66 protein-coding genes and 1 tRNA gene (1 of these 67 running past the window's edge) are annotated in these 57,671 nt (G+C 35.6%); 4 read left to right on the top strand and 63 right to left on the bottom strand.

Annotated features, from left to right (window positions below; all coding sequences use genetic code 11):
• The 6 genes from atpB to LDM90_RS08280 all read right to left on the bottom strand — a co-directional run.
• Window positions 1–478: the 5' portion of a F0F1 ATP synthase subunit A gene (gene atpB, locus LDM90_RS08305; protein WP_034981202.1), read on the bottom strand. Its footprint begins 236 nt before the window's first position; 478 of the gene's 714 nt are visible here — the first part of the coding sequence; it begins with the start codon at window positions 476–478; its stop codon lies beyond the left edge, outside the window.
• Between the two features lie 117 nt (window positions 479–595).
• Window positions 596–1,225 (bottom strand): uracil phosphoribosyltransferase, encoded by a 630-nt coding sequence (gene upp, locus LDM90_RS08300; RefSeq protein WP_109586188.1) that lies wholly within the window; start codon window positions 1,223–1,225, stop codon window positions 596–598.
• Window positions 1,226–1,309: 84 nt separating this feature from the next.
• Window positions 1,310–2,314, bottom strand: coding sequence for an L-threonylcarbamoyladenylate synthase (locus LDM90_RS08295; protein WP_223897026.1), 1,005 nt, complete (start codon window positions 2,312–2,314; stop codon window positions 1,310–1,312).
• The gene (prmC, locus tag LDM90_RS08290) at window positions 2,314–3,162 is read right to left on the bottom strand and encodes a peptide chain release factor N(5)-glutamine methyltransferase (RefSeq protein ID WP_223896918.1); all 849 of its coding nucleotides are present in this window, start codon (window positions 3,160–3,162) and stop codon (window positions 2,314–2,316) included. The genes LDM90_RS08295 and prmC overlap by 1 nt, the downstream gene beginning before the upstream one ends.
• Window positions 3,155–4,243: a peptide chain release factor 1 gene (gene prfA, locus LDM90_RS08285; protein WP_223896919.1), complete on the bottom strand. Its 1,089-nt coding sequence runs from the start codon at window positions 4,241–4,243 to the stop codon at window positions 3,155–3,157. The genes prmC and prfA overlap by 8 nt, the downstream gene beginning before the upstream one ends.
• Before the next feature lie 17 nt (window positions 4,244–4,260).
• Window positions 4,261–4,860: a thymidine kinase gene (locus LDM90_RS08280; RefSeq protein ID WP_223896920.1), complete on the bottom strand. Its 600-nt coding sequence runs from the start codon at window positions 4,858–4,860 to the stop codon at window positions 4,261–4,263.
• Between the two features lie 143 nt (window positions 4,861–5,003).
• Here LDM90_RS08280 and LDM90_RS08275 point away from each other — a divergent pair, with 143 nt between their 5' ends.
• Entirely contained in the window at window positions 5,004–6,356 is a 1,353-nt protein-coding gene (locus LDM90_RS08275; protein WP_223896921.1) for a Mur ligase family protein, read from the top strand.
• Between the two features lie 64 nt (window positions 6,357–6,420).
• Here the strand turns inward: LDM90_RS08275 and LDM90_RS08270 are convergent, their stop codons facing one another.
• Window positions 6,421–8,022, bottom strand: a complete 1,602-nt coding sequence (locus LDM90_RS08270) for an ATP-binding cassette domain-containing protein (protein ID WP_223896922.1) — start codon at window positions 8,020–8,022, stop codon at window positions 6,421–6,423.
• A gap of 446 nt (window positions 8,023–8,468) precedes the next feature.
• On the opposite strand from LDM90_RS08270, the gene LDM90_RS08265 reads away from it, so the two are divergent.
• Window positions 8,469–9,296, top strand: coding sequence for a PRD domain-containing protein (locus LDM90_RS08265; RefSeq protein ID WP_034981220.1), 828 nt, complete (start codon window positions 8,469–8,471; stop codon window positions 9,294–9,296).
• A 12-nt stretch (window positions 9,297–9,308) separates the two neighbouring features.
• On the top strand, window positions 9,309–11,180 hold the full coding sequence (locus LDM90_RS08260) for a beta-glucoside-specific PTS transporter subunit IIABC (protein WP_223896923.1): 1,872 nt from the start codon (window positions 9,309–9,311) through the stop codon (window positions 11,178–11,180).
• Window positions 11,181–11,244: 64 nt separating this feature from the next.
• On the opposite strand, the gene LDM90_RS08255 is transcribed toward LDM90_RS08260, so the two are convergent.
• The 9 genes from LDM90_RS08255 to LDM90_RS08215 form a co-directional block, all read right to left on the bottom strand.
• Window positions 11,245–12,990, bottom strand: a complete 1,746-nt coding sequence (locus LDM90_RS08255) for a BspA family leucine-rich repeat surface protein (protein WP_223898838.1) — start codon at window positions 12,988–12,990, stop codon at window positions 11,245–11,247.
• Window positions 12,991–13,252: 262 nt separating this feature from the next.
• Window positions 13,253–13,756 carry a hypothetical protein gene (locus tag LDM90_RS08250; RefSeq protein ID WP_223896925.1) on the bottom strand — a complete coding sequence of 168 codons (504 nt, stop codon included), beginning with the start codon at window positions 13,754–13,756 and terminating at the stop codon, window positions 13,253–13,255.
• 12 nt (window positions 13,757–13,768) lie between these two features.
• Window positions 13,769–13,960 (bottom strand): hypothetical protein, encoded by a 192-nt coding sequence (locus LDM90_RS08245; protein ID WP_198213835.1) that lies wholly within the window; start codon window positions 13,958–13,960, stop codon window positions 13,769–13,771.
• 112 nt (window positions 13,961–14,072) lie between these two features.
• Complete coding sequence (locus tag LDM90_RS08240; protein WP_223896926.1) at window positions 14,073–14,636, bottom strand: hypothetical protein; 564 nt, start codon at window positions 14,634–14,636, stop codon at window positions 14,073–14,075.
• A gap of 188 nt (window positions 14,637–14,824) precedes the next feature.
• Window positions 14,825–15,070 (bottom strand): hypothetical protein, encoded by a 246-nt coding sequence (locus LDM90_RS08235; RefSeq protein ID WP_223898836.1) that lies wholly within the window; start codon window positions 15,068–15,070, stop codon window positions 14,825–14,827.
• 997 nt (window positions 15,071–16,067) lie between these two features.
• On the bottom strand, window positions 16,068–16,430 hold the full coding sequence (locus LDM90_RS08230; protein WP_223898828.1) for a hypothetical protein: 363 nt from the start codon (window positions 16,428–16,430) through the stop codon (window positions 16,068–16,070).
• Between the two features lie 122 nt (window positions 16,431–16,552).
• Window positions 16,553–16,840: a hypothetical protein gene (locus LDM90_RS08225; protein WP_223898826.1), complete on the bottom strand. Its 288-nt coding sequence runs from the start codon at window positions 16,838–16,840 to the stop codon at window positions 16,553–16,555.
• Window positions 16,841–16,853: 13 nt separating this feature from the next.
• On the bottom strand, window positions 16,854–17,561 hold the full coding sequence (locus tag LDM90_RS08220; RefSeq protein WP_223898824.1) for a hypothetical protein: 708 nt from the start codon (window positions 17,559–17,561) through the stop codon (window positions 16,854–16,856).
• Between the two features lie 57 nt (window positions 17,562–17,618).
• Window positions 17,619–17,801, bottom strand: a complete 183-nt coding sequence (locus LDM90_RS08215; protein ID WP_223898822.1) for a hypothetical protein — start codon at window positions 17,799–17,801, stop codon at window positions 17,619–17,621.
• 305 nt (window positions 17,802–18,106) lie between these two features.
• Between LDM90_RS08215 and LDM90_RS08210 the strand changes: the two genes are divergently transcribed.
• Window positions 18,107–19,057: an Abi family protein gene (locus LDM90_RS08210; RefSeq protein ID WP_223898820.1), complete on the top strand. Its 951-nt coding sequence runs from the start codon at window positions 18,107–18,109 to the stop codon at window positions 19,055–19,057.
• Window positions 19,058–19,103: 46 nt separating this feature from the next.
• Here LDM90_RS08210 and LDM90_RS08205 read toward each other — a convergent pair whose 3' ends face one another.
• The 47 genes from LDM90_RS08205 to LDM90_RS07975 form a co-directional block, all read right to left on the bottom strand.
• Window positions 19,104–19,583 carry a Panacea domain-containing protein gene (locus LDM90_RS08205; protein WP_223898818.1) on the bottom strand — a complete coding sequence of 160 codons (480 nt, stop codon included), beginning with the start codon at window positions 19,581–19,583 and terminating at the stop codon, window positions 19,104–19,106.
• Window positions 19,584–19,606: 23 nt separating this feature from the next.
• Window positions 19,607–20,392 carry an N-acetylmuramoyl-L-alanine amidase gene (locus tag LDM90_RS08200; protein ID WP_223898816.1) on the bottom strand — a complete coding sequence of 262 codons (786 nt, stop codon included), beginning with the start codon at window positions 20,390–20,392 and terminating at the stop codon, window positions 19,607–19,609.
• Window positions 20,379–20,738: a phage holin, LLH family gene (locus LDM90_RS08195; RefSeq protein WP_223898812.1), complete on the bottom strand. Its 360-nt coding sequence runs from the start codon at window positions 20,736–20,738 to the stop codon at window positions 20,379–20,381. The genes LDM90_RS08200 and LDM90_RS08195 overlap by 14 nt, the downstream gene beginning before the upstream one ends.
• A 32-nt stretch (window positions 20,739–20,770) precedes the next feature.
• The gene (locus tag LDM90_RS08190) at window positions 20,771–21,001 is read right to left on the bottom strand and encodes a hypothetical protein (RefSeq protein WP_223898810.1); all 231 of its coding nucleotides are present in this window, start codon (window positions 20,999–21,001) and stop codon (window positions 20,771–20,773) included.
• 12 nt (window positions 21,002–21,013) lie between these two features.
• Window positions 21,014–21,397: a hypothetical protein gene (locus LDM90_RS08185; protein WP_223898808.1), complete on the bottom strand. Its 384-nt coding sequence runs from the start codon at window positions 21,395–21,397 to the stop codon at window positions 21,014–21,016.
• Complete coding sequence (locus tag LDM90_RS08180) at window positions 21,375–21,533, bottom strand: XkdX family protein (RefSeq protein WP_187154318.1); 159 nt, start codon at window positions 21,531–21,533, stop codon at window positions 21,375–21,377. Before LDM90_RS08180 ends, LDM90_RS08185 begins: the two co-directional genes overlap by 23 nt.
• Window positions 21,526–22,008: a hypothetical protein gene (locus LDM90_RS08175; protein WP_223898806.1), complete on the bottom strand. Its 483-nt coding sequence runs from the start codon at window positions 22,006–22,008 to the stop codon at window positions 21,526–21,528. Before LDM90_RS08175 ends, LDM90_RS08180 begins: the two co-directional genes overlap by 8 nt.
• 12 nt (window positions 22,009–22,020) lie before the next feature.
• Window positions 22,021–22,317: a hypothetical protein gene (locus LDM90_RS08170; RefSeq protein ID WP_223896937.1), complete on the bottom strand. Its 297-nt coding sequence runs from the start codon at window positions 22,315–22,317 to the stop codon at window positions 22,021–22,023.
• Between the two features lie 12 nt (window positions 22,318–22,329).
• Window positions 22,330–23,973: a hypothetical protein gene (locus tag LDM90_RS08165; RefSeq protein WP_223896938.1), complete on the bottom strand. Its 1,644-nt coding sequence runs from the start codon at window positions 23,971–23,973 to the stop codon at window positions 22,330–22,332.
• Window positions 23,942–24,145, bottom strand: coding sequence for a hypothetical protein (locus tag LDM90_RS08160; RefSeq protein ID WP_223896939.1), 204 nt, complete (start codon window positions 24,143–24,145; stop codon window positions 23,942–23,944). The genes LDM90_RS08165 and LDM90_RS08160 overlap by 32 nt, the downstream gene beginning before the upstream one ends.
• Window positions 24,145–27,420, bottom strand: a complete 3,276-nt coding sequence (locus LDM90_RS08155; protein ID WP_223896940.1) for a phage tail spike protein — start codon at window positions 27,418–27,420, stop codon at window positions 24,145–24,147. Before LDM90_RS08155 ends, LDM90_RS08160 begins: the two co-directional genes overlap by 1 nt.
• Entirely contained in the window at window positions 27,420–28,193 is a 774-nt protein-coding gene (locus LDM90_RS08150; RefSeq protein WP_223896941.1) for a phage tail protein, read from the bottom strand. Before LDM90_RS08150 ends, LDM90_RS08155 begins: the two co-directional genes overlap by 1 nt.
• Window positions 28,180–35,751, bottom strand: coding sequence for a phage tail tape measure protein (locus LDM90_RS08145; protein ID WP_223898804.1), 7,572 nt, complete (start codon window positions 35,749–35,751; stop codon window positions 28,180–28,182). Before LDM90_RS08145 ends, LDM90_RS08150 begins: the two co-directional genes overlap by 14 nt.
• A 4-nt stretch (window positions 35,752–35,755) precedes the next feature.
• Entirely contained in the window at window positions 35,756–35,938 is a 183-nt protein-coding gene (locus LDM90_RS08140) for a hypothetical protein (protein WP_223898796.1), read from the bottom strand.
• Between the two features lie 28 nt (window positions 35,939–35,966).
• Window positions 35,967–36,344, bottom strand: a complete 378-nt coding sequence (locus LDM90_RS08135; protein ID WP_223898794.1) for a phage tail tube assembly chaperone — start codon at window positions 36,342–36,344, stop codon at window positions 35,967–35,969.
• Window positions 36,345–36,438: 94 nt separating this feature from the next.
• On the bottom strand, window positions 36,439–37,173 hold the full coding sequence (locus LDM90_RS08130) for a phage tail protein (RefSeq protein WP_223898792.1): 735 nt from the start codon (window positions 37,171–37,173) through the stop codon (window positions 36,439–36,441).
• Window positions 37,173–37,535: a DUF806 family protein gene (locus LDM90_RS08125; protein ID WP_223898790.1), complete on the bottom strand. Its 363-nt coding sequence runs from the start codon at window positions 37,533–37,535 to the stop codon at window positions 37,173–37,175. The genes LDM90_RS08130 and LDM90_RS08125 overlap by 1 nt, the downstream gene beginning before the upstream one ends.
• A complete protein-coding gene (locus LDM90_RS08120; RefSeq protein WP_223898788.1) occupies window positions 37,532–37,999 on the bottom strand; it encodes an HK97 gp10 family phage protein in 468 nt (155 codons plus the stop codon). Before LDM90_RS08120 ends, LDM90_RS08125 begins: the two co-directional genes overlap by 4 nt.
• Window positions 37,989–38,342 carry a phage head completion protein gene (locus tag LDM90_RS08115; RefSeq protein WP_223898786.1) on the bottom strand — a complete coding sequence of 118 codons (354 nt, stop codon included), beginning with the start codon at window positions 38,340–38,342 and terminating at the stop codon, window positions 37,989–37,991. Before LDM90_RS08115 ends, LDM90_RS08120 begins: the two co-directional genes overlap by 11 nt.
• Complete coding sequence (locus tag LDM90_RS08110) at window positions 38,299–38,664, bottom strand: head-tail connector protein (protein ID WP_223896949.1); 366 nt, start codon at window positions 38,662–38,664, stop codon at window positions 38,299–38,301. Before LDM90_RS08110 ends, LDM90_RS08115 begins: the two co-directional genes overlap by 44 nt.
• Window positions 38,665–38,666: 2 nt before the next feature.
• Window positions 38,667–40,070 (bottom strand): phage major capsid protein, encoded by a 1,404-nt coding sequence (locus LDM90_RS08105; RefSeq protein ID WP_223898784.1) that lies wholly within the window; start codon window positions 40,068–40,070, stop codon window positions 38,667–38,669.
• Window positions 40,071–40,817 carry a head maturation protease, ClpP-related gene (locus LDM90_RS08100; RefSeq protein WP_223896951.1) on the bottom strand — a complete coding sequence of 249 codons (747 nt, stop codon included), beginning with the start codon at window positions 40,815–40,817 and terminating at the stop codon, window positions 40,071–40,073. It abuts the gene before it with no gap.
• Window positions 40,783–41,964, bottom strand: a complete 1,182-nt coding sequence (locus LDM90_RS08095) for a phage portal protein (protein WP_223896952.1) — start codon at window positions 41,962–41,964, stop codon at window positions 40,783–40,785. Before LDM90_RS08095 ends, LDM90_RS08100 begins: the two co-directional genes overlap by 35 nt.
• Window positions 41,964–42,155, bottom strand: coding sequence for a DUF1056 family protein (locus LDM90_RS08090; protein WP_223896953.1), 192 nt, complete (start codon window positions 42,153–42,155; stop codon window positions 41,964–41,966). The genes LDM90_RS08095 and LDM90_RS08090 overlap by 1 nt, the downstream gene beginning before the upstream one ends.
• A 10-nt stretch (window positions 42,156–42,165) precedes the next feature.
• Entirely contained in the window at window positions 42,166–44,031 is a 1,866-nt protein-coding gene (locus tag LDM90_RS08085; protein ID WP_223896954.1) for a terminase large subunit, read from the bottom strand.
• Window positions 44,028–44,501, bottom strand: a complete 474-nt coding sequence (locus LDM90_RS08080; RefSeq protein WP_187154569.1) for a phage terminase small subunit P27 family — start codon at window positions 44,499–44,501, stop codon at window positions 44,028–44,030. Before LDM90_RS08080 ends, LDM90_RS08085 begins: the two co-directional genes overlap by 4 nt.
• 83 nt (window positions 44,502–44,584) lie before the next feature.
• The gene (locus LDM90_RS08075; protein WP_223898781.1) at window positions 44,585–45,121 is read right to left on the bottom strand and encodes an HNH endonuclease; all 537 of its coding nucleotides are present in this window, start codon (window positions 45,119–45,121) and stop codon (window positions 44,585–44,587) included.
• 360 nt (window positions 45,122–45,481) lie between these two features.
• Window positions 45,482–45,781 carry a hypothetical protein gene (locus LDM90_RS08070; protein WP_223898780.1) on the bottom strand — a complete coding sequence of 100 codons (300 nt, stop codon included), beginning with the start codon at window positions 45,779–45,781 and terminating at the stop codon, window positions 45,482–45,484.
• A 9-nt stretch (window positions 45,782–45,790) separates the two neighbouring features.
• Window positions 45,791–46,075 (bottom strand): helix-turn-helix domain-containing protein, encoded by a 285-nt coding sequence (locus LDM90_RS08065; protein ID WP_223896958.1) that lies wholly within the window; start codon window positions 46,073–46,075, stop codon window positions 45,791–45,793.
• Window positions 46,076–46,115: 40 nt separating this feature from the next.
• Window positions 46,116–46,186 (bottom strand) — tRNA-Trp (locus LDM90_RS08060).
• A gap of 277 nt (window positions 46,187–46,463) precedes the next feature.
• Entirely contained in the window at window positions 46,464–46,973 is a 510-nt protein-coding gene (locus LDM90_RS08055; RefSeq protein WP_223896959.1) for an ArpU family phage packaging/lysis transcriptional regulator, read from the bottom strand.
• Between the two features lie 14 nt (window positions 46,974–46,987).
• Entirely contained in the window at window positions 46,988–47,470 is a 483-nt protein-coding gene (locus LDM90_RS08050; RefSeq protein ID WP_223896960.1) for a hypothetical protein, read from the bottom strand.
• Entirely contained in the window at window positions 47,454–47,792 is a 339-nt protein-coding gene (locus LDM90_RS08045; RefSeq protein WP_223898778.1) for a VRR-NUC domain-containing protein, read from the bottom strand. The genes LDM90_RS08050 and LDM90_RS08045 overlap by 17 nt, the downstream gene beginning before the upstream one ends.
• The gene (locus LDM90_RS08040) at window positions 47,785–48,183 is read right to left on the bottom strand and encodes a YopX family phage-derived protein (RefSeq protein WP_223896962.1); all 399 of its coding nucleotides are present in this window, start codon (window positions 48,181–48,183) and stop codon (window positions 47,785–47,787) included. Before LDM90_RS08040 ends, LDM90_RS08045 begins: the two co-directional genes overlap by 8 nt.
• 196 nt (window positions 48,184–48,379) lie before the next feature.
• On the bottom strand, window positions 48,380–48,547 hold the full coding sequence (locus LDM90_RS08035; RefSeq protein ID WP_223896963.1) for a hypothetical protein: 168 nt from the start codon (window positions 48,545–48,547) through the stop codon (window positions 48,380–48,382).
• An 861-nt stretch (window positions 48,548–49,408) separates the two neighbouring features.
• Entirely contained in the window at window positions 49,409–50,701 is a 1,293-nt protein-coding gene (locus tag LDM90_RS08030; protein ID WP_223896964.1) for a VapE domain-containing protein, read from the bottom strand.
• Window positions 50,698–51,489, bottom strand: coding sequence for a bifunctional DNA primase/polymerase (locus LDM90_RS08025; RefSeq protein ID WP_223896965.1), 792 nt, complete (start codon window positions 51,487–51,489; stop codon window positions 50,698–50,700). The genes LDM90_RS08030 and LDM90_RS08025 overlap by 4 nt, the downstream gene beginning before the upstream one ends.
• 2 nt (window positions 51,490–51,491) lie before the next feature.
• Window positions 51,492–51,686, bottom strand: coding sequence for a hypothetical protein (locus tag LDM90_RS08020; protein WP_223896966.1), 195 nt, complete (start codon window positions 51,684–51,686; stop codon window positions 51,492–51,494).
• The gene (locus LDM90_RS08015) at window positions 51,683–52,942 is read right to left on the bottom strand and encodes a DNA methyltransferase (protein ID WP_223897028.1); all 1,260 of its coding nucleotides are present in this window, start codon (window positions 52,940–52,942) and stop codon (window positions 51,683–51,685) included. The genes LDM90_RS08020 and LDM90_RS08015 overlap by 4 nt, the downstream gene beginning before the upstream one ends.
• A complete protein-coding gene (locus tag LDM90_RS08010) occupies window positions 52,923–53,492 on the bottom strand; it encodes a single-stranded DNA-binding protein (protein ID WP_223896967.1) in 570 nt (189 codons plus the stop codon). Before LDM90_RS08010 ends, LDM90_RS08015 begins: the two co-directional genes overlap by 20 nt.
• Window positions 53,492–54,223, bottom strand: coding sequence for an AAA family ATPase (locus LDM90_RS08005; protein ID WP_223896968.1), 732 nt, complete (start codon window positions 54,221–54,223; stop codon window positions 53,492–53,494). The genes LDM90_RS08010 and LDM90_RS08005 overlap by 1 nt, the downstream gene beginning before the upstream one ends.
• Window positions 54,220–55,605, bottom strand: coding sequence for a DEAD/DEAH box helicase (locus LDM90_RS08000; protein ID WP_223896969.1), 1,386 nt, complete (start codon window positions 55,603–55,605; stop codon window positions 54,220–54,222). Before LDM90_RS08000 ends, LDM90_RS08005 begins: the two co-directional genes overlap by 4 nt.
• Before the next feature lie 5 nt (window positions 55,606–55,610).
• The gene (locus tag LDM90_RS07995; RefSeq protein ID WP_223896970.1) at window positions 55,611–55,877 is read right to left on the bottom strand and encodes a hypothetical protein; all 267 of its coding nucleotides are present in this window, start codon (window positions 55,875–55,877) and stop codon (window positions 55,611–55,613) included.
• A 9-nt stretch (window positions 55,878–55,886) separates the two neighbouring features.
• Window positions 55,887–56,366, bottom strand: coding sequence for a siphovirus Gp157 family protein (locus LDM90_RS07990; RefSeq protein ID WP_223896971.1), 480 nt, complete (start codon window positions 56,364–56,366; stop codon window positions 55,887–55,889).
• A complete protein-coding gene (locus LDM90_RS07985; RefSeq protein WP_223896972.1) occupies window positions 56,363–56,713 on the bottom strand; it encodes a hypothetical protein in 351 nt (116 codons plus the stop codon). Before LDM90_RS07985 ends, LDM90_RS07990 begins: the two co-directional genes overlap by 4 nt.
• Before the next feature lie 234 nt (window positions 56,714–56,947).
• Complete coding sequence (locus tag LDM90_RS07980; RefSeq protein ID WP_308443173.1) at window positions 56,948–57,259, bottom strand: hypothetical protein; 312 nt, start codon at window positions 57,257–57,259, stop codon at window positions 56,948–56,950.
• The gene (locus LDM90_RS07975; RefSeq protein WP_223896973.1) at window positions 57,256–57,453 is read right to left on the bottom strand and encodes a helix-turn-helix domain-containing protein; all 198 of its coding nucleotides are present in this window, start codon (window positions 57,451–57,453) and stop codon (window positions 57,256–57,258) included. Before LDM90_RS07975 ends, LDM90_RS07980 begins: the two co-directional genes overlap by 4 nt.
• Window positions 57,454–57,671: the final 218 nt, after the last annotated feature.

Below are 57,671 nucleotides of genomic sequence, written 5' to 3'. Positions count from 1 at the left end.
CCTCTTCAATCATATTAATGGGGAACAGGAAACTAACAGGTTCGGCATAATTACGCCAGTAGCCACCAGTACCGAATTTTTGCATTCCGAATGTAAATGAAAGAAGCAAGGTCATCATTGCAAACGACATTGTCGTCACCGGATCTGCTGTGGGAGATTTAACAAAAATATTGTCCCCCGCTTTTACCTCTAGGAAGAGGCCCAACTGGTTCATGAACCAAATGTAGATGAACAGAACAAAAGCATAAAGCGAAAGGTGCTTTCGCGCATCAACATCACTAACATTGTCTTTAACAATACCATCAGTAAAGTCTATCAAATATTCCATGATATTTTGCTTTTTATTCGGTTTCATCTCAACTTTTCGTGATAACCAAATGCAGACAAACAATACTACAGCTGCCATTAAAGTTGAGCCGATGATCCCAGAAAGATCAAATGTCAAACCCAGAAATTTAAAAACAAATGATTGCTCCAATTCTTCGTGACCTCCCTTCTCGTGCCCAAATTATCGAACACTCATACAATATTAACACCATTCAATAATTTTGTGAAAAATGTAAGCGTATTTTGCGATTAATTTACCTAAAAATAGTTATTTAGTACCAAATAGTCTGTCACCTGCATCTCCCAAACCTGGCGTAATATAGCCATTTGGCAGCAATTTCTCGTCTTCTGCGGCAGCATAGATATCAACATCCGGATTTTCTTTTTGAATAGCCTTGACACCTTCAGGAGCAGCTACCAGTACAGCCAGTTTGATAACTTTGACGCCACGCTTTTTAAGCGCACCAATCGCCATATTAGCTGAACCACCAGTAGCAAGCATTGGATCAACTACCAAACATTCGCGTTCGGCAACATCTTTTGGCATTTTACAGAAATACTCATGTGGCGTAAGGGTTTCTTCATCCCGGTACATGCCAATTACTCCAACTTTAGCCGAAGGAATCATTTCCATAACACCATTAAGCATACCAATACCGGCACGTAAAATTGGCACAATAGTCAATTTTTTGCCGGCAATTTCTTTTTGTGTGGTCTTGCCAATCGGTGTTTCAATTTCAACATCTTTTAGCGGCAAATCTCTGGTAATTTCATAAGTCATCAGTCCCCCGATTTCACCGACAATACGCCGAAACTCGTTGGAACTTGTCTCCTTACGCCTAATAATTGTTAACTTGTGTTGAATTAACGGATGATTCAAAACCGTAAATTTGCCCATCTTTTTCCTCCTATAAACATAATTACGTTTACGAGTATTTTAATAAAAAAAACAAAGGGTTTAAAGTCCTTTGCTAGTAAATTTTTATTTTGCCAAATAATGATGACCTGCAGCAGCCTTATTAAGCCGATTCATGTAGGCTAGAGTGTCCTCGCTGCCGGTAAATCCCTGCACAAAAATTTGTTTAATTTCGGGCTTATCATCGAAGTAACGCAAACCCCCGAACAAGTTATGATCGGCATCTGCTAAATTTTTGCCTAGATTAAATTTATTAACTGCCGGTAAATTGATTTTGTTAAGCACATCGTTTAAAGCCATTACGCCTGTTGCACTCGTCAATTCTATATTTGCAAAATCCTGCGGATCATCTACAACGACTACAGGAGCACTGGGAGCATAATGGCGATATTTCATCCCCGGAGCTTTTGGAACATCCTTATCAGAAACCTTGCCGCTGTTAATTAAAACTTTTTCTCCCAAGGCATTGCTCAACTCTTCCGGTGTTATTGCACCAGGACGTAAAACGACTGGAGTTGGAACAGAGAGGTCAATAATTGTTGATTCCAACCCCACTTCTGTAGGTCCGCCATCAATAATCCCTGCAATTTTACCTTTTAAGTCATGATAAACATGCTGGGCAGTAGTTGGGCTGGGCTTAGTTGATGTGTTTGCAGAAGGCCCGACAATTGGATAACCCAATTTACTGATCAATTCATGAGTCAGCTTATCATTGGGGCAACGAAAAGCAACGGTGTCAAGGCCACCTGTTACAGCTTTAGGTAAACTATGCGGTTTTACGAAAAGCAAGAGAGTTAATGGACCAGGCCAAAATTTTTTAATTAACTTTTGGGCCCGTTCTGGAACTTCTTTGGCATACTTAGACATCATTTGAGCATCGGAAACTGTCACAATTAAAGGATTGTCACTGGGACGACCTTTGGCTGCGTAAACATTTTTAACGGCTTGCTCATTTGTAGCAATCGCACCTAAGCCATAAACGGTTTCAGTGGGAAAAGCAACTAACTCCCCTTCAGCAAGAAACTTTACTGCATCATCTATTTGATCCTGTGAAAAAATTTTTGTTTCCATCATTTATTCCACTTTCCCTTAACCATACGCAGTTTCCCGGCTAAATCTTTTTTAAATTCAATGGTAAAATCAGGCAATTCTTGAGCAAATAATTCAGCTAGCTGGTCTTTTTCACTAAAGCCAAACTCCAGGAAAAATTCTCCGCCACTATTTAAATGATCGCGTACCTGTTTAACAAATTTCTGGTAAAATTCAATGCCGTTTTTACCACCAAAAAGCGCTTCTTTTGGTTCATTTTGCAGAACATTTTGGTCCATCACGTCTTTTTCTGTTTCCTTTATATAGGGTGGATTAGAAATTATTTTATCGAATTTTTCTAGTCCGATTAAGATATTGGCTTTGCGAACCGTTACATCCACTTTATGAATCAAAAAGTTTTCTTCACTTGTTCTTAAGGCAGCGTCGGTGACATCGGAAGCGTATAAATCAAGATTCGTAATTTGCTTTTTGGCAGCTTCTTTAGCTAGAGCTACAGTAATGCATCCAGAACCGGTACCTAAATCAAGCACCTTGTCACCATTTGCTAGATCCTGCAGAGCCCATTCGACTAATTCTTCTGTTTCAAAACGGGGTATTAAGACGCCGCGTTTTACTAAAATTTTGTAACCAAAAAACCAGGAATAGCCCAAAATATACTGAGGTGATATCCCTTTAGCCAGCTTACGCACATCATTTTGTGCCTGTTTAACCTGCTGCGGTGTTAGTTTCATATCTTGTTTTAACTGGAACTCACTTGGACTCAGCTGCAATCTTTCAGCCAGCAAAAAAGCAATGTCTTCCGGCCTTTCTTCTGGTGCCGTTTCCGCGGCCCAAATTCTCAGACTTTTTAAAGTATCAATCTTAGACATTTTGTTCAGCCAGCTCCTCTAGTTGCTTAGTTTGGTTATACAAAATCAAAGCATCAATTATTTCGTCAAGTTCACCATTCATTACCCTGTCAAGTTTATTAAGCGTCAAGCCGATACGATGATCGGTCACACGGTTTTGCGGGTAGTTATAAGTTCTAATACGCTCTGACCTGTCACCGGTGCCGACAGCATTTTTACGTTTGGCATCATACTTGTCCCGATTTTGACTTTCATAATAATCATAGACACGAGATTTTAAAATTTGCATCGCTTTTTCCCGATTTTGCTGCTGACTACGTTGATCCTGCATTGCGACAACGATTCCTGTCGGCAAGTGCGTCATACGCACAGCACTCGATGTTTTGTTAATATGCTGACCGCCGGCACCACTGGAACGGTAGACATCAACTCTAATATCTTTGGGATCTAAATCAAGGTCAACCTGCTCATATTCAGGCATTACGGCAACAGTTGCCGTTGAAGTATGAACACGACCTTGAGATTCAGTTACAGGAACGCGTTGCACGCGGTGAGCGCCATTTTCATATTTAAGTTTTGAATAAACCTTATTGCCAGTAATCATAATTGCAACCCGTTTATAACCGCCAACTTCGGTTGGTTCACTGTCGACAATAGAAACCTGCCAGTTTTGTCTTTCTGCATATTTTTCATACATTCTGAGCAAATCACCGGCAAATAAGGACGCTTCATCCCCACCAGCTGCTCCTCTGATTTCCATAATAATATCCTTGTCATCATTAGGATCTTTTGGCAGCATTAAAATCTTGATTTCATCTTCCAGTTTAGTAATATCCTGCTCTAAATCTTCATTTTCTTCTTTGGCCATTTCTACCAAATCAGAATCATTTTCATTAGCAATAATATCCTTGTTATCAGAAATCTCTTTTTTATCAGCCTTATATTTACGATATTTTTCAACTACATCTCGCAAATCTGCTTCTTCTTTAGAAACCTCCATGTACCTTTTAGTATCATTGATAACTTCTGGGTCAGCCATCATTTCTTGTAATTCATCATAGTGAGCAACAAGACTTTCAAGCTGTGCCATAATTTTATCCATGTTGTTCTAATCCCTTCCTATCTTTCTTGCTCCGGGTGAAAATAATGAAACCGACAAACCGGGTAATAACTTTCATCCCCACCAATTTGAACTTGTTCACCTTCATAAACCGGTTTACCATTGTGTATCCGCTGATTCATTGTAGCCTTTCTACCGCAGTAGTGGCAAATCGTTTTGATCTCTTTTATTTTATCAGCAAAAATTAATAAATTCTTGGTTCCTTCAAATAAATTATTTTGAAAGTCATTTTTTAAGCCAAATGTCATTACAGGAATACCCAAATCGTCCACTATTTGTGCGCATTCCACGACATGATGACGCTCCAAAAACTGAGCTTCATCCACAAACACGCAGGCAATCTCACCATCTCCACGTGCTTTTTCCTGCTCATTCAACTTTTTTATATAAGCAAAAATATCAAAATCATGGTCAATCGGAACTGCATTTCTGTGAAGTCCAATTCTTGAGGCCACAGTTCCAACTCCGCTACGATCATCAATCCCACTGGTTAACAAAGCGATTTTACGACCTTGAGCTTCATAGTTATGAGCATCCTTTAGTATCTCTAAAGTTTTGCCACTGCTCATCGTGCCATACTCAAAAAATAATTGTGCCATTTTTGCTCCTTTGTTTCATTTAAATTCACCTAACTAATCTAGTATAATGTAAAAATAAAATATGTGTAGTTAAATGGTTAAAAACTCGTTTTCAAGTTGTGGCTATGCTATAGTTGATAGTGATTTTAAAGCGAGGGAAGAATATGAGTTTTAAGTCTGTAATAGCAAAAAGCGCGGGTAAATCAAGTTACTGGTTTTTACATAATGTGTTAAAAGGCGGTACCAGTTTTCCCGGCAAGTTGGCAATGGACCTGGATCCTGAAATTTTAAAAACACTAGCTGAAGGATATGAAACTGTAGTTGTTACAGGTACAAATGGCAAGACCATGACTACAGCTTTGATCGTGGCTGCACTAAGAGAAAAATACGGCGACGTTTTGACCAATCCATCGGGTTCCAACATGCAACAAGGAATTGTGACGGCCTTTTTAGCACACAAAAAGAAAAAATCTTCAAGACCAATTGCAGTGTTAGAAGTTGACGAAGCAAATGTCAAAATGGTGACGGAACTGCTTCATCCCAGCGTTTTTGTTTTAACCAATATTTTTCGCGACCAAATGGATCGCTATGGTGAAATCTACACTACATACGATAAAATTCTTGAAGGAATCAAACTGGCACCCAAGGCTACTATTATTGCCAATGGTGATGCCAGTATCTTTTCTTCAGTCGACTTACCTAATCCTAAAATTTTTTATGGCTTTAAACTGCCTAGCGATGAGCCGCAAAATGACAGCAAGGCTCCTGTCAATACCGATGGCATCTTATGCCCTAAGTGTGATCATATTTTACATTATCATGAACGTATTTATGCTAACCTGGGAGATTTTTTCTGTCCTAACTGCAACTATCACAGACCCGAATTAACCTATTCTGTTAACAAAATTATTGAGCAGTCACCAAATAAACTCAAATTTCAAATGGGCAAAAAAGAATACAGCATTAACATTGGCGGAACTTACAATATTTATAATGCTCTAGCTGCCTATTCTGTGGCACGCTATTTTGACCTGAGCGAAGAAGAAATTGCTCAGGCTTTTGCAAAAAACAAGCGGATTTTTGGCAGACAAGAATTAATTAAATATAAAGGAAAAGAGATTGACCTGATCTTAGTTAAAAATCCGGTTGGTCTAGATGAGGTGCTTCACATGCTTAACACTGAAAAAGATGATTATTCATTAGTAGCCTTGCTTAATGCCAACCACGCTGACGGCATTGACACTTCCTGGATTTGGGATGGTCAGTTTGAAGATCTCAACCATAAGCAAATTAAAAAAATTCTGGTTGGTGGAGAACGCTGGCACGACATGGGCTTTCGTCTGGAAGTTGCCGGGTTTGATCCGGGTAAAATGGTTACCTGCACCGACAATGAGGAAGTAATTGCCAATATTGCTAATTTACCAACGAAAAAGGTTTACATTTTGTCTACCTATACTGCTATGCTCTCTTTACGCAAGACTATGGCTGAGAAAAAAATGATTAAGGCTGGGATGTAAAAAGTAGCAATAATATAAATTGAAAACCCGCAAAGTGTGTAATGAAACATTTTGCGGGTTATTTTTATTTTGTATTTTTCGCTAAGTTAAAGATCTTGACGTTGTTTTCTTGTGCTATTTTTTCGTTAAAGTTGTGAGCCACTTCAATAACTATTGAAGGCAGTTGGTAAATTAAGCGGTGTACTTCATCAGCATTTTGATGATCCAGGCTAGAAGTAATTTCATCTAGTAAAAAGATCTTCTTATGACGCAGCAGTCCTCTGGCAACAGCCAGTCTCTGCGCTTGCCCACCTGAAAGATTGCCGCCTTGTTCTTTAATTTCAAAATCCAGCGCTTTGCTGCCTAGCTCTTTGTATAAACCTACCTTTTTCAGAGAAGCAACTAATTCTTCGTCTGTGAAATTTTGCAAAAGAGAAAGATTTTCCCGAATCGTTCCTGCAAATAACCAGATATTCTGTGAAATAAACACAAAATCTGAATATTTCAATTTGTGTCCGCCAAATTTCACATCACCCATTTCAATTGGAATGTATCCTGCTATTGCATTTAGCAAAGTCGATTTGCCAACACCCGAGGGTCCAGTAATAATCATTTTTTCGTTTTCATTTAGGCTTAAAGACAGGTTTTTAAAAATTTCTCGGTCACCACGTTTAACCGACAGGTTTTCAACAACCAGTTTATTGTCAGCGACTGGCTGAGCAATTTTTTGATCTGTTTTTGTTTCAGTCCAAGAAATCTTTCTAATTCCTTCTGTACTTTGAATTTGAGTTTCAAAATTAGTTAGCTGCCGAAAGCCACCAACCACGTGATCCGCAGTAAGAGTCAAGGTAAGAATCGTACTTACTGTGACCCCTAAGATGCTGTTTTTGGCCATCCAAAGCCCTATGAAAATCGGAGTTAAAGTTATTAATATGGCAAATAACCAGGAAATAAATTGCAGAACATATTGGAAAGCATTCAATTGGTAATATCTTTGTTCCTCATTGTGCAAAGAATGATCAAATTTCTGCATAAATAGTTTTTTAACGCCAAAATTCGTAATTTCAAAACGACCTGCAAATAAGTCACGCGTAATCGCTAAAAAATTGGAATTAGAATGGCTCCACATGTCTGTCTTAATTTTCATCTTTTCTTTACCCATATAACTGGGAAGAAGCGACATGAAGGAAAGAGCCAAATAAATCAGACCTAAAACCGGATTAGTCATTAATACTACAACTGTAGAAGATATCACTGTCATCAAACTTTGAAAAAGAAATAGAAGCGGTTCAAAATACTTTTCTTCTATCTGTTTGGAAATACTAGTCATGTTGTTCAAAACTTCAGATGAATCCAAGTTAGGATTGTTAAATGAACTGGCAAAATTTGCCCTAAAATAAATGCCTTTTATCTTTTCATTTAAAGTCTGAATTGCTTTTTGCATTAACAGGCTAAATAAGAAAAGAGAAACATAAACGGTTAAATATGATAAAACTGCGACTAGGCCAAATACGATCAAACTGTGACCATCTTTGACGTTAAGCCTGGGAATATAACCTAAAATATAGCCATTTAATACTCCTTCAAAAGAACTGGTAACACCAAAGATAAATAAACAAAGTATCAACCAGGGATTAAGATTGCTCAAAACCCATTTTAGTGTGACATTTATCTCTTTTTTGTTCATGCTTTTACCCCATCTTAGCTTAAGTTATTTAGTTTGTAATTATAGCAAGATTAAAAACAAATGACTATCAGATGTGAGTAAGAGGTCGATTTTTTCAGCTAAGTGGTTTAAAAAATAAGTGAATGTAGTATAAACGTAATTGCTAAATGCAGATGTTTTTAAACAAAGTACTTGGCAAGCAAGATTTTGCTATTGGCAAATCAAGCAACTAGTCAAAAGCAAGTGGCGAAAAAAGAGTTTATTGACCTACTTTTTGCAACTTAGTTTTTAAAAATTTACAATTTATAAAAGCGCTTGCATAATTGAAAAACTTCTGCTATATTTATCTTGTTAATGATAGCGTATGTAACTGGTAATGCAGGCAAGACTACATTGATGACTAAAATTTAGTTTTAAATCTTAGTTATTATTGTTGTTTTTGTCTGCTTTTTTAGTGGCAAACAAAAATGAATAAGATAAAGAAAATACTTAACGTTAATGTTGTGGTTATTGAACAAGATGGTACAGAGTATATTGCTTTTGGGAAAGGAATAGGATATCATGCAAAAATCAATCAAGTTATACCCGATGAAAAAATAAGCCGTATTTATACTTCAGTAGACAATAGTAAGCAAAATGAGCTAATTCAATCTTTGAAAAAAATACCTGCAAATATTATTAAAACAACAGAAGAAATTGTTGAATTTGCGGAGAAATTTTTAAATGAGAAGCTGGATGCAAGTATTTTCTATTCACTTTCAGATCACTTATATTTTGCCACTCAAAGATTAGAGCAAAATTTAACTCTGGGAAATAGAATATACTTAGAAATGAAAACCTATTTTAAAGATGAGTTTAAAATAGGTATATTCTCACTAAATATTATTGAAAAAAATTTAGGCATCAAGATGCCACAAGAAGAAGCGGCAAACATAGCTTTTCATATTATAAATGCATCAAGCAAAGATGAAAGTAGTAATGTCTTAGAAATTTCCAGAATGATTGATAACATTTTACAAACTTTACGAGTTATTAGTCACGGAAAGTTAAAGTATGAGGGAATAAATTACGATCGCTTTGTGACACACATAAAGTTTTTTGCAGAAAGGTATATAAATGATCAAATGTTTGCGGATGACCCTACTTTACTCGAAAAGGTGTCTGATTTATATCCCGAAGCAAGTAAAATTGCTTTTAAACTGAAGCAAACTTTAGAAGTAATATATACCAAAAGAATTTCAAAGGAAGAATTAGCTTATCTTATTATTCATATTCACAGAGTAATGATGTATTAAAGGAGAATGTATATGAGAAGCAATAAAGAAGTGACTGATTTAATAGTTGAAAATGTTGGAGGGGCAAATAATATTTCAAGTATGTATCATTGTGCCACCCGCATTCGCTTTAATCTAAAAGATAAAACGAAATTCAACTATCAGTTTTTAAGAGAACAACCGGAAATTATAGGCGCGGTCCAGTCTGGAGAAGAGTCACAAGTTATAATTGGTGCAAAAGTTGGTGAATATTTTAGGCAAATTCAAAAAGATTACCATATTTCAAGTGAAAATGACGAGTCTAACAATATCGAAAAAAATAAAGTCGGCTGGTTTAGGCGATTAATTAATGTTCTAGTGGGAATAATGGCTCCAATCATCACTGCTTTAATAGCTGGTGGTATGTTTAAAGTTATTATTTCTATCTTAACTACTTTTAATTTAATCTCGCTAAAATCTCAAAGCTACGCCATTTTGAGTTTTATGGCCGATGCAGTATTTTACTTTTTACCTGTAATGCTGGCAGTAAGTGCTGCTGAATATTTTAAAACCAATAAGTTCTTGTCCATTGCAATTGCTGGTGTGTTATTGCATCCCAACTGGGCAGCTATGGTAGCTGCAGGCAAGCCTGTTGCACTTTTCGGCATTCCTGTTACTTTGGCTTCATATAGCAGCACTGTAATCCCAATAATTCTCTGCATTTGGATTCAGTCATACGTTGAAAAATTTGCAGAAAAAGTTTCACCAAATGTTATCAAAACCATGCTAAAGCCATTACTTATATTCTTAATTATGGCGCCGCTTGCTTTAATTCTAATAGGACCAATAGGATCTTGGTTAGGTAATTTATTAGCACTTTTAGTTAACACACTTAACAAATATGTACCTTGGCTAGTGCCAACTCTTATGGGCACCTTCACCCCACTTCTGGTTATGGTAGGTATGCATGTGGCTCTGACACCTCTAGCCTCTCTGGGATTTGCCAGTGCAGCAAGAAGTGAAAACGTGCAAGGACCTGGTATGCTTGCTTCAAATATAGCTCAAGCTGGCTGTTCTTTTGCAATTGCGGTAAAAGACAAAACTCCTAGAAACAGACAAATTGCAACGTCGGCAGGAATTACTGCCCTTTCTGGTATTACCGAACCCGCACTTTATGGTGTCACCTTAAAATACAAGCGTGCTTTATATGCTGTCATGGCAGCAGGTGGAATTGCCGGCTTTTATGCTGGAATTACCAAAGTTGTTCGCTATTCTTTTGGCTCTCCTGGTATTTTCACTATCGTAAACTTTATTGGTAAGCCGGGCAATTTCGTTAATGCAATTATAACTGGGGTTTTAGGCTTTGTATTAGCTTTTGTTTTTACTTACCTATTTGTCAAAATCGATCAGCCTGTGACCAAAAGCAATTTAGAAAATAGCACAGGAAATACAATAACTAGTAACAATATTGATAATTCTGAAGAAGTTATCAGTGCACCTGTTGATGGTAAAGTCGTTGCTCTAGATCAAGTGAATGATGAAGTCTTTTCTTCTGAATCTTTGGGTTCAGGAGTTGGAATTATTCCAATCAGTGATTTGATAATTTCACCAGTAAATGGAAAGATCACAGTTGCATATAAAACAGGTCATGCCATTGGAATTACCACCCCTCGTGGTAATGAATATCTAATTCACATTGGCATAAATACTGTTAACCTTAAAGGAAAGCACTTCAAAGTTCTTACTAAAGAGGGACAAGAAGTCAAAAAAGGTGATCCTTTAGTTCAAGTTGATTTTGAAGCTATCAAAAAAGAGGGCTATGATCCAACAGTAATGGTCATTGCTTTAGACAAAAAGAATGATCAATTAACCTTCTTTTCTAAAGATAATGTCACAATTGACAATGAAATTTTCAAAATCAATTAAAATGTAATGTAACGAACACAAAAAAAGCATAATTCTTAGAAGTGAATTATGCTTTTTGATTATCTTAAAAGTTTGCTTTCTTAACAAATCTATTTTTATCTACAATGTAATATTTTTTATTTCTAATTTTGATGGGATCACCATATGTTTTTGCTGTTGAACCTTTTTTCAAAACTTTCTTATTTTGGCGATCACCATATTGATTATAAATGTATGCATTATGTTTTATTTTACGGACTATAGAATCAACATTACCGGCAGCAATGTAATAATTTATTTTGCTATTGCCTTTACCATTTAGAACGTAAAAATTGCGTCCGTTGATAGTCGTTTTACCATATGTCATCAGTTTCGAACCAATTTTTAAAATAATTTGGTTTGCACGAGTACCAGTATTGTCATAAAGATAAGCATTGTGCATCAACACTACAGTCTTTTCGCTACTTGAACCGTTATTATTGCTTTCGTCTTTGTCCTTATTTTCATCATTATTCTCCACTGGATTTGTTGGCTCAACCGGAACGGGATTAGGAGCAGGATAATTATTGTCGGTATCATCTGGTGGTGTTACTAGTTTTTTCCAAGTATAAGCGCCCAGCTTAAGAGATCCATCTTGACTTTTTTGAATTAATTCAGCAGTAGTTAGTTGAGGTTCGCTATTATTATTGGTCAATCGCCATTTGTTGATAAAATTTTCTTTATTCGGTGTTTTTTCAGGATTTGGTTGCCCCAAAGCCACATCGGTACTTAATTTTGTTTTTGTGCCTAAAACTAAAGTAGTTATACCTGGTGCGTATTGGTATACAACCTTGCCGTTCACAATAGTCCCCACTGGTAGAGTCAAATCATATGCCAGCATATTTTTCATATTGGGACTTTGGGTAGTATCAAACGAACTCAAATCCAAGTAGTTGAGGCTGATCAAATAACTAAGCATATCTGCCATGTTAGTCACTTTTTCAGTATTGAAATGACTTAAATCAAGTTCAGTTAAATTATAATCACCATGAAACATATTTTTCATTGAAGTAACAGAACTGGTATTAAGATCTTTGACTCCATCAATTTTAGTAAGATTTGCACAGCCATTAAACATAAAAGTCATATCTTTGACATTTTTTGCATTGGAAGCAAAATTACCGCCAATATTTAATGATCCGTCATCACTATCTATGAACATATCCGTAAACATGTAACTCATATCAGTAACTGCAGAAGTGACCCAGCTTGATAAATCAAGAGACTTAATTTTACTGGCATAAAACATCCCTCTCATGCTAGTTACTTCTGAAGTATCAATGTTACTCAGACCACTAATCTCTGTGAGATTTATTAAACGCTCATCCTTTACATATCGAAACCAATAGCCAAAGTCGCCTACTAGTTTTAAATGCTGGTCAAATTGGATCCTCTTTACGTTTTTTAATATATCTGGGTCTGCAAATGCGCCCGCACCATTGTCTGCACCCTTAATTGTACCGGCACCCACTTTTAATGTGTTATTTGAAGGATCATAACTCCATTCAGGACCGTCAGCTCCCCATTTGCCAGACTTGACAACAGTTGATTCATCTTGAGTTTGTACAGAATTTTTTTGTATCTGAGAATCATCATCTACTCTTGTATGCAGTTCTTGATAACCAATTTTAGTAGATCCATCAATGCTCTTGCTGCTTCCTAATTGTATATTATTTTCATAATTTTTTAATCTATTAGCGCTAACAACGTTAACATTGACGATAATAAAAAGTGTAAAGGTTGCAACAGTTAAACTGCTTTTTTTAAGAGAATTTTTTAATGCTATATTCATATGTATTATTTTCCTTATATTAAACATTATACAAAGTTATTAACATTTACTATATAATATAAGATGATAACAGAGAAGTTTAATTTTACTTTTTATTCTGCTTGCTAACATGATTAATTTTACTGATATTTAAGTGTTATTTATCTAATAAACTAATAAGGGTATTGGAAATAAACCTCCAATACCCTTATTACCTCAGCATAGAGCATTATTTTTAAAAGCAAAATATCAATTACTTACGCAATTCTTACTCTTTAACTCTTTAATTATTTATATATTTTTTCAAGAACAACCCTTGATGTGATACTAGTTGATCAATCATCTTAAAAGAACTCTTGGAAAGATTTTTAAAATATGTATCATATCCATCTTCGATTACCATTATTGAAAACTGATTGCCATCATCGAAAATTATATACAAAGCAGACCAATTTTCAATAATTATTTTTTTTATCAGTTTAGCTAATTTATCTAAACCAATTCGTCGTAAATCTTTATTTATCAGTTTTGGATAAAGTGGCTTCTGGTCAGTATCATCTAAAAAAACGTGTGAATCATAGTAGTAAAGAATTGTGAAAGCAATAAAAATAATTTTTTTAGCAAAATGAGGTTTAAAATCTTTGTTTAAATATTCTGATAGTTCAGAATAATCTTCATTGGGAAAAGTTATTGGTACAAAATCTATATAATAATAGTTTTTTGGATTTATTTCTGTATTTAATAATTTGTCTTTTATTTTATTGGCATTAGCCTTTTTTCGATTCATATTTCTATTTCTCTAATTTCTCAGGATTTTTCCATTAGCTGACAATATAGCTTGTCTGATTCCTTTTCTATTTTTGAGTTTCCATTTACCATGACCATGACCATTTTTGTCTATAATTATTCTCCAGCCCTTGTCTTCTTTATAACCATGACCCTCAGGACCTAACAGATTATCTATGATAACATAGGCTAATTCAGAGTTCATTTTCTTCCTCCCAATTTTTTTAGATTTGATTCCAATCTTAATTATTTATAAACTGATTCCTACTTAAAAATACCACTAATATTGCCTTACTTCAGTTTCGCTTTTATTTAATTTAGAAAACAAAGTCTGAATCAGAATAAGTGTTTTTCTTCAAAAACAGTCCTTGATGTTCTACTAATTTGTCAATTATTTCTAAACCTTTTCCAGTAAGATTGTAAAAATATGTACTATACTCATCTTCAATACTCATTAATGAAGTCTTACCATCATTCTTAAAAAGTATATTAATTCCTTTGCTATTTTCCATAACCATCATTTTAATCAAAGTAGCTATAGCATTTAAACCGACATGTCTTATATCTTTAAACACTAAATCTGGATAAATAGGTTTAGTATATTTATTCTTTTTTAAATAAGTTAATGATCGAGGATCAGTATCTTTATCCCATTTATCTATAAAAACTTGCGAATCATAATAATATAGAATAGTAAAAGCAATAAAGACTATTTTATTTGCAAAATCAGGCTTATAATTTTTTTCTAAATAATCTGCCAGTTCTGAATAATCTTCATTGGGAAAAGTTATTGGTACAAAATCTATATAATAATCATCTTTATGGCTTGGCTTTGGACTTGCCAATTTTACAATTAACTCATAGGCTTTTTCGGGTTTCATTTTGTTATCTCTTACTTTCTTAAAATTTTACCATTTTTTGATAATGTAGCAACTCTTTTTAATTTATTAGGTTTATAAAGTTTCCATTCACTTCCACCATGTGGATGATTTCCTCTATCTTTTTCAATTCTCCAGCCTCCCTTTTCTTCATAGGTAGGGGTTTTTTTGCTTTTTATTTTTTTAGAAAACTATTTTAAGTTTACATAACCGGCATTACCAGCTTTTTTCAAACGATTAGCTATTTTTTTGGCTACTGCAGGTATAGATTTCCTTTTACTTTTTGTTTTCTTTCTAATTTTTTTAATTTTTTTTGAGTTAATAGACTTCTTTACTAATTTATAAATTGAAGACCCCACTTTATATACGAGACCACCAACAATCATCACACCTGTAGCTGTAATAAGTACTTTGCCAAGACCAGGGACAAAATACAACCCAGCAGCGATAGCATGTTCGGTTTTTGATGCCGTTTTTTTACTTTTATGTTTTTTTACACTTTTAGTCGAACAAATTTTTTTTAATGTTTTAGATATTTTGTTCTTACTATTATTTCTTTTTTATGATACCATTTTCATTAATTTCTGATGCAAAAACAGTATTACTAAAGCTAAAATTGAATAAAAGAGAAACAGATATAATAGCTATAAAAAGCTTTTTAATTTTTTTCATTTTCATCCTTTACTTTCACACTAGTTATTTCTATACGCAATACAGTTATAATAACATATGTTATTTTTTAATCAATATGAATTTGCAAAAATGTGAAATGGAATTATTTTTAATTCCTTTATACAAAAAATTAATTAAAATATATCACGAGTAATGAGAAGAATATAATTTACCCATCTTAGAGTTGCAGGAAGAGTTAATGTAAGCATCATACTATCACTGAAATTTTAAATTTTCTTGTTTGTTTTATTTTTCTTTTTCATTATAGGCGTCACTGGTAAGCTTTATAATCTCCACCAGTTTGTTTTAGGATTATATGTTAATCTGAACTTACCTATAGTCATTTTATAGCCAGTAATCATTACAATTTAATTTTTCATAGAAAAAATGTAGAAAGAAAATAAATAGTTACCACTCCCAGAGGTAATTTATAATAGTAATTTTAATTCCAAACTCTTCTAATTTTGACAGATATATCAAAGATTAGCCCGTCTTTACTTTACAAAAAATATGCCGTCTAAAATATGTCTTTCAGGTAATTTGGAAAAAATTTAAAAAAACAAAAATGCCCTTATACCAGTGTTTAAATAACCTGATATAAAGGCAAAAATGTAATTATTGGGATATCCGGGCTCGAACCGAAGAAAACTATAGTATTTTATAGAATTTTATAAATATAAAACGTTGATTTAATAGGAAATAGCATTTTATAAATTTATAAAAACTATATCACTGATGGGCAAATTGATGGGCAAATTTTGGTTATGTTTTTATTTGGATATTATTGATATTACTAAGTTCCACGTCAATATCATTTATTATTATTTTATTACCATTGTACCCTTTAACTAAGCCTTCAATGTCAGGCTGTATTTTCTTGTCCAAAGTTTTTTCCTTTAGTTGAACAGAAACCATTTTATTATTTGCGAATGCTTGTAGTAAAACCTGGCTGATCTCAACTTCAGACATAGAGTATTTCTCGGAATATTCTTTAGCATTGTTTTCTTCGTCTTTATTAAGAGCAGCAATATGGTCACTAAGCATGAAACCTTGCCATTTTTTCATACCTCTGTCTTGATAGTTTTTAAAAAAGTTGTTTACAGTATCGTTAAAATTATTTTCCATTTTTCCCACCAAACATTTGTTTGTTTTTATTATAAAATGGTAGTGCGGAGAGCGCAATTTTAAAGGCTTTAAATATTTTTTTGACAAATAAATAACCGTCCTAGCGGTTAACCAGGGCGTTTTTATATGGTTTCGTTTTCTTTTTTTAAATTCTCGAGAAGATCTATAGACTTAATCTTCTTTCTTAAAAAATTAGGATAAGTTTTTGCGACTTCTTTATCAAAATTTTCAATATCCGTGTATTCTGGATTGCCTATTTCATCTGGATCGTTCACAGGGAAATAGTCGAAATATATTTCCTGACCATTCTCCATTACTTTCCAATATGCCCAAACATCAGTATTGCCAAATTCAGTAATGTCTTTTTCTAATTCGTTGATTAAGTCTGTAGAGTCAAACGAGTAGTACATATTAAATCCTTTTTTAAAATTCAGAGTTAAAAATTTTTGTCCAGTCATCAGTAATTGAATCAATATCAGCGTAACTGTCTTGATTGTTGTGATCAGCAACTCTGATTTCACGGCATTTATATGACGTATTGCTGAAATCAAAGGTAGCATCGTTTTGGTGCTTTCTGCGTATTGCCTGAAGCTCTTTAGCTTCCTTTACAACGCTATCCGGGACAACGGTCAGGTATTCACTAGGGCTATGTAACTCACCTTCACCACCATTATACCAACTTGAGTGGCTATTTTTAACTTTAATTACAGCGAGGTCTTTATTCTGAATATTGTCCCAGTTTGCTGAATTAATAATTTTAACTAATTTCAATGCACGTTTTGTGTCAGCTTTAGTTTCAGATTCTAATTTTAACATTGCAGCTAATTTTTCTTCAGCAGCATTTTTAAAAACCTCAGCTTCATCAGTTGATAACCCTTTAAGTTCTGTTTTAGAAAGCTTACCACTGTTGGTGAATTTAGTAAAAACGTGTTTTCTTAATCTCCAAAAGCGTTTACGGTTAGGGCTTTTAGTTGGATCATCGGAATCTCTTTGGAAGTCAGCTGATGAAAGATATTCGCTAAAATCAAAGTCATCATAGAATTCATCACCGTATTTTGCAGGAGCATTCTTGCACCATTCACCAGTTTTTACATTGTGATAAAATGCTACTTTAATTTGTCTAACGATCATTTTTGCTGACCTCCTTCTTACTTTCTAATTATATAATACACTATTTAGAGTACATTGTCAAGTATTTTCTAGAATTTTTTTTCGCTCAACCACATATTCTTCAATGCTTTCCAGATCTTCTTCAGTGGCTAATTTTAAGATAAAATTTTTCGTAGTTGAACGTTTGTTTAAGTATAATAAACGGTCTTTATTATTTTTGTCCCACTTACTATTTGCACGTTTTCTGGCATCAGTTACCATAAATTTGAACCTCCTTTTACATATTATGTGATACACTCATTGTAGTACATTGTCAACTATTTTATAAAAATATATTGTAAAAATGAAGTTATATTTTTTGATTTAAACATTACTAGTTTGTAGAAATAAATGTCTTACAAATTTTAAAATATTTACATATTATGGAAAAAATATTTACCATTATTATTGACAATGATCATTAATAATGTGATACTTTAATTGTAAATCAACCACTTCCGTTGTCACTTTTGTGCCAGATACGTCTGAATACGGAAGCCTTTTTTGTATATAAATAAAAAATAAAAATGAAAAATCCTCAGCAATTAGATTTTGAAAAACAATTAAAACGATTATCTGAATATGGCATAAAATGCAAAAACGACAATCATGATATTAACATTGAAACCCTTGCAAGTATTGGATATTATGATTTAAAAAGATTTGCATTTCCATTTAATATTGCTAAGCACAAGGGCAAAGCTAATTTTAAAAATATAAGTTTTGATCAATTAGTGACACGTTACTATCAAGATAAAAATTTACGTATTTATATTTTACATGCCATTGAATGCATTGAAGTATACCTTGAAAACACTTTTGCTTATATTTTAGGTAAAGAGTATGGGCCCTTCGGGTATTTAAATTTTAGTTCATGGTGTGACAGGAAAAATAATGAACGCTTTTATATTGAAGAACAACAATATTTTTTCAAAAAGAATTTATTAAAAAAGATGAGGTATGCTAGTAACCCCAGTACAACCAATCAAAAAAATTTGCGGGATGGCTTTCCTACAGTTTGGCTAATGGTTAATACGTTAACTTTGGGACAGTTAAAAAAGTATATTGAACTCGCTTCACCACAAAATAGAAAGAATTTAGCACTTTTCTTTAATGTTAATAATGTCACTTTGGAATCGTGGATTGATTGTTTAGTTTTGGTCAGAAACATTTGTTGTCATAATTCAGATTTAATAGATATTAAACTAAAAACTCACCCAAAGATTCCGAAGAAATATGCGAAGAAACTATATAAAGATAATAATAACAGGTATTCTGACAGAATTGGCATTGTTATTTTTATTATTGTTTCAATGATGAATTATATAAATCCTAAGTATGACTTTGGAAATATATACAGGTCAATCAAAACAATCGTTGGAAAAGATAATAAATTGGCAAACCAACTTGGATTTAAAAATTATAATTCAATAAAAGCTTTGCCTCGAACTAGGCATCATAAAAGCAAGAAAAAATAAGCCACCCAGAAATTAATCTGAGTGGCTTATTTTATATTTTTTTGCATTACTTTAATTTTGAACCATAAAAAATATACATATCTTTATCAGAAATTACATTTTCGCTTGGATCTAGTGGATTAGCATCACCCCTAGCATGAAGCCACGGCTGTTCTTGATGTGTTAATCTTTCTAGCTGATTACCACTAAATTCACCATATATATCATTTATTTGTTGAATTAAATCTAATACATCGGGGCTTTTAATAGGTGTCGAGGACTTTTTTGGTGAAATAGGATTATAGCCAAAATTTGTATAACAGGAATATAACTGGGGGTCAACGGGGCCCTGTACCCAAGCTTCAAACTTACAATTAAATAACTTATTTTGCAAATTATTAACAGAATCATTAAAAAAGACCAATCCCCAAGCATATGCATAATACATTAGTTTTTGCATTTTTTTAGGTGTAGCATCACCAGCTTTACTATTTTCTACAAACCAATTTGCGATATCTGATTTGCTATATTTTTCATTATTTTGCATTTTTCACCTAAGCTTTAAGCATTTTATTTAAACTTTCCTAAGGCTTTACCGTACTTGTCTTTTCCGACAATATAGCCATAGCCATTAGCACGAGGCTGTCTTAACCATAGACGTTTAGGACCTTGCAATACCGCATCATACTTAATTGCACTGCCTTTAGGGAGTGTAGCAATAGCTGGTGCACTAATATGTGGTGAGGTATGTAGTTTCAAAGCCTTGCCTAAAATAAAGATACCTGGCTTTTTAACCCAAGATGATTTCTTACCTATTTTTTTCGTTATAGTAGCCTTGCCACCTACACCATGAGCAATATCGTGTGCAAATTGTTCCTTGCTAATACCAATTTTTGAAAGATAGCCATATGGATCACTATGGTCTGTGTTGCCTAAATGCTGTGTGATCCAGTTATGCGTCTTAACACCACGTTTGGCAGAGGTATCAAGTGTTAACGGAATACCATACTTTTGAGCGTATTCACGAATCAGGCCAATGTAATTGCGGTAGGCTTTCTTAGCTCGTGTTTTATCAGAAAACTCGCACAGCTCAATCTGCATTGGCGAGCGTTGATTACCATAATAGCCACAGCCCCACGCTACATAGCCTAGATCACCCACTAAGTAGCATTCTTTGTCGTCGACAACTAAATGCACGTAGGTCTGTGCCGTGTTAATGCCAGCCTTCATGTTGTGGGCAATAGCCCAGGCTTCACCATTAGGTGTTGCTGTTGAATGTACAACAATAAAATCTCTTTCAGCAAGTGTTGACGCACCCTCATTTACAGACAGTGCATACTTTTTATTTAGTTTCATTATTGGCCACCCCTTTGTCAGTTTTAGCTTTATCAGCATTGATAGTTTCTGCTAGCTCTTTTTCAGCATATGCTTTGATTGCTTCTTCAAGTTCGGGAGTAATATTAATACCATATTTGCGTAAAATGTTGGCTACGCTAGTTACAACAATATTCATTTTGGCTGAACCATCATTATTAGTAGTTTCTGCTTCATGAACAAATGCTGCAGCTAAATCAGGTATCTGTGCCAGCCACTTATTCTTAATGGTGTGATTTATGCTGTACAGCTTAAAACCGATCCAAACAATAATAGCAACTGCAATCAGTCCATAATATCCGAAATTTAAAATCTCACTGATACTCATTTTTTAAAAATCCTTTCAACAAAAAAAGAACACTATTTAGTGTCCTCTAACTTCTTTTTTAATTTTTCGTATTTTTCTTCAAGCTCAATTCGTCTTTTGCGCTCATTCTGATAATCTTCTAGCAGGTTATCTCGCTCCTGCTGCAGCGTTTTAAATTTATCTCCATAGTTTTCGTGGTGACTTGTATGAAGTGACGCAAGCAGTGTAGTTATAGCTCCAATTAGAGCAGTTATTACACTCAATGCGCTGACAAATATGTTCACCAAACCACCTCTTTAACTTTTCCATGCAATCCAAATGATAAAGATAAAAATTACCGCGTCTTCAATAACCGTATGTGCCATGCGTAATTCATGAGCCAAAGAAGCATGCCAAATTTGAATGCATGCAAGCATAAAAATGACTGATCCGGATAAAATTAAAAATATCTGTTGCCAAGCCTTATTTCTGTTACCAGTTATGGCCATTACGAGAAGTCCGAAACCTAAAAACATAATAATAAGATCCAGTCGCTGATCGTTCATAGCTTTAGTTAATTCTGGCGGCCAGAAAAAATAATTCCTGTCTAACCAAAGAGAAGCACCAATCGCAATGATTGACGCCCCAATAATAAATTGCACAAAATTATTATCAATATTATGACAAAGTCGGCGCAACATAGTTATCACCCGTTATTTTTTGGTAATCTTTATCTGTTAACCAACCTAACTGCACAAAATAAGCCACATCAGCTTTACCATACATTTTAGCCTCATAAAACTGTGTGACTAGCGCTCTATAAATATCATTAAGCATTAGTAGTGCCTCCATTCTGTGTGCTATCGCTGGTAGCTGGAGCCTTAGGACTAGTGGCACTGCCAATTAGTTTTAACATGTCCGCTTGCCCTTGAACAATAGTGTTAAGTTTATCTTTAATATCATTGTTGTCCTTAGTTACCTGCTCATCTGATTGCTTTAAAGTTTTGACAGCTTTTTCAACTTCATTTAAACGATAGCTATTATTAGTAGCATCCTGTTCAAACCATTGGTGAGTCCGCCAATCATATTTTGGATTATTAAATCCTGTTGGTTCACTCACCACAATTGGCCATACGTCATGGTCATATTTTCTTGTTAACAACATAGGTTCACAGTCGGCGCCATCTATGCCATCGCACGACTTGTAGCCAACCTGCACAAACATGCTATCGTTATCAATACGTTTTTTTAAGTTATTGGCTACATCTTGCCAATTTTTATTTTCTGTAGTATTAGTTGTTTCGTCTGCCATAATTTTCTCCTTTTATAAAATACTTACATCACTAGCTTGAACCCACCCGCTTTTAATATCTGACATTACACCTATTTTTGGGTTAGCTACATAAAAGCAGTCCATGGCTTGTGCTAAAATCACAAACCCTGTTGTTCCCGCTTCATAAACAGAAGCGGAGCCATTATTGTAGAGTTTACCGTCGGGTGCTAAAGCGTAATTGGTTCTAAATTCTTTTAAAAACTTAACTTCTTTGCCAATCACTTCGGTGGAATCAAATTGCTGACCTTTTAGAAATAGATGGTTAACTTCATTGTCATTAATTATCATTGCATCACTTCCTTATTTAGACCCAACTAAGACTTGTGGATTATTCTCTGAATAGGATTTAGCATCGCTAATTGAGCTTGAGTAATGGAACGTTTCGCGAGCTTCAAGTGCCGTTATCTTATTAAGGGCTAAATTAATGCTATTTTGCATTGTTGATATTGGAAGATTATTAATCTTAGCTGTTAGCATATTTTCTAAAGTTTCTGCATCAGCTTTAGTCTCATACTTTGACAAGTCGGGATCAGGAACAGTTAATTTAACCAAGCCGTCATTATCTGGTTTTGCAGCAGAACCACCGTTAATGCTTATTTGCTTAACACGAGAATATATGTCTTTTAAATTGATAAAAGTATATGTATATATCAGACTGCCACCTGTATCGTAGGTAATTCTGTGCCATATTTCATAATTTCCAACGTTTGGTTGCAAAACAAACTGATGCCAATACGGTTGGCCATACAGCGAAGACTCTCCAGCAATCTGTAAAAGATATGTTAGTTTCCCAGCGACATATCCCTGGGGTGCCTTATAGGACCCAAATGCTAAACCGTTTTTAGCAATATAAAAACCGGCCTTTGTTATTTTGTCAGGGTCAATCGTAGTGTCAATATCCATAGGGCTATTAATAGTATTAATATTAGCAATGGTTTTGTTAAAATCTTCTTTTTTAACATATTGTGTAAAATCAACGTCTTTAATCTTACTAATTGCATTGTTAGCTGCATCTATTGCTTTTTGAATATCTGCCTGCGTATCTTCATCATTTTTTAGCTCTTTCTGCAGCTTATCCAATTGACCTTGAAAATCAGTAACAGTTGAATTTTTCCAATTAACGTAATCAGCTTGTATTTTATTAAACTTATTCTGTAAATCTAAAGTTAAATCTACAATTGCAGTCTGTTTATCGCTTTCAAGTTTAGCAAGCGCAGCATCATTAGCTTTTTTATTAGTAGCTAATTGATCATTAGCGTCGGCTTGAATTGCTTTTTTCTGCTGTTGATAATCTGTATTAATTTGATCAGTTTGTTTTTTCCAATCATTTTGCAAATTAGTTAAGGCTTGCTGTTCATTGCTTAATTCAGTTTTCCAATTAGCAATTAATTCATTAGCTGAATCAATGACTTTTTGAATATTACTGTTGCCCGTATCAACAGCATCTTTGATTTGCTGATTGAATTTAGCCAACAAAGCCGCATTATCGTCTTCCGTACGCTGGATAATAGCCTTATAATGCGTCTCCAGTGCCGTAAGTGTGGACACGTAGTTATCGTTGTTAATGTGGATAGTGGCGTCTTCAATGACCTCGATGTTAAAGCTCTTGGTTGTATCAATAACATCCCCTGACGGTGTGCTAATGCTAAACCATGCTTCGCCACTGGCTGCATAGACAGAATCAGCTAACTTATATCTGAATCGCCCAGCAGTATCGTTGAGTCGCTCAAAGTTTTCTTTTGCACTGTCAACAACGATCTTGCCACCGACCTTATTTTCAGAAAAAGTGATTACTTTGTTGGTCAGGTCATATCCCGAACTATCTGCATCCATGATTATTACTTCCAGCGTTAAGCCTTTTTCGCCTTGTCCTATTTTTCGGACATGATCACTGACTATGCTTTCAGTCTTATTAGTCGCTAGGTTTATCACGGCTAGGCTCATGTTTATTGACCTCCCTTCTTAATGCTTTATTATCTTCTTCTAGCTGAGCATTTCGTTTATTTAATTGCAAAATCTTTTGCTTCAAATGCCCAATTTCAAGAGATTCTGTAGCAATAAGACCAGCTAAGTTTTGTGCTACTAACTGTTCACTGTTTAACATATTTTCATTCATCAAATTGAGCCTCCAATTATTGCGCTTGACTTAATATGAGCATTAATGTATGCTCCCAAATTAGTATGTTCAGAAGCTGACCACATTACATGACCATCGTCACGATTGATTGATCTCCCAGAAATAGTTATTTGTCCAACATCAACTTCATAAAAAGTTCCTAGTCCATGGACAGTTAAATATGGTGTGCTAATCATACCGTCTTCAATAAACGTATTGTTGCCAATATAAATACCAAATTGGTCTCCGCCATAAGCATTACCAATTTGAATAGTCCGTCCCCCATTTCTGTCACTAACTTCTAAAGAACCTTCGATCGTACCAAGTGCATGAATTGTGTCAACATCAATGTGACTGGCATCTAATTTAGGGATAATAGCTTCATCAACATAAAGTTTGCCATGAGAGCCATCCCAACCAATACCAGCATGGAAGCCGCCTTGAATGTCATACCAACCTAAGCCACGATTGTTAAAGACCATCTTGTGATCACTAGCAGCAGCATCAATTTCGACTACGTTATCCCAAGATTTAGTGCCATCAGCACTAACTGGATATAGGACAACGCCATCCTCACCACCGTTTTTAATCCAATCGCCAAATTCTTGAACTTTAACAGCCATTTCTTTCATGTGATTTTCGAAAACTTCTAGGTCTTCTTTTTCGTCACCTAGCTCTTTAGCTAGTTTTTGAAAAGCTAATTCACGATTTTCGCCTTCAAGTTTTAGAGCCTTGTTAATATACCCGGCAAAGTCTTTAACGTGATTAATTGAATTTTTGGCACGTTTAAACTTTTCGCTGGACTTATCTTCTATCTCTTTTTGCATTAAATGCAAATAGCTTTCAGGTGGTTGTCCTAGTTGAATTTGAACATAATGATGGTCTAGGCAGTTGTAAACAGTACCACAAACTTCAGCTGTTTCCTGTATATCGTATGGTTGAAACCTGACATAAACACTGTCGTAAAGGCTAAGCTGTGTCCAATCGGCATTAATACCTGACATTTCTGCATATCCAACTGTTGTAGACACATCAATATGACCATATCGATGTTCTTTTAGATAGTTATTACCAAGCTGTGTTAATTGGTCAATATCTGCTTGCGTTGCAACAAAAGACCCATCAGGCTGTTGTCCTGATAGGTCTTGGTCGTCATGTTTAAAATTACTGCTTAAATCCACTGTATTAACTTTGTCGATATTGGGATCAATGCCAAAGCCTTCTGCGTACAATGGTCCAACTTTAACAACAACTTCTTTTTGCGATTCATCCACGCTTGCATCGTAACTGCTGCCATCATCATCACCATCACTATCTTCAGTATCGTCAGGAGCATGAAGAGTAGAGTTGGTTAAATTGTCTTCAGGAATCCATCCTGTATGTCCCTTATATGTAACTTCGACATAAGTTTTGCCATCGCCACCTTTGGCTTCATGGCCACCAATAGTAAAGTCTCCGTTTGCTGAACTAGCACCTGAAGGTATCGACCAGTTAGAAGCATTGCGACTATCAGGGGTATCATAAATTTCAACTTTGGAATGGTCTTTTAACTTTTGCTCTAGGATTTGATCCCACGACTTTGGCTTAACGCTACCGTCCTTATGATAATCAATAGAGCCAGAGGCTATCCAACCATACTTAGTGTGATAATAAGTTGTCCCTCCTTGAACAATGGTTTTGTCAATTTCAGCCATGCCAGAATGTGCCTTGACCTTAACTTTTTTCTTTTTTTCTTGCCAATACGCTTTGTTCGGAACCTTATGTCTATTTTTACCAGAGCCAACCCATCGATAAGGCTGTTTACTGCTGCCGTGGGCATCGATCGTAGTGGTAGTTGGGATCATCTTATGATTCTTTGCGTCCCACTGATATTTGATAGCACCATCTTTAATGTAACCATAGCCGCTATTGGTGTATGACTTATAACTTCCATCTTCTGTTAATGACAAATGCGGACCATATAGCCATTGATGATCGCCAATGCGATACCATAAGTCCCCATTTTGATTGCGCTCAACCATATCATAGTGGACGATCGCACCATTCTTATAAGTTTGACCAGTTCGATAATGATCTGCCCCAATTTCTGGTGAATAGTAAACATGGATTACGCCACCAGGCTTATAAGCTACAACTGCTGTGCCTGATACGCTAACTCGTGAACCTGCACCATCTTCGTCAAAGACATTGCCAGCCTGAACAACACCGTCACCAACTATATTGTTGACTAAATAGTCTCCGCTTTGATCAAAATTAAGCCAGTTAGCGTCAATCCAGCCGCCGCCTTTAATTGGATACCAATCATCGCCATTAACAGTATTAATCTGATACTTACCATCGGGCGTAAAATCACCATCATGGACTGGATTACCTAAGTTAATTTTGTTACCGTTCGTTAGGGTGTCTAGCAGTTTCTGCCCTTCTACTGGTGAATCATAAATGTTAACAGAACCACCAGCCATATAGACACTTGCTACATTGGCATAGTCTGAATCCCAATTGTTCCAATCCGTATTATCTTCAGTCGCAATGGCTTGCCCAGGAGTATAAGTAACAACAAATACTGCGCCAGTCCACATGTTCTCAATATTGCGGTCTTGGGAGATAGTCTGAACATTCTTACCATAATCAACAATTATGCCAGTGTCTGAGCCTGCATGTGCTGAATGATGAATATCAAAGTTGTCAAACTCTAATTCTCCGCCAAATAGACCCAACACTGATTGAACGGCAGTGTCTCCTTCTTGGTCAGGATCAATCAAAATAGCACCTGCTTGTAGACCTTTTTCAATATTAATATTACTTACGCTGAGAACGTCGCTATCAAAAGTAAAGCTTTTGGCAGGCTGCATTATATTGAGCACCTGATTCATTAAATCTTGAGCAGATCCAGGATTAAACTGAATAGTATCGGACACTGTTGCATCATTAAGTGTTGACGCAATATGGTTAGCATCTATTACTACTTGTGACTGTTCTTGTTGAACATGCACAATTTTAAAAATTTGATGTACAAACTTATAGTTAACGTCTGCAAGAATATAGGTATTCTCTACTAGCTTTTTAACATGTATACCATCTCTGGGATATGTTAATTGCAAAGTTGGAAACTGGTTATAATTCCAAGTTACCTGACAACTAATAGCATCCCGTAAAGTTAGACCAGGTGTCGTAAAATCACTGTTAACACTTTGATACCAGTGGGGATAATCTAGCAGGTAATCATATTGTTCAAAATTTATCTCTGGTATTTTACCAATTGTAATTTTTGCCATTAAATTAACCGCCTCCATCTTGGCATATATTCGATTTGGGTAATTATCCCTGCTTCGGCTGTAGCTGAAATATTATTATGACCAGGAGGCAATTCTGGTGGCAGCAAGTTAGGAAAGTGAGTTTGATTATTAAACAAAGTGCCACTAGCATCTGTTGTATCACCTGTATCGCCATTGAGCCAAAACTCGCCGTTTAAATTGTCAAATTGATAACTTAGATCATTAACGGTTAACATAAATGATCCCTTTGTTACAAAGTGCCAGTTAGGTATTGCAATTCTAGATTCGCCATTATAAACATCTCCATTTTTGGGCAAATCAATATAGCTAATGCCATTAACTCGATATTCAAATGGTTCACAATAAAAAGTAATCTGACCAGTACCTAAATTTGGAGTCTGCGGATCCCAATTAATTGTTGGCGCAGTCATTACAATGGCTTTATAAGCGTATTGCGGATCAATATCAAACTGTAAATATTCATACTGCTTTTTTCCCTCCACCACAGGACTTGCCAACCAATCGATGAACTCACGCTCCCAATCAAACTGCGTGACATCTAGGGGACGATTAACAATGATATTAAACGTTTTAGTTACATTCTGATAAGAATTATCATCTTCAATAAAATCACCCGAACGACCAGGTATATGAGTGGGATTAAGATCTGGTACTGCAAAGACAGGATCAGCAGGATATTGCACCATAACGCCTAAGTCTGCCGATGATTTGCCTTGATAGATCAAACCTGAAACGTTATTAGAAATTACCACTTAAACCCCTCCTTTGCTTAATTTGGTTTGAGCGTTGATTTTCTTTAAAAAATGGTTCAACAACTTCCCACAAAGTGCGCCCATCGGGTGTAGTTAAAGTAATGTTTGCTGAACCATCTTTATTAACTAATTGTTGCAGGAGTAATAATACTGCTTGTCTAAATTCGTGTTCTTCTTTCTTTTCTTTCTGATCAACAACTGGCTGTTGAGAATTAAAGCCAGTCTGATTGGAAAGAATACCTACAGCTTTTCCGATTAATTCCCAAGCACGAGTGGCTTTGGTTGGAACTAATGGAATTGCCATTTCAGGCCCTTTTTCACCGAAAATAGCGGGCTTATCAGTAATACCACCATTGGCAAACTTGATTGAAGGAGCTAATTGTTCAGCGCGAGTAATATGGCCAGCGTTGTAGCCTCCACGTTCCCATTCAGCTGAAAACTTACCAGCAAGGGAAGCAACACTGCCTTTGCCCTCCAGAATTGACTTGAAGGTAGCTCTATCAGCTGGATCATCACCATGCAGGGCAAACTCTAATTGTGTTGCTGCATCTTGCCAGCTCTTATGGTGCTTTTTAGCGTAAGCTTTTAAGCTAGTTAGACGGCTGTCTAACCATTGACCCAAGCCACTTGCACCACCTTTTGGATTAACAGAACTTGGATCTAGAGTTGACTCAAGCGACCAATTACCCAAAATAGCTGTAATACCATTCTTAGTAGCGTGTGAATCAAGTTGCTTTAAAGCTTTGGCCAACACATTAGCACGTGTGCCAATATCGCCAGTTATTTTGAAAGAGCTGATAGTTTCACTAAGATGTTTTTTAATCCAGGCAATAGCCTTTGAACCAAGCTCTTTTTTCGCCAGTGCTAAAAGTTGTTTGGTTGGACCTTTATGCTTTTTGCTATTGGCGTTATGAAGTCCTTTTACGCGATAGAATCCATAACCCATTGACTTATTGTCTGAGATACGAGATACACGTGCACTTGGTGGTGTCTCATTGAACATTGTGTCCCGTTCAGGATCTTTAACAATACCAACGTGACCTGCTGCACCTGCACCATGGCCGAAGATTACCAGGTCACCTGGTAATGTTTTGGCGATATCCTTGCCTAGATATTGCACACCAGCTGAGTTTTGCATTGCCACAGTTGTACGGCCAATATCTAGTCCAAAGTGTTTAAGTGCCTGTGAGACCATACCAGAGCAGTCACTAGCTGTTTTAGAGGCAGCACCCATAACAAACTTAACACCTGCAAAGGTCTTCTCAGCGTAACGTAAGAAGGCTTCTCGTGTGCCACCTTTGCCGATTCCGTCTCCAATAGCATTTTCAATAACTGTCCAGATAGCCTGTGACCACGGCTCACCATAATGCATGCTTGAGCGTTTGCTCAGATCAGTAAAGTCTTTTTCAATCCTATGTCCTTTAGTAACAACGTTCTTTGTGAACATTGATTTGAAGGCTTGAGCGAAGTTCTTCAGGCTCTTTTCAGCAAATTTACGCAGAGCACTGTGGCTTACTCCAGAGCCTTTGGCAAAGTGTGGCAAGCCAAAGCTATGTGCCAGCTCCAAAGTTTGATAGCCATTAAGAACCTTGTCACCAGCCTGTAATTTAACAATCTGGTTGTCGTATTTCGGTAACAATACATCATTGCCACGGATAACGGCTTCTTGTTTAGGACCATATTCAGCATCATTGACCATTGCTAAGGTATCGTGGGTTAAAGCACCATTGACAGTGCCTCGAGCGAATTTAACTGGCTTGATAACTGCTGTATTGCCGCCAAATTGTGACAATACTTTATTAATGCCTTTAATACCACGGTTTAACTGAGTAATCGTGCCTTTCATATCAGTGCCGGCATAGCCGATCATTTTGTGCAAAGCGTTTTTAAAACCAGTAGCTGTGCTGGTGGCAAGCTTGACTACGCCATTGTGAATTTTCTTCATGGAAGAATTTATTTTTTTCTCCATGGATTCAAATTCACTGGTGGCATTTTTCTTCATGCTCTTAATGTCTTTAGCAACATCTTTGACCATCTTGCTGAAAGTTTTAGAAAAGTCACCTTTACCTTTTAATGATTTGGTAGCTTTTTCGGCCTGTTTAGCAATCTCGTTGCCAAACTTATTTTTCTTAACAGCCTTGTCCAAAGAAGTAACACGCTTATGAGTTGTCGTGATACTCTTTTGTAGCTTTTTAAGACTAGAAGTACCAGTAACCTTGACCTTGATCTTAGGCTTTTTGCCTTTGACCTTTTTAATAGCCTTAGTTAATTTCTTAACTGAAGACTGGCCTTTAACTTTAACAGTAACCTTGATAGTCTTAGACTTTAATTTGCTCAAAGATTTTGCAAGAGAACTTGTTGACTTAGAATTAGCCTTAACTCTTGTGACAGCACTGCTGGTTCTTGTCCCTACGCTGTAGCTAGAACTACTGCTCCTACGTCTAGTTGTTGTTCTACGTTTGGTAGAAGTAGTCTTTTTCTTTGCTTTCGGAGCTGTTGTCAGCTTTTTAAACAATGAATTACTAATCCACTGCGAATGACCAATTCTATGACTTGCACCAGTCAGCAATCCTTGATCAACTAAAGTCTGGCCAGCGTGTTTATTAGGCTTCTTAGAGGCTTTTTTAGAAGCAGAATACTTCTTGCTTAGTTTGTTAAATTCAGCTGTTAAATTTTTAGCACGATCAGCTTGGCCTTTTTTGAGAGCCTTTGAAATTCGATCGCCAAGCTTATCCAGCTCTTTCTTTTGCGATTTGGCTCTAGCTTTGGCTTCAGCTCGTTTCTTTTCAGCAGCTGAATCTTTCTTATCACGTCTCCTATCTAGTTTGTCACGATGGTCTTTGGCATCTTGGTACCTGTGATCCCGTTTTTTAATTTCAGAGTCAATTAATTTAATCAGCTTGCTATTGTCAGCATTGGCTTTAATGACACGCTTAGTACCATTGGCAAAATGGTAGGCCTTGCCAAACATGGTGGCCATATCGTGCGCATTAATTACGTCTTGCCAAGGCATAAGCCTGCGTTTAACGTTGCGGCCATTAACAACTTCAATAGTGCCATCAGGATTCAATACGCCTTCACGGTTGCCTGTTTCTGGGCTATCGTCACCATCATTAAGAATAGCTGGTACACCATAACGCTTGCGCCAATCAGTACCATTTGCAAAATGGAATGCATCGGCAATATCTAGCGTGTCGGTAGCATTTTCCACGGCAGAGGTAATTTTAGCAATGCCCTTGTCTGCATAGTTAGGTATGTCAACTTCAAAAGTGTTTTTAAAGACTTTTTCTAGGTATGATAACCAGTCATTGAAGTGTGAATTAAAGGTCTTAGCATTGCTTTCAAAACTATTAATCAAATCCTTAAAGCCACTAGATTGTTTGCTACGTGACTTTTTAAGTGAATTAGCAACCTTTTTCGGCAAGCCATTCCAAAGATTAGTCCAGTTTTTCTGGTACTGTTTCTTAAACTTACGCAGAGCACTCTCAGCTCGTTTAAATTTTTTTTCAAGCTGAACAACGAAATCGTTTTTGCCACGATTGGAGAAGGCTTTATCAGCCTTCTTAATTTGACTGGCAATTTGTTCGCCAAACTTGTTTTTCTTGATGGTTTTGCTTAACTTTTTAATGCTTGAATCAAGCTGACTGATAGAGCCTTTTTTACCTGATAGCTTGCTTAATGCTTTTACAAAACTAGAAATCGGTTTGATATGCTTTGCAATGTTGCTAATATCCTTGTTGACATCATTAAGGGGCTTTCTAACCGACTTAATCTTATCAATCAGGCCACTGCCCTTTTTACCATTTAATGCTTTAGTAATCTTATTTACATTTTTGGTAATGGCTTTAGTGTCAGCCTTCAAAGTCTTGTTAAATTTATCTAGACCTTTGGCCATGTTGGCAAATGGATTGTTCTTTTTATTAGTAAACTGCTTTGTAACTTTGCCAATTTCTTTAAAGTCTTTGGTGGTGTCATCTAGCTTTTTGTTTAGGTGGTAAATCTTGGTGTCTAGGTTATCAAACTGTTTAGCAACGTCTTTAACCTTAGTGTAAATACCGTCTTTCTTACCGCCAAAGGCTTTATTTAAGTCTTTCAGGCCACTAACAATGCCTTTTTTGCTTTTGCTTAAAGATTTTTCCAGTTTAGGAAGATCTTTGGTTAGAGCCTTAAATGCATCAACTTTGGCCATTGATTTGGCAAAAGTAGCTAAATATTTAAATGCGTCCCCGATAGGTTTAATATCTTTGCTAAGTCGTTTCCAGGTTCTTTCATGCTTAGACAGGGCTTTACTGACACTGTTTAATTCTTTTGAAGGATCGTTCTTTTTAATCGTCTTTTTGACAGTGCCTAAGTTTTTAGCATATTCTTTTAAAGCCTTAGACATAGATTTGACGTTGCTAATGGACTTTTTAGAAACATCCATAGCAGATGCCATAACCTTTTCATCAGTGGCGCTTAATTTAGACTTCTTAGGCTTTTTCTTTTTCGAAGCATTATAATCGCTGTTAAGCCATTTACCAATGCCATTCCAAAAATTATCAATACCCCGTTCCATACCTTTTTGGGCTTTAGCTTTAAGTTTGGTATCACTACCAGCAGAGAGATATGCACCCATCTGTGAAAGAAAGCTTTTAGAATTAGCTCCTTTTTGGGCATTAGTTAGACCTAGATTAAATTTATTTAAATTTTTAACAAAACCGTTCCAGACATCTTGTAAGGCTGGAATAAAACTTTTTTTCCAGTAATGAACAAAACCATCTGCCTGGTGTCTTAAGCCAGCCCAAATTTTTGGAGTATAATCAGCAAATGCTTTGCCAAGAGAGGCTCCTAATGTTCCACCAGTTACAGTTCCTATTCCTGGAACGATAGAGCCCACTGCAGCACCTAAGCCTGCTCCAATAGACATACCTGCTGCTTGACCCTGTGCATGTTGTTGTTGTTTAGCTTTGTGAGAACTTAACCCTCGGAAAATATCAATTGCATCAAATGCTGCTGTGGCACCTAATGCCACTTTGCCAAAGCCTTTAACCGTTATTGGTAAAAGCTTGCCAATTAAGCCTTTACCACTGGCTGCACCAACATCTTCTGCAGCTGTTGTTGCTGGATGAAATATACTCATCCATTTTGATTTGCCAAGAACTCGAGCATTACCTATTTTACCGACCAACTTGCGAGCCCAGCCAAGACCTGAAACTGCACCTGCATCTTCAGCTGCTTTAGTTCCATATTTAAATAAGGCACTAAACTTAACTTTGCCTTTAGAATTTAGAATATTCTTAGAAACGCCAGAAACATACTTCTCTGCATCTTTTTTACCAGCGTTTTCTAGAACAGATTTTCCAAGCCCCAGTGATGAGGAACCACCATTTTCTGTTTTGTTTAAAATTTCTTGAGCAGCAATATTGTCCTTAATTAACTTTTTGGTAGCTATTAAAGCGGCGTTATACTGATCCTGATTGTGTTTGCCAACTAGAATGCCAGTAAACAGGTCGGATAATGTACGCTTAACAGACACAATACCTTTTAGCAGTTTCCAGCCTGCAAAAGCTTCCAGCAAATGCTTACCAAGATTAGTAACTTTAGAAACATTATTGCCTTTTCCAAGCCAAGTTATGAAGTCTGCAACTTTATTAGCAACTTTGCCAATACCAGCTGAGATTTCTTTTAACCCTTTGACTGTTTCTGGTTTGTTGAAGGCTTTAACCAGGGCTGTTGAAGCTTTAGACAAGGCAGGCATCATTGCACTACCAATGTCTATGCGTATTGCATCGACTGCCTCATGGAATTGCTTCTCCTGGTTCTTGGTAGCCTTCATGTTCTTCTGGGCAAGCTTACCAACATAGTCATTCTTGTAAGCACCAGCAACTTGCTTATTGACTTCTCTAAGTTCTTTAGTGTTTGTCGCTAAAATAGCAGCTGCATTTTGACCAGTAGTACCGAAAACATTATGGAAAAAGTTAGACCGATCAGCTTTTGGCACAGCGTCTGCAATTTCCCTGAAAATAGTAGCAATAGGTTTAAGTTTGCCACTTTTATCTTTAAAATCGTTAACAGATAAGCCAAATTTATGAAAAGCATTAGCACCACTTTTTGAAGGATTTTGCAAGCTAATTAGGATCTTTCGCAAACCAGTACCAGCTTGTTGCGCTTCCAATCCAGAGTTAGAAAGAACACCCATTGCACTGGCGGTCTGAGTTAATGTGACACCTGCCGTTTTAGCAGAGGTACCAACATAGTTCATCCCTATTCCAAGTGATTTAAAGTCAGTGGCAGTCGCATCGGCAGCCATAGCAAGCTTGTTAGCTACAATTCTGGTGTTTTGCAACATTCCAGCAGTTGACTTGGTACGCATGCCGAACGCTTCCAAAGTGGAAGTCGTCACTTGCATGGTATCGGCAAAACTATCACCTGAAGCTTTAGACGCTTGCAAAATAGCCTTCATTGCGCCTAATGACTGGCGACCACTATACCCACGCTTAATTAGCTCTTGATAGCCATTCGCAATGTTCTGTTGAGATTCAGCATACTGAATGGAGTATTTACGGCCATCCTTCTGCATACCCGTTACTTCATGAGTAACGTCTCTTAATTTCTCCCCAGAAGTAACCAGTAAGTTAGTGTTTTCTGTATATACTTTCTGTAGAGAGCCTGCTTCTTTTGCACCATTAACTGCAAAAACGCCAAGAGAAGCTACAACAGCTGTGGCTCCCACAGCAGCCGTTTTTACTTTTGCTAAAGAAGATTTTAATGCAGAACTTAATTTAGATGTACTCTGTCTAAGTCTAGTAATACCTTTGTCTGCAACACTAATACCTGTCGGATGGAACTTGTTGAATTCAGCACGTACTTCTTTTTGATTATTTTTTAATTCAGCAAGAGATTTTCCTGTTTTGTTAACACGATTCTCTTGCTTTCTGTAAGCCTCACTATTCTTGCCTGATTCATCTGCGACACGCTTTAGTTCTATTTTCTGCTTGGTTAATTGCTCAGTTAAATTTGTCAAAGATGACTTGTAACTGTTCATCTGAACTTGGGTTGCTTGGAACTCATTGTGTTCAGCTTTTAATCTGGCAACATAGTTTTTCGTGACTTCAGTAGTGCTTTTGTACTCTTTTTGTAAGGAGGCAAGTCCAGACCTGTAGTATTCTAAAGAGCTTTTAGCTTTGGTTTGCTGACTAGTCAAAGACGCTAAACGTGTTTCAGCACGTTGAATCTGACCTTCATTTTTAGCAATTTGTTCGCCATATTTGCCAAACTCTATTTTCCCGTCTTTGGTTGAGCGATCAACATTTTTTTGGGCTTCTACTAAGTGCTTTTGCTCTCTGGTAAGACCTGCAATATAGTCTTTTTGCTTATCAATAGAGTTTTTTAAGCCGTCATATTTAGCTTTTGCAATTTCTGCCGACTGGCCTGAAGCCTTTAACTGAGCTACTTGTGCTTTTAAAGCCGTAGTAGAATTAGTTACCGCTTGGCGAAGTTCTTTCAACGTTCTAACTGGCTGGCTACCGTCTAGAGTAATATCGGTTTCCATACCGCCAACAGGAATTTTACCTGACATCTGGTTACCTCCTTCCTTGTTTGTCTAAATCTGCTGCAAAGTCCCACAATGACTTAGGCCTATCATCTCGTGGACGAGCATTCATTATTTCAATTAATCTTGGAAAATCAGTGTTCTCTGCATCATTAGGAGACATATGGCCAAAAACCAGTAATTGCTGAATCGTGTAATCATAATCTTCGATCATCTGGTCATATTCACTGACTGGATCTTGATCACTTAGTGTCTGTGCTTTTGCTAGAATCTAATCCTAAAACCTTTGCTATTACTTCATTGGCAAGATCTACCACATCCTTAAAATCGGAATCTTCCAATTTTTGTGTTTGCTCATCTGATAAATTCAAGATAGGTTGTAAAAATTTTGAATATGTGTCAATTAGCTTAATTTGAGCATCATAGAAGTCGATCATTGTTTGACTATCAAGCTCTTCGTCCTTTTTGAGAGCATCAACTTTTTTATTAAAAGCATCGAAACTCTCGCTTTCTTTCGCTAAATCACGTTGGGCCACAAGACACATACGCATGTTTTTACCACTAGTTGGTACTTCAAAAGTTGTTAAATGTAATTTCTTACCGTTAATTTTTACTGACATAATATTTATCCTTTCGAAAGAAAAAGAACGGCTGTCATACCGTTCTTTGATATTTATTTTGATTTGCCTACCACTACCCACCCTGCTTAATTAATTATTCGCCAGCTGCTGAACTGTTTCCGGAACCAGGTGTAACAGGATTACCATTAGCATCTGTTGGAGTTTTGCTACCAGCTGTATTGTCTGTCGTGGTTTGACCAGTTAAATATTTCAACATGTTAACATAATCAAAATCACGTTCGTCCGAATACGTTTTTTCGTAAAGTAACAAATCTGTTTCTCTAGCTTGAGCATTAAGTGTTAAAGCATCATGTACTACACTAGGATTTTCTGTATCAGTTTGCATATTTAATTCTCCAGGAACAAAAATTCCACTTGGAAAGCCAAAATACAAATCAATTTGATTGTGTGTGTTATAGGAATGTGCAATTACACCACCATTTGCTGGATTAGAACGTCCTTTTCGTGCAAAACCACCAAATTTATCTTTGACTAAACCAGTCAGTAAATCATAGATAACGTGAGGAATATCGTTAGCAGCTATTGCAATCGAAGGCTGTTCAACGCCAACATTAGCTTCAGCAACCGCATTTGAACCATAAACTTTATTAACTGTTGGAGCTAATCCAGTTATATTCGCTTGTGTTGCACCTTTAGAAGAAGCCATATCAATTTTAAATAGACCTTTTATTTCTTCTCCAGTAGTTGGGTCAAAAACCTTTCCTTTATCACCATCATAAGTAAAGCCACCATTGTCTGGATCAACATTTAATTTGCCATTTTTATCATAGCTCCAAACAATAATGTCATCTAAACCTGTAATTTCCATTAATTTTCTCCTTTAAAATATAAATCGATCTCTAATCTTCCTTGATCATCGAGATAGTGACCGCTGTCTGGCTGTCTACGCCATTTTTTTTGCATTAAAATAGACGCAACTGATTTTTCTAAATCGTCTGCGTCTACTTGACTGTTTTTTGGATAACAAATTTTGACCTGTAAGTCTTTTTGAATCTGACCATAGGCATTACTGCCATGTTCAATTGGTAATTGTGTTACTTCAGAGACTGCAATTAATGCTTTGGTCTCTGAAGTAAGCGAACTTGCTGGTATTAAGTATGAATAGGCTCTCCCTAAACCATCTATGCCAGCCGAGTTCAGCGCGTCAACTACCCGTTTTGCAACGGTCATAATCCCATCACTTCCTTCAGTGCTTTAGCTTCTGCTTTAAGAACGGCATCTCTTGACATCAATTGTGATTTTTCAATAAAGTGCATATTCTTAACTTCTTTAGGACTCATCCCAGCAGTGCCATTATTAACGTATCTGGCAATCATTGCCTGGTACTTATCTTCAAAACCTACTGTTGTGTCCCCAGCCATTACTTTTTCACTCGTAAAGCCAGGCTTAAACGTGATTGAATCACGTAAGTGCTTAGTTTTTCTCGGCTTAAGACCATGACTAGCGTTAATATGGCCCACAGACCGAGCGGTACGATAATGTTCTGAACTAACTGGCGTGTTCCCTTTTAATACTTCAGCAAAAACAGCTGCGCCTGCACCAGTGACCTTGCTTTTTTGAGCAGGTGTAAAGGTGTAGGCTTTTTCGACCTGTTGATACCAATCTTCAAGCTTTTTGTCTAAATCATAGGTCATTAGCATCACCAACCTTCTTTAGGACAATCTGATCATAAGCTGTCGGATTGTTATATGGATCCTGGTAAATATTTGCCACATTGTATTGCTCCCCATTCAATTCCGCATCAGTAATACCAGCCCAACTTTTACGGTGGTGGCAAATTACAATAAAGCTTTGCTTTTTATCTAAACCATCCATTTGAATGATTTGATTGGTAGTTAACTGCCAGTTACCACACAGAGTTGGTTTGCCAATTTGGACAAACTTTTTAACGGGTGAGCCGTTAATATCTTCACCATCGTCAATCGTGCCAAACTTAATTACCTGATTCAGTCGATCCGCATTCTGAAGTTGAACCATTTTGCTGCTCCTCCTCTTCGTACGAAGCAAATTTACCTCGCAACTGACCAATAATAGCCATTGCAGTTGTACTAGCCGTTGCAGATACAGGATGATTAAACCAATTAGCAGCTGTTGCATAGCATGCTAATTTGTATAACGCTTTAATCTCTTCTATTTGGTAAAATTTATCATCTTCGCCAATTGCATTCTGAACATAAAGTTCAGCACCAACTAGCAGGCTTTTAAGTCTTTCCTCTGATTGAACATCGAAAGCTTCATCATCTGGCAAGAAGCCTAATGTACGTTTAAGCTCGGCATCGACTTCCAAAAAGGTAGCCATAATTACTTACCAGTCTTTGTATCAGTCGATTTTGAGCTAGTAGTAGATTTAGTATCAGCTTTACTATCAGCTGTGGAGCTGTTATCATCCACCTTCTTGGCTAAATTATTAATAGCATCTGCCAGCTTAGTAGTGGTCTCACTACTGCCACTTGTATTAGCCGCTGAATTTGATCCACCAGTAATCACTCTTGATTCTTGGTCTTTAATCGTAGTGAATGTAGATATTACATAGGCCCCTTCATCAAGTAACTCAACATCAAATCTGTCAATAGCTCTAATTTTAGTTAAGTCTTTTTCAAAAGCTCCGCCACCAATATTAGTTGACACTAATGTCATTCGTTGATAGTCATACAAAGTAATTGCCATGTGGTAGTCACCAAAGTATAACGGGTGAGCGCCGTCTATATCTGGTAAAAACTTATCTGTAATGACAGTTACATTATGACCAAAAATTTGTTTAACATCTGGAAGTGTTGGATTTGGTTGAATTAAATATCTGCCTTCAGCATCTTTAACTTTTGATAAAACGTTATATCCTGATTGATTGGTAATAAAACTGGAAGTGGCTTCAATTAAAGGATCAAGGGTATTATTTTCCAAGTCCTTAATGCTGTCGAAGTCTGCAATAGATACCTTAGTTGGCGTCTTTCCATTTTTACCATTATTCAATACTTTTAAAATTTCAGTATTACGGGTAATAACATCTTTTCTGGCAATCCAGTCTTCAATCCACGCTAAAATGTTTTCAGCTGAATCTTTAAGTAAAGTGTTAGTAATTGTAGAAATGCCAGCATAGCGGTGAATAGCAAATTTAACAATCGTTAATTGCGGACTGTCATTTTCACCGATTTCAGCTGTTTCATCATCGAGATTGGTAAATGGTGTTACATCGCTTAATTTCTCATAAACACGTGAGCCAGATGTCATAGATACATTTTCTATCTTTACCAAGTTTTCAAGTGAAGTAAATGAACGTTTTAGCTTATTAATAGCAGTTTGTACATCAACTGGAATAGTCAAGCCAGCATTAGGTCCTTCTTTATCAGACCCTTCGGGCAAAACTTGTGAAGTAATCATATTTTTAAAATCGGATACGAATTTATCGCAAATTTCTTTTGATTTCTTGGCTGCTATTACTTTTTCAGATTCACCAGGGTGATCGCTGCCAACCACTGGCTTTGGCGTTTTTAGATTTTTGCGTGCGTTGTCTAAAGCCGTTTGTGCAAAATCTCTCACTTTAATAGCTTTGCTTAGATCATTTTTAATTTTTGTAATGTCTTCATCTGAATATGCTTCAGGATCAGCTACTAACTGAATAGCAATTTGATTTTGCTTGTTTTCTAATTCTTCTACTCTGCTCCCTGCCGCATCACGTGCAGTAGCAAGTTCATTAATAGATTCCATTTAATTTCCTCCAAACAAAAGACCAAGTTTGTGATTAACAAGCTTGGTCTTATCTAAGTTTTCAGTTTTGTTTTTCGTTTTTGTATTTTCGTCTTTTACTTTTATTTTTTGCCTTTCAGCAATTAAGTTCTTGAATTCTAAAATTTTCTCTGCATTAAAGTGTGGGACAGTAACAGCTGCATTCAGCATTGGCTCTGCAATTTGATTTTGTTTAGCATTATCAAACTGCATAATGCCATCGGCAAAGCCTTCCTGAACAGCTGTTTTAGCATTCATCCAGGTAGTTTTTGACATTAGGCTATAAATATCCTGCTTATCCTTACCAGTTTTAGCTGCATAAGCATCGACAATGTTTTGGTCTAACTCATCTAAAGCCTGTTTCCCACTTGCAAAATCATCAGTATTGCCATCAGCAGAACTAATGGCTCTATGGATCATCATCATGGCCATTGGTGACATTAATACCTTGTCACCAGCCATTGCGACAATAGAAGCAGCTGAATCTGCCTCACCAACAATATGGACTTCTATATTTCCTTGATAGTTTTTTAACTCTGTGTAAATTTCAGCAGCTGGAGCTGTATAGCCACCTGGACTATTAATTTCAACAACCACATCTTTTTGATTACTATTTTCCAAATCATGCTTAACCTTGGCAGGATAGGCATAACTATTTTCACCAAAAAACGACATGAACTCACCGTTCATATCGTCAATTATCGGTCCTTTGATTTGTATTGTTTTCAATTATCTCACCTCCTTTACCGCCTATACTTGCTGCCTTAGGAAGTTTCTTTGGTAAATAACCAATTTGTTGCAAAATGTATGTGGCCTGATTACCTGCTAAAGCGTAATTCTTGGTCAAGCCCGCCAAAGTATCAGCATATGCATCCCCAGTTGCATCAATAGCTGGCCTAATATCAGCTGTAATTTTTGCATTCATTTTTTTGTCTAGTTCACTAACAATAGGATTAACGAACCTATTTAGAGCTTGCGCATATTGACTGCCCATCATTTTCAAACTTGATTGTTGGTCACCCTGACCATTTAAATAACTGTCAGGAATACCATATACTTTAGCAATTTGCTTACTAGTCCAGTCTACCTGGTTTAGCAACTGAGCTATATTAGATTTTATTTCTAACGGCTGATAATCCTCTAGATCATCAATAACAGCTGGTCCGCCATCACTATGGTGCAATTGCCAAATAAATTTACGAGAACGTGCAGCTTTATCTTTTTCGTCTAATAAAGCACTTTTAGTAACTTTTAAAATACCAGGTGTAGTTACAGATTGTTTCAAAGCTGACATTGTCAGATCATTAGAAGCATCTTTAATATCTAGTTCATTAGTAAGAGCAGTTAACGGAGATATTCCAGTCATACCACCATTTTTAGACATTAAGCGAATATGAATCAAGTCTACCTGTGGTATATTTTCAAATGTTCCGTAAACAGGTTCATCAAAATTAATGTTATAGACCAGTCCTGAACCATCCTCTAAAAGCATAGGTTGTACCTGTGAAGGTCTTAAATATTCCCAATGCAAATCAACACCATTAATATTGCGCCAGCGGTATGCATAAGCATTACCATCTAGTAAAAGCTGGGCATACATGCTTTGCCAAAAAGAAGTTCCATTAGTTGTTGTACTTGGATTATTAATGAATGACTGAACTCTTTCACTACTGGCTTGCAATGAAACTAAGGCTAGGTCCCCCGACAATTGCATTAGTAATGAAAAAATATCAGAATTGCGGAGAGCTTTGTCGGCCGATACATATTTATCTGACTTAGCAATTAAGAAATTAATTGCATCCTCATCGTTGCTCAACGAATAAGCAGGCTTTGGGGCTGCTCTAGAATTAGTAGCTTTCCAGTTAAATAGAGGCATTAATTATCACTTCCCTTCTTGGACGCAAGAACTTCAGTTAAAAATGCTGTAATAAGCGCTATTGCCCCTATGCTTATATATCCCGCACTTTTGTTAATTAAAAAGCAGCCATAGGCAATGGCTGCTACACCAACAATATAAAGGATTACATCAATAAATTTCCAAATAATTTTAAAAAGCTCTTTAACCATTTTTTCTCCTTTAAGTTAATCCAGATTTTGGATTTCTAAACCAATCCCTGACTTGCTCGGCTGTCATTCGATCAACAACAGTTGATTTATCATTAGTCAATCCATATTCTTCAAAGTGATCCATCGCTCGATACATTGCATCAATAATTGCATCAACAACATCAATCTTAAAAGTTGCCTTGTCTTTTTCAATCTGTATCCCGATTTTATCTTCTTTAATAGTTGCATTTAGCAACGCTTTTTCCATAATTGGATCATTAAAACGTGTTATTTTTCCTGTAGCAAAGCTCTCTTGTAAAAATTTAGTGGGATTACCCAATTCACTAGTTCTTTGTGCAATATCTTGAATTAACCAGCCTTCACTACTACTCAAGCTTTCGGTTATGTTTTTAACCTGAAAACTACCATAATGATCGTATCCCAAAAAAACAACTTGAAGCTCATTGTCTTCAACATATTGCACAAGCCATTTGTAAATTTGTTCCGGATTAATTATCCCTTCAGGAATTGAAGTGATAGTACAAAATTCAGGAAATTCACGATATGCTATTCCATCTAATTTTTCTTTTGCTTCAATAGAACCTGCTTGTTTAAAAGGAATAAAGCTATGCTGTGTAATATGCCAATGTGGTTTACCTTGCTGATCACGATATGGAAAAATGAAAGCTATAGCCGTGTTATCTGAATACATGGAATAATCTAAACCAATGTAAACTTCTCGACCCTTGATTTTAAAACCATCATCAATTGCTGCTTCAACATCTTTTAAATTTAAATAGCTAGAGGTAGATTGCTTTAGCCATATGTTTAAATTTTTGTTTTGAAAATCATAAATATTAGCCGTTAATAAATCATTATCACGTTTATCTTTTAAACCAGATAGCAAATTTTCTTTTTGATCTTCCAAATTTAATAATGGATTAGATTTTGACCATGTCTCTGGTTCATAGGTTTCTTCTAAATCATCCTGTGTCCAGATCAATCCTAAATAACTATCAGCTTCACGTTTAAAGTCCTGCTCCATTGCCTGAATTACCATTTTTTCATCTTCATGAAATGGCACTGTTGGATCTGGATAAGCAGTTGAAATTTGAACAAACTGGTGATTTTTGACTTTGACCTGTCCAGAAATTATCTTTGAAATACGCTCTCGTGTAGTTACTTCACCAATTTCATCAAACACGGCCGTTCTAAAATGATATGAGTCAAATTGTCCAGCTTCATGTGATATGGCACGAAGAATATTATTAGTTTTCTTTTCAATAATTTGCTCAGATTGCAATTCTAGCTGTGCATCTTTAGCTAAATCTTTAAAAGGTTTAATCTCTATTATTTTGCGTAGCATTGACTTAATGTAACCAAAGATTTTCATCGTTTGCTTATAATTTATAGAAGCAACAAGATAATCTTGGTTCTGCAGATCTATAGATTCAACTAAAAAACTAAAGGCTACCAAAATTGCCATTAAATAGGTTTTACCCTGACCACGTGCTACGCTGACAATTACTCTTGTGAAACGTTTTAAATTATCTGCGTCTCGCCAACCTATCATTTGGCAGAAAATAAATTTTTGCCAATCCATTAATTTTGTAGGCTCACCAGTATCAACATTTGGTGCAATTGCAGCAAATTTTAAAAGTATGTTAGCTGCTTCTATATCATAATGATATGGAAAATCCTTATTTCCTTGTCGTTGAAGGTCTCTAAGATGACGAAAGCAGGCTAACTTTATTAAGTAGCCTGCTTGTATTTTTTTATTTAATACATCAAAACAATAATTGGTGCCTGGATCTTTATATTTTTCTCTAATTTCTGACCAGTCAATAGCTTCATATGAGCCATCAACATCATGAGTTTGTGTTAAATCAACTTTCATTGTTTAAAAAACTCCTTTAATTGATCCGTAACTGATTCCTTCTTCTTGTCACTAGGAGAATTCAACTCCATCATTTGTGACCTTGCTCTTGGACTCAATCCTAATTCTCTGCCTATTTGATTCATCTTTGAAAGTGAGTCGGACATCATCTGATAGGCAGGATTTTTTCTGAATCCTTGAAAATCTTTAGCAGCTGGCTTACCAGTAACTGGACTAAGCATAGTTTTAAAAACTTTTTGCTGAATTCCATCTTTTCTAATTGAATCGTAAGCTTTCCGATAAACGTCATAAGCTGAACAATATTCCTGCAACAAATATTCATCTGCTCTCAAAACTTTTGAATTTTTGTTAAGATAATTTGCAAGCTTTGGCCAAAGCCTTTTTCCGTAATTATCGAGCCATTTCGGAGCTTGCGTAGGCACTTTCGGCCTTGTTAAATCAACGTTTGTCAGTTTGACCCCCCCTATCAAAAAAATTTCAAAATTTGGTCTGTCACGCAAGCGAACACCACATGTTGCGGCTCTTCCCTACGAACACATAGCCCGGGGGGATATTAATTTTTGCTTTTAATTTTATCACTCAACTCTGATATTAATTTAATGTCAGTGAGTGGTGGATTGTCTGTAGGTGTGCCATGTAGTCCAGTGCCATAATACTGTTCCTCAAACCTAGTTTTCCAATAGTGACAATTCTTACAGCACGTTACCATGTTGTTGATGTCACGGATCTTGTTTGGAAAGCGCTCAACTGGTAGCACATGATCAACTACATTTCCTTCTTTGATAACGCCACGAGCCTTGCAATATTGGCACAAATGGTAATCACGACTGAGCACTACCTTACGATACGATTGCCATTCTTTACTGTGATAGAACTTATTCTGATTAGCCTTAGTCTCATTTCTATAGCGTGAGATATGATTGTACTTCCAACGTGATTGCTTTGACTGTTTAGTTGTATATCTGTGTTCAAACTTGGCACGCTCTGCTCGGTACTCTGCTTCATGTGCAATGTGCTGCTGACAATAATGATTCGGCACAAAAGCTGGTGCTCTGCAGCCACGCACTCTGCACTTCCTAATTCTTGGCAATTGCATTCACCTCTATGTCTCACTTAACTTTTTAATAACTTTCATCAATGGCTTGTTATCCCAAAGCTTCTTGTCACAATAGTTATGAATTACCTCTGTATCACATATGTTTTGAGTATCATTTATATTTGACAACCCTTTTAATACCGTTTGCTGAAAGTCTTTTTTGAATTTAGTTTTGATCCCTTTTGAACCCATTTATATCTCACTTGTTCTTTTTGTGGCTGAATACTATGTGGTCTCCACATGTTATTATTACCTCATCATATTGTTCGCAATCTTCTATTAATTGCTTTCGCCTTTCTTTTATTTCTTTTTTCCAACTAGATTTTAAAAGCTTTTCTGGTGGTATTTTTGAAATCATTTTACAACCGTGCTCCTATTTGACGCGTCAATAATTCGATCCATTTTAATTTGATTTAGTTCTAAAACCGCTAATTGATAATCATTAATATCAATCGATAGATCTATATTTTCCATTGCAAACAGTTTTTTTAAAGGTATTTTTAAAACCTTTGCTGTTTGCTTTTTAGTTAAGTCCAATTCTTTTTCAAGATTAATAATTTTATCAGCTAATATATACTTTCTTGTTTTAATATCATCCCTTGAGTTAATAGCTTTGTTAATAATATATTTTTTAAAGAGCTTAGTTAGTTTCATCTTTTCTCCTTACAATTTTGGCAAGTTACTATTAATCTCATCAATAGCTTTTTGTATTAACATAATTGCTAAATCTCGAGCTACATTTGCATAATCTTCAATATTAAATGACATGTCAGCATTTTCCATCAAAAGCAACTTAGCCACTGGTATCTTTGATCTGTTTGCTATTTCTTCTTTAGATAAATTCAATGACTCTAAATTAATAATACATTTAGAAATACATTCAGATAATTTCTTTTTCTGTAAATTATCTTCAGTGTTCGGATCTATTAAAAGATTATTTGGTTTCATCTTTGATCCCTTTCTTTAAATAATATTTTTAATTGTTAAACATGTCCTGAAGGATTCGAACTTTCATCAACGGTTTTGGAGACCGTTATGCTACCGTTGCACCAAGAACATAAAAAATATGGATTATTGATAGGTCTAATCCTTGCATTATAAAATTTGATTACCATATCAATTAATCCATATTTAATTTGACACGCTCGCTTAATATAATTACTAAACTTTAAAACATATTATAGATTATCCAAATAAACACGTATTAAGGTCATCGCATGTCTATAACAACGATAGGATTCGAACCTACCGCTGTTTTTGTATATACACTCAAGAATTATCTTTTATTCTTGATGCTATCAATATAACACCGTAAAACTCCAACAATCTTCCGATTTTACTCCGACTTTTCTCCGATAATTCTTCGATTTTCCTCCGATTTTTCATTTTTTGGCACTTTTAGTTCTGGAATGTCAACATCATAAATTATTTTCCAAGTAACAATCGTATCAGCAAACTGGCACAGAGCATATTTTTTAAGGTCATTATATCTGGAATCACTATACTGTACTTTAGCGGCTACCTGCCAATCTTTCAGCTTGTCAATATATAATGCCTTTAATATTGTCCTAAATGGTTGCTGAGTACTATCAAAGCATTGGTCAATTGCATGATAAACTGCTTGACATTTATGTTGTGCTTCAAATATAGCAGCCATTTTATTTTCTGCTGAATTACCAAAATGGTTTATAATACCTGTTTGATCGAACTGTGGGCTACTAAGATCGGCACGATGATAGCCAGCTCGCAGAATATATCTTTCAAAGTCATTTTTGAAAAAATATTTAACTTTTTCTGCGGTCTTTTTTTGATCAATATCAATAGGTAAATCAACGTTTTCTCCCACAGTTCTTTTCCTCTCTATTCTTTGGTATAAATTTTGTTTTTACAAAAATACTTATCTCCGGATTTTAGCTTTTTAAAACGGACAATTTTGCGAAACTTTCTTAAATAATACCCTTTTTTATTTAAATAAAGCCTAGCACTTGATATAAATTGTAAAGGTTGATGAGTGATAACACGGTATTTACTAAAGTTCTTACTATATATTTTTTGTCCGGTTTTTCGATTGATTGCTACATATTTAAAATATGGTTTAACTTCTAATCCTAAACGGTTAACAGCTGATCGGATTTTATTTTGGCTAAAATTTAAATCTGTAGCTACTTCATTGATTGAATAACCGTCATTAATTAACGCAGTGATTTTAGCATCAATAATTTCTCCTTCATTGTTATATAGTAATTTTTGAATTGACTTTAAAGTTAAATTATTATCTGGTACTAATGATAATGTTCCGTATTCATTTTCTAAGTTATGAATTAAATTATACGGGATAGCCATACCCCACCAAGCCTCCTTCCACAATCATACGAGCATCTCTTGTACTGCGAGCAATTCCATGTATTACATTATGTGATAATAGAAATTTATGAAATCTAATTTGATCATCTCTAGGTTTACCAGTTTTAGATTTTACTTCTATATAAAATACTTGATTGTCTACCCAACGAAAGCCATACAAATCTGGATGTCCTTTGGGTAGCCCGGTGTCAAACCATCTACCATTCTGCATCAGCACTTTGCCAACATTAGCTCTAAAGACAGTACAATGATGCATTGATAATTCACGCATAATTTGTTTTTGAATTTCGTGTTCAGACATTATCAATCAGCTCTGGATTTTCATAAATGTTACCAATAATTTTTGGATATTTGTGATAAAATCCATTTTTATCACAGCCATCATACAAACATTCGCTGAGATATTCCTCAGATGGTAAAACCATAAATCCACCTAACAAACTCGAATATTTAACTTCTAAAAATTCATCCACCCAATGATCAACATTGCATATACTAATTTGATAATGCGTTGGCAAACTTAGAATATCACTCTCATAAATATCTTTACCATTAACGTCTTTTAACCCCGTATATTGCATGATAATTGGATCGTCAGTATATGTTTGACCGGGGCGCAAATCTAAAACTTCAATTTTGCTCATTGTTTTAGATTGTCTGTCCCACTTTCTAAACTTCAATATTTCATCCATAATTACCACCCTAAACTTGTCCACCACATATATTTTTCAAGCATAATTGATCCAATTATTAGAATTAAGCCAATTGCAACTAATGCTATGGCTATTACTAACAGTAATTTACTTTCAGATTTGAGATTTAAAAGTATGTAGCCAATAACACCGAATATGAGGCCTAATATTTCGCATAAGAAATATATTACTTTCATTAGTTGTGCCTTCCATATTTATTTAGCAAATAATCAACATAATTTTTACGCTTTTCATTTGGAAGTTTTTGAAAAAACTCGTTGTCCTTTAATTGATACTCAGGTGGCACATGCCCCAAATAGGTAATCTTGCCATTCTTATTCTTACGATAAACTGTTCTTGCCATTTTACTCCTCCTTAATTTTGCTAATTTTCCTTCAATAATTTCCATAATATTTTTCTTAAAAGTTACACTTCGGTAACAGTAACTGTTACCTATACTTTTCTTACTCCTGCAAGGATTTTAGACTTCTATTTTTTTGGTAACAGTAAAATTAATAAAAACTTTTTTAAAGCCATGAGAGCTAAATATTATATAAATAAAAAGTTTTATTAATATTTACTGTTTTACTGTTACCATGTACCTAAAAACCTAACTATAACAAGGTTTTTTAAGGTAACAGTTACTGTTACCTTGTTGTTACCTACTGTTACTTTTGAAATCCCCTTACTACTTTTCCTTATAATATCTATTTAAAATTACGGCTAAATTACAGTAACTGTAATTTACTTTTTGTTTACTCTTACAAGACTTTTTAACTGCTTAAATTTGTTATTACAGTAAAATCTACAAAAACTTTTTTAAAGCTTTGAAGGTGATATATTATATAGATAAAAAGTTTTATAGAAATTTAGTGTAATACTGTAATTACTACTCAACTTTCCTAGAATATCAAGGACTTTCATAATTACAGTAACCGTAATTTTATTGTAATTTACCGTAATTATTATTTAATAGCTGACACTCCAATGACAGTTACCGTCATTGCTTTCGTTCGTACTCCTTCATGGGTTTAAAGCACTTAAAATTTCTAATGACAGTAAAATTTAAAAAAACTTTTTTATAGCTATGGAGGCTATATATTATATAAATAAAAAGTTTTATCAATATTTACTGTCATACTGTCATTAGCACCTCTCTTTCGTACTCTCCCAACGCTTTTAGAAATGACAGTAACCGTCATTGACTGTCATTATCTGTCATCACTTATTTTGAAAAGCCACGTATTGTCACTCCATTAATTGTTCTTCTTGCACTCGTATTGAATCCTAAATGTTCCATGTAATAACGAATATCACGTGTCTGCTTATTATTCCGTGATAAAGCGTTAGGATCTTGAAATAAAGCAACTGATAATTCTCGGTTGGGAATAAATTTTTGACCTTTGAACTTATTTTCTAAAACATCCATTAAGTTGTCTTCTAATCCTGATGTATAGCGAAATTCTTCTCTATTTTGCTTTAATAAAACTTCTTGTTTTGGAGTAAATCTAAATGGATCTTTTGCATTCTTATAGAGCCAAACTGCTTCGCCCCACAGCTGCTGCACCACATCCTCGGTTAAATCGGTCACAGGATTTTTGGTCTGTTTTTCTGGATCAGCGTAAATTGATAAAAATCTTCGATCGCCTGAACGATCTCGTAAGTGCCTAACCTCATTAGTTGTTCTTGCAATGACAAATTTTTTCTTGAAATGCAATGGCTTATGACCATAAGGTTTGCGATACTCAAAGTCTTGCATCGTGATGAATTTTTTGATTTCTTCAAAACTGGCATCATTGCTGGCAGTCATTTCATCATCATTGACAATCAGAGCGTTTTTCATTACTTCGAAATCGTCTTTTTTAGTGAAAGTATTAAACTGGTCTGTATATAATCCCATCGGCGCAATGTTTTTCAGGATTGAAGTTTTACCGACTCCTTGGCCACCAACTAAATCTAAAACATAATCGAATTTAGTTTCAGGATTATAAGCTTTGGCAACGGCTCCCATTAACCATGTTCGAGTAATTAATGTTGTGGTCGCATTCTTCTTAGCTCCCAAGTATTCAGGGAAGAAATTGTCAATCCTGCGTTTCTTGTCCCAATGTTTATATGCATTATCCATATAATCAATCACTGGATTATAAGAATTCATGTAAGCGACATTATCTATTGCCTGCTCGATAATCACATTTTTAAAAGTTGCATGTTCATAATCTGAACGAGCTTCGATATATAATTCAACTGAATTAGTAACCTGGTCTGTATATTGACCTTTACTAATTAGGACAGTGCCAATATTCTTGATTTCTAACTTACGATTATCAACTACATCTATTTCTTGCGTAAATTCGTTCAATCGAAATAGATTTTTAAGATTGGGGTCATGTAATATGATCATTACTACGTTTTTAACGCTGGTAGTCTTAACGGCACCATTGTTTTGACGTTCAAGCTCAATGGTGGTTTTACGCAACTTATCGGCATTTTTCTCATTGATTTTAATAACGTCACTCATTCAATCCCCCTTCTTTTGATTTCTTTTTCAATTACAGAATTTACTGTTCGTTCCACTTCATTCAGCGGAAGACTGTCTGTTGTATTGGTATTTGCAATTAATGCTAATTTAGCTGCTGCATCTGGATCAACACCTCGATATAGTAAGCCACCAACAAAACTGGTAAGAGTATCATTGCGCCTGCCGGTATCACCTAGACCATTTACAATTAACTCAAAAAGTTTTGAAGTCTGCGTCTTGCTTGCAATTTTATAATCTAAAATTGTCTTTTTCTCGGGCTTAACCTTACTCTGAATTAATTCCAGTAAACCAGCTGGAGCTGGTCTTATTGGTTTATGATTAAGCCACCGATAGGACTTGCCATCTATTGTGCTAGGAGCAACTACAACATAATTATTTTCGTGAGCTTTTAAATCGACACCCGGCAATAGACCAATACATTGCGTCACATTCTCTTTTGCAGGTTTTTGAAAAAAGAAATGATAACCATCATGAGCAGTTTTTTCTCGTAATGTGTCTTTAAACCATTCGTTATGATTAAGATTAAGGATGGATTGTAAACCATCAACATTACCATGACGGTCAACATCAATCACGAAAAACTTATCAGTTTTAAGTGCAATGTTAGCCAATGGATAGCGTTGCCAAACTTGTTTAATCTCATCAACTGAAAGTGGCGGCTTATCGGCAAATTTAATCAGCGGTCGTTTGTTTGAGCCAATGGGAATGACAGAAAATCCGTGTGCTGCATAGCTAATCGCATAATTGACTAGATTTTCTAGTGGCATAATTACTTATTTTCAGAATCAATCATTTCTAGCTGGTTAGACTCAAGCATTACTTGGATCTGGTTTTTTGCAATTTCATTTAAACTGTCTAATGATAAATTTTTAGCTGATGTACTGATTTGGATATTCACTACACCATTTTTAGCTTTAAAGTTATCAATATTGCCGTTAAAAACAATTTGTTTAACATTTATCATTTTGTTTTCCTCCTAAATATTAGTGTCCTTTCAGAATCTAATGATCTGGTTCTACAACCGTTCTGCTGTAAATTAACATGTTGCGGTGTCCGCCTATACTCAATATGGCGAGAATAGGTTTTGATATGCTTAATGCCGAGTTTTGCAAACATTTCTATTGTAATTTGATCAAGAGGCTGAACCTGGTTATCAACGGTTCTGTTACCTAATGTAATAATGATTGTGCCGTCCTCATCTAACACTCTTGCCATTTGCTGAATGATAATCCAATAGTCTGAAAAAAATCTTTTCACTTTTATGCACTTTTTCGGTGCTATATTTGCCAGGAAATTTTCTAATAACTTTGAACTATATCCGTTCGGTGCTGCAACTCGACCCCCTAAACTTAAGGAATCAATGGCCGAAAAATTACTTAATAACTTACTTAAATTTCTGCTTTCCAGATCTTTTTTGTCTATCCATTTTAAAAATAGTATGGAAGCCTGACCATAAGTTACTGTTGTTGCACTATCTCCATAAGGTGGCGAAGTGCAAATCATATCAACTGATTCAGTAGCAATTTTTGTACAAGCTTCTTTTGCATCGCCAGCATATATTTTTGCAGTTGGCAATTCATGTGTGCTAAGGAACGTGCATTTATGAGAAACTATTTTTAAAAAGTCCTTTATCGCATTGTCAGGAATAGCTTCTATTTGCTCTTCAAACTTCACATGTAATTTAAAAGATGAAGTTCTGTCATTGCTGTGTGAGTAAATAGTTTCTGACATACATACCCAGAGAAATTTTCTGATCCAAATGTCATTTTCAGACTTAATAACATTTCTAATTCTGCTTAAGCTTAATATGATATCTTTTCTAAACCATTTATTGATTTTATTAAAATCAAAAATTGGGACTAAATATTCTTTTTCATTTAGTTTATTAAATATTCTGGTAATTACTGCAGCCCAATTAGTTTCAGAATAATCATGTGTTTTAACTTCTGATAAAAGAACTGCATATGGATTAAGATCAATTCCGATAGTATTTAAACCAAGTTTTTGGGCTTCTATTAATGCCGTTCCCGATCCCATAAAAGGATCAAGCATTACTTTATATTCTTTTTTTGACCATGTTTGCATTAGTCCAAGTTGCATTTCTGGTACCATAGTGGCTGGATAATGCCCTAGAGTATGTATTCCTGTCCTATGTACTCCTTTAAAATCCCAAAAATTAGTCATGTTTTTGACATCCCTCCTAGAATGGTAAGTCGTCATCGTTAATATCAACAGTATCGCCTGTGCCATTAAATGGATCTTTCGCATCGGCTACTTTTGGTTGTTCCTGTTTTTCAAATGTATAATTCCTAAAAGGATATTGTGGATTCTTCTTATTAGGAGTAGTTTTAATGGTCACTTTTAAGACCTTGCCACATGCTGGCTGCAGTGTTTCGGCAATTGCATCATAAGCCTCTGTTTCATTCTCAAAAGCAAAACACTTATTAGGCACTGGATTGTTAAGAGTTTCTCCAATAATTTGAATTTCAGAAATGCTTCTAGCAATAACTGAATTCGGCATTGGATCACCATTCGCTTTTGTTTGCGCAAGTGATGGGAAAATAGACTCCTGTCTACCTTCATATTCACCCTGGATAACGCTAAAAGTTAACATCAGGAAATCTCGATCGCCTTTAGCGTTGTGAGTCACATTGTCAAAGCTCATTAAATAAGTATCATCTGGAATCGGCTCGTATGGGTTATATTCCTTACCTTCTTTTGGATTAAAACCTTTTTGCTTTAATTCGTTCATTGCATCTAAAAGACTCATTATTTACTCTCCTTTTTAAAAATTCCGTTGCATGTTTCCAATAGTTTCAAAATACGATGGTCTGTAATATTTTTCGGATTGTACTGCGTCCTTAGGCTTTTTACTTCTCTGAAATATGAAGCGTTAACGCCATCACCAACTTTTTTAGTTCTGATCTCAACATCACAGTTACCGTTCACAACATTGAAGTACTTAGTCTTAAGTGAAGGATGGTAAGTAGTGGCACCAGTGTTGTCATCTGTAATTGAATCTTCTCGGCTTATGTAGATGATGTTCATTGGCAACGCTTTTAAATCCATCACTAGCTGTTGCAATGCCGTGTTAAATAATGCGTAGCCTTTACCGTATGGGATATCGCTTAATGACTTAACCTTGTTATCCCAGCATATCGCCTGCTCAAGCATAACGATAATGTCATCTATCACGTCTACTACAATCGTTTTGAATTGCTCCTCTGATTTTCTTTGCTCGTTTTCTGTTTGTAAAGCTAAGATAATATCGTCTAGCTGTTGGGTAACAAGTTGCGTTGGCTTGCCGTTCTTATCTCTTAAATTCCTAATTTGAAATGCTGGTGCGGTTCCTTGATCGCTGTTGCCATCGGTATTGAGCACAATTGGATTCGGGAAAAAACTGGCAAAGTAACTTTTACCGCTCATGGGAGCGCCCCAGATAAAAAAGTTATGCGGCTGTGCCTTTGGTTCTAATTTTTTTGGTTTTGGTAAAACTATCATTTATTAATCATTCCTCTCAGTTTAAGCTGGTAATAGATCCATCCTGGTTTATACCCATGCAATTTTGCATAAGCATTAAATTCAGCTGGAGATTTTAATTCACTAACTTTCTTATTAGCGACTTTTTTAAGTAAGTCGCTTTTTACTATTTCCGCTATTAATTTTTTACGATTTTTTGCTTCAACTAAGTCAACATCTTTAACTTGCTTTGCCTCGTGGATTTTGATCGGCTTACCACAGAGTGGACATTTGCCATTTTTAACCTCACTGGTTTTCACAACCGCAAAGCAATAGTCGCAAGTTATAATTGCCATGCCGGGATCGGTATTTATTTTTGAAACTGATTTCGTGCCACTGACCACTGCCTGTTTCCAGTCCCTGTCATCATCTGGATAGCCAAATTTCTGCACATTATTAGCGTGGTCAATAATTATTGCCGTTTTGCCTGGTCTTGGATTTAGGCAACGCATTGAAAATTGCAAATACAATGCTAACGAAGTGGTTGGTCTTGCCATAATCACACAGTCAACATTTGGAAGGTCTACTCCTTCGGTAAACAAATTGACGTTAACCAATATCTTTAGTTTCTGATTTTTAAAATCAGTTACAATCATGTCCCTTTCGACTACTGGTGTTTTTCCGTCAACTTCTTTTGCTTCAATACCTGCCTCATTAAATTCATGGGCTATTCTTTTTGCTGACTCGATTGAATACGTGTAAACAACTGCCTGCATTCCCTTCGCAATCCGCTGATATTGTTTGACGACATGTCCAAAGATCTTATTGTTCATAGCTTCAGCCATTGATTTGTTGGTATAATCACCAGTTGAACTGCGTTTCAGCAATTTACTATTAAAGTCATTAGGTGGTTGGAAATACCTGAATGGTGCTAAAAAACCTTCATTAGTAAGTTCTTTAATTGATTTGCCAACAATAATATCGTCTGCTATCTGATCTAATTGCTTTTGTCCAGTACGTCTAGGAGTAGCTGTGAATAACAATACATAAGCATTCTTGAATTTGTTTAGTATTTTCTGGTAGCTTTTTGCGAGAGCATGGTGACCTTCATCAATCAGAATCAATTGTGGTTCGGGTAACTTATCAACTCTACGGCAAAGTGTCTGCACTAACCCCATTGTTGCTAGGTTAGGCTTAACATCTTGTGCTTTAAAAGTAGCTTTAGCCTGTTCCAATACTTCTTTACGATGAATAATAAACATCACGCGATTGTTTTTAGCAGTTGTTTTCCTAGCGATTTCTGCCATAACCACTGTCTTACCGGTTCTAGGTGGTGACTGCACAATAATATGATGATGACCATTCTGCATTGACTTAGTAATCCGTTGAATTAAATCGTTTTGATATGATCTTAATTCGTACATTTTTATTATTTACTATGTTTAATCTCCTGACTCTGTGCTTCGTCATAGACCATCTTTTTTGCTTCCTCAAACATGGATCTAATCACTGATTGAAACTGTTCACTAGGTGATTCTTCATGTGCGCATATTGGACTAGGATAATTTATTTCAAGGTAATTAATCGCACCCTTATAAGTATCTTGTTTTAAAGCCTCGTTCTTTAATCTAATAGTCCACAGCTCAATTGCTCTAAAAGTTTCTTCCTGCCACTTTAAAAATTCTTCATTTAGCATAGAAACCTCCTAGCTAATTGTTGTTTTTCTATTGGGTTCTAAATGTGCACCCGGTACTTCTTGACCATCTTTCATATCTTGATAGAGTTTTCTCTTATCTATTGATGAAACTTCTTTGGTTATGATATAAACTTTAGGTAATTTACGTTCATCTGAAATAATGGTCTTTTGCTTATAATTACGTGGCTTTAAAATGTAATGTTTAGTATGCAGCTCTTTAATTCCGGCATCATCTATTACTTCTGTCATATAATTTTGCAAATTATTTTTCTGATTTTCGTAATGATGTTTCTGCTCTGTGAGCTGCTTAATTTTGTTTGTCAAAAAATCGATGCTTGCGGTGTCTCGTTCGATTAAGCCAGCTAATCCGTCTAGCTTTTCATCTCTAGTTAGCTTCAAAGAATCAAGAGTATCTTTTAGTGTTTCTGGATCAATATCATCTTTATCAGCTACCTTTTTGATGGCATCATTTATTTCAAAAAGTTTCATTTTAAAACATCGCCTATCCTTTCACTCCCGTATGCCCATTCAATTATTGATGAAAAGCTGTCTCCATCATCGACATCACAAGAATCTGTTAGAAAATCATAAGGATCATAACCTAGCTCTTCGCATAATTTATCTAGGGAGCCATGGTTAATTTCTAAACGATGCTTTAGAAATTCCTTATTGTTTTTATAAACATGACTTCCTGCAACTAAGCTTGAAATTATTGAATTTTCGTGATCACCAATCAATGATGCATCTGGATCTTCTTTTGCAATTTCAGCTAATTCTTCTTGAACATTGATGTCATGGATAGCTTGCTTTAGTTCATTACCATCTTTTACTTCCATGTGTTATAATCTCCTTAGTATTATTAATATTTAATGGTCCGATTGCAGTCGGGCTTTTTTATATTCCTGGGTTGTATTCGGGTAAGCTGAGAATGTAAATCATGTAGATCGTTGATACCAGCCCAACAATAGCTACTATTAATGAGATTAATAATGATCTTTTGCTTTTCAGTTCTATGTCGGTGTATGTGTTTAAAAAATGCTGCCATTTTTCTAATATCCTTTCTATTAAATTTAAACTGCGTTCCAATTTATCTCACCTCGATGCTCTTCCATCCATTTTCTTGCCGGATATTCGAAAATTGTAAAACCACGACCTGTACCAGGATGAATATTCTGACACCAATCCGGATTAAATTTATATAGAATATTTTCTTTAACCCAAGCTGGTCCATGTGGATAACAATATTTTTTAGCAAATTCTTTAATACCAATAGTTTTTCCGATAATACTATCTTCAGGAACATAGCCTCGACTTTGCATAATTTTGTCAACTGTTTCTGTTAAACTATCAATTGGTATTGATAATTTAATTTCATTAGTCAATTAATATTCGCCTCCTTTCTAAGCTGATCTAAGCTAATATCTAGGGCATCTGCTATTTTGCAAGCATTTTTAAATGACATTTCAGAACCGTTCTTATAATTTGCAATGGTGCTCCAAGGTAATCCCGTTAGCTTAGATAATTTGTAAATGCTAATTTTTTTAGCTTTCATGATTTCTTGAATTTTATCCCACATTTAGTATGCCTTTCTCTTACAAGCACTACATATAGTGCTATATGTTTATAGTGAATTGCCCCTTGATATAGTGATATATCATGTGAACCGAGTGAATTCAGGGAAAACCTAAGTTTTTGGATATGGCAACCCTGAGCCAAACTTAATTGAAGGTGCAACGCATAGGACAATATCCCACGAGCGCTCGGCAACTCATTTGAGTTGAAGATATATGCTGA

It is taken from the genome of Lactobacillus huangpiensis (genome assembly GCF_019972815.1).
Classification (GTDB): domain Bacteria; phylum Bacillota; class Bacilli; order Lactobacillales; family Lactobacillaceae; genus Lactobacillus; species Lactobacillus huangpiensis.
The sequence above is the reverse complement of the archived record's forward strand: the minus strand, read 5'-3'. Positions and strand labels throughout refer to the sequence as shown.

Coding starts and splice junctions, on each gene's coding strand:
- upp (WP_109586188.1), bottom strand. CDS start 1,225: ATGGGCAAATTTACGGTTTTGAATCATCCGTTAATTCAACACAAGTTA.
- LDM90_RS08295 (WP_223897026.1), bottom strand. CDS start 2,314: ATGGAAACAAAAATTTTTTCACAGGATCAAATAGATGATGCAGTAAAG.
- prmC (WP_223896918.1), bottom strand. CDS start 3,162: ATGTCTAAGATTGATACTTTAAAAAGTCTGAGAATTTGGGCCGCGGAA.
- prfA (WP_223896919.1), bottom strand. CDS start 4,243: ATGGATAAAATTATGGCACAGCTTGAAAGTCTTGTTGCTCACTATGAT.
- LDM90_RS08280 (WP_223896920.1), bottom strand. CDS start 4,860: ATGGCACAATTATTTTTTGAGTATGGCACGATGAGCAGTGGCAAAACT.
- LDM90_RS08275 (WP_223896921.1), top strand. CDS start 5,004: ATGAGTTTTAAGTCTGTAATAGCAAAAAGCGCGGGTAAATCAAGTTAC.
- LDM90_RS08270 (WP_223896922.1), bottom strand. CDS start 8,022: ATGAACAAAAAAGAGATAAATGTCACACTAAAATGGGTTTTGAGCAAT.
- LDM90_RS08265 (WP_034981220.1), top strand. CDS start 8,469: ATGAATAAGATAAAGAAAATACTTAACGTTAATGTTGTGGTTATTGAA.
- LDM90_RS08260 (WP_223896923.1), top strand. CDS start 9,309: ATGAGAAGCAATAAAGAAGTGACTGATTTAATAGTTGAAAATGTTGGA.
- LDM90_RS08255 (WP_223898838.1), bottom strand. CDS start 12,990: ATGAATATAGCATTAAAAAATTCTCTTAAAAAAAGCAGTTTAACTGTT.
- LDM90_RS08250 (WP_223896925.1), bottom strand. CDS start 13,756: ATGAATCGAAAAAAGGCTAATGCCAATAAAATAAAAGACAAATTATTA.
- LDM90_RS08245 (WP_198213835.1), bottom strand. CDS start 13,960: ATGAACTCTGAATTAGCCTATGTTATCATAGATAATCTGTTAGGTCCT.
- LDM90_RS08240 (WP_223896926.1), bottom strand. CDS start 14,636: ATGAAACCCGAAAAAGCCTATGAGTTAATTGTAAAATTGGCAAGTCCA.
- LDM90_RS08230 (WP_223898828.1), bottom strand. CDS start 16,430: ATGGAAAATAATTTTAACGATACTGTAAACAACTTTTTTAAAAACTAT.
- LDM90_RS08225 (WP_223898826.1), bottom strand. CDS start 16,840: ATGTACTACTCGTTTGACTCTACAGACTTAATCAACGAATTAGAAAAA.
- LDM90_RS08220 (WP_223898824.1), bottom strand. CDS start 17,561: ATGATCGTTAGACAAATTAAAGTAGCATTTTATCACAATGTAAAAACT.
- LDM90_RS08215 (WP_223898822.1), bottom strand. CDS start 17,801: ATGGTAACTGATGCCAGAAAACGTGCAAATAGTAAGTGGGACAAAAAT.
- LDM90_RS08210 (WP_223898820.1), top strand. CDS start 18,107: ATGAAAAATCCTCAGCAATTAGATTTTGAAAAACAATTAAAACGATTA.
- LDM90_RS08205 (WP_223898818.1), bottom strand. CDS start 19,583: ATGCAAAATAATGAAAAATATAGCAAATCAGATATCGCAAATTGGTTT.
- LDM90_RS08200 (WP_223898816.1), bottom strand. CDS start 20,392: ATGAAACTAAATAAAAAGTATGCACTGTCTGTAAATGAGGGTGCGTCA.
- LDM90_RS08195 (WP_223898812.1), bottom strand. CDS start 20,738: ATGAGTATCAGTGAGATTTTAAATTTCGGATATTATGGACTGATTGCA.
- LDM90_RS08185 (WP_223898808.1), bottom strand. CDS start 21,397: ATGTTGCGCCGACTTTGTCATAATATTGATAATAATTTTGTGCAATTT.
- LDM90_RS08180 (WP_187154318.1), bottom strand. CDS start 21,533: ATGCTTAATGATATTTATAGAGCGCTAGTCACACAGTTTTATGAGGCT.
- LDM90_RS08175 (WP_223898806.1), bottom strand. CDS start 22,008: ATGGCAGACGAAACAACTAATACTACAGAAAATAAAAATTGGCAAGAT.
- LDM90_RS08170 (WP_223896937.1), bottom strand. CDS start 22,317: ATGATAATTAATGACAATGAAGTTAACCATCTATTTCTAAAAGGTCAG.
- LDM90_RS08165 (WP_223896938.1), bottom strand. CDS start 23,973: ATGAGCCTAGCCGTGATAAACCTAGCGACTAATAAGACTGAAAGCATA.
- LDM90_RS08160 (WP_223896939.1), bottom strand. CDS start 24,145: ATGAATGAAAATATGTTAAACAGTGAACAGTTAGTAGCACAAAACTTA.
- LDM90_RS08155 (WP_223896940.1), bottom strand. CDS start 27,420: ATGGCAAAAATTACAATTGGTAAAATACCAGAGATAAATTTTGAACAA.
- LDM90_RS08145 (WP_223898804.1), bottom strand. CDS start 35,751: ATGTCAGGTAAAATTCCTGTTGGCGGTATGGAAACCGATATTACTCTA.
- LDM90_RS08140 (WP_223898796.1), bottom strand. CDS start 35,938: ATGATCGAAGATTATGATTACACGATTCAGCAATTACTGGTTTTTGGC.
- LDM90_RS08135 (WP_223898794.1), bottom strand. CDS start 36,344: ATGTCAGTAAAAATTAACGGTAAGAAATTACATTTAACAACTTTTGAA.
- LDM90_RS08130 (WP_223898792.1), bottom strand. CDS start 37,173: ATGGAAATTACAGGTTTAGATGACATTATTGTTTGGAGCTATGATAAA.
- LDM90_RS08125 (WP_223898790.1), bottom strand. CDS start 37,535: ATGACCGTTGCAAAACGGGTAGTTGACGCGCTGAACTCGGCTGGCATA.
- LDM90_RS08120 (WP_223898788.1), bottom strand. CDS start 37,999: ATGACCTATGATTTAGACAAAAAGCTTGAAGATTGGTATCAACAGGTC.
- LDM90_RS08115 (WP_223898786.1), bottom strand. CDS start 38,342: ATGGTTCAACTTCAGAATGCGGATCGACTGAATCAGGTAATTAAGTTT.
- LDM90_RS08110 (WP_223896949.1), bottom strand. CDS start 38,664: ATGGCTACCTTTTTGGAAGTCGATGCCGAGCTTAAACGTACATTAGGC.
- LDM90_RS08105 (WP_223898784.1), bottom strand. CDS start 40,070: ATGGAATCTATTAATGAACTTGCTACTGCACGTGATGCGGCAGGGAGC.
- LDM90_RS08095 (WP_223896952.1), bottom strand. CDS start 41,964: ATGCCTCTATTTAACTGGAAAGCTACTAATTCTAGAGCAGCCCCAAAG.
- LDM90_RS08090 (WP_223896953.1), bottom strand. CDS start 42,155: ATGGTTAAAGAGCTTTTTAAAATTATTTGGAAATTTATTGATGTAATC.
- LDM90_RS08085 (WP_223896954.1), bottom strand. CDS start 44,031: ATGAAAGTTGATTTAACACAAACTCATGATGTTGATGGCTCATATGAA.
- LDM90_RS08070 (WP_223898780.1), bottom strand. CDS start 45,781: ATGAAACTAACTAAGCTCTTTAAAAAATATATTATTAACAAAGCTATT.
- LDM90_RS08065 (WP_223896958.1), bottom strand. CDS start 46,075: ATGAAACCAAATAATCTTTTAATAGATCCGAACACTGAAGATAATTTA.
- LDM90_RS08050 (WP_223896960.1), bottom strand. CDS start 47,470: ATGGCTATCCCGTATAATTTAATTCATAACTTAGAAAATGAATACGGA.
- LDM90_RS08045 (WP_223898778.1), bottom strand. CDS start 47,792: ATGTCTGAACACGAAATTCAAAAACAAATTATGCGTGAATTATCAATG.
- LDM90_RS08040 (WP_223896962.1), bottom strand. CDS start 48,183: ATGGATGAAATATTGAAGTTTAGAAAGTGGGACAGACAATCTAAAACA.
- LDM90_RS08035 (WP_223896963.1), bottom strand. CDS start 48,547: ATGGCAAGAACAGTTTATCGTAAGAATAAGAATGGCAAGATTACCTAT.
- LDM90_RS08030 (WP_223896964.1), bottom strand. CDS start 50,701: ATGAGTGACGTTATTAAAATCAATGAGAAAAATGCCGATAAGTTGCGT.
- LDM90_RS08025 (WP_223896965.1), bottom strand. CDS start 51,489: ATGCCACTAGAAAATCTAGTCAATTATGCGATTAGCTATGCAGCACAC.
- LDM90_RS08020 (WP_223896966.1), bottom strand. CDS start 51,686: ATGATAAATGTTAAACAAATTGTTTTTAACGGCAATATTGATAACTTT.
- LDM90_RS08015 (WP_223897028.1), bottom strand. CDS start 52,942: ATGACGACTTACCATTCTAGGAGGGATGTCAAAAACATGACTAATTTT.
- LDM90_RS08010 (WP_223896967.1), bottom strand. CDS start 53,492: ATGAGTCTTTTAGATGCAATGAACGAATTAAAGCAAAAAGGTTTTAAT.
- LDM90_RS08005 (WP_223896968.1), bottom strand. CDS start 54,223: ATGATAGTTTTACCAAAACCAAAAAAATTAGAACCAAAGGCACAGCCG.
- LDM90_RS08000 (WP_223896969.1), bottom strand. CDS start 55,605: ATGTACGAATTAAGATCATATCAAAACGATTTAATTCAACGGATTACT.
- LDM90_RS07995 (WP_223896970.1), bottom strand. CDS start 55,877: ATGCTAAATGAAGAATTTTTAAAGTGGCAGGAAGAAACTTTTAGAGCA.
- LDM90_RS07990 (WP_223896971.1), bottom strand. CDS start 56,366: ATGAAACTTTTTGAAATAAATGATGCCATCAAAAAGGTAGCTGATAAA.
- LDM90_RS07985 (WP_223896972.1), bottom strand. CDS start 56,713: ATGGAAGTAAAAGATGGTAATGAACTAAAGCAAGCTATCCATGACATC.
- LDM90_RS07975 (WP_223896973.1), bottom strand. CDS start 57,453: ATGTGGGATAAAATTCAAGAAATCATGAAAGCTAAAAAAATTAGCATT.